Origin of the sequence: Pseudomonas sp. GM50 (assembly GCF_000282375.1) — a bacterium.
Taxonomy (GTDB): domain Bacteria; phylum Pseudomonadota; class Gammaproteobacteria; order Pseudomonadales; family Pseudomonadaceae; genus Aquipseudomonas.
Window position 1 is genome coordinate 1 of record NZ_AKJK01000084.1, and the last position, 56,438, is coordinate 56,438.

Annotated in this window: 57 protein-coding genes and 1 pseudogene (1 of these 58 running past the window's edge); 23 read left to right on the forward strand and 35 right to left on the reverse strand. The window is 56.9% G+C overall.

The genetic code is table 11. The features are described 5' to 3' along the window. The 6 genes and pseudogenes from PMI30_RS09700 to PMI30_RS09680 all read left to right on the forward strand — a co-directional run. Positions 1-146 (forward strand): annotated as a pseudogene (locus PMI30_RS09700) (fructose-bisphosphate aldolase); the annotation flags it as partial. A gap of 381 nt (positions 147-527) precedes the next feature. Then, positions 528-2,186: a P-loop ATPase, Sll1717 family gene (locus PMI30_RS09695; RefSeq protein ID WP_008011709.1), complete on the forward strand. Its 1,659-nt coding sequence runs from the start codon at positions 528-530 to the stop codon at positions 2,184-2,186. A gap of 50 nt (positions 2,187-2,236) precedes the next feature. Beyond that, a complete protein-coding gene (locus PMI30_RS31335) occupies positions 2,237-2,788 on the forward strand; it encodes a hypothetical protein (protein ID WP_008011711.1) in 552 nt (183 codons plus the stop codon). Between the two features lie 240 nt (positions 2,789-3,028). Beyond that, a complete protein-coding gene (locus tag PMI30_RS09690) occupies positions 3,029-3,610 on the forward strand; it encodes a hypothetical protein (protein WP_008011713.1) in 582 nt (193 codons plus the stop codon). Positions 3,611-3,730: 120 nt separating this feature from the next. Further along, complete coding sequence (locus tag PMI30_RS09685) at positions 3,731-4,666, forward strand: alpha/beta fold hydrolase (RefSeq protein WP_008011715.1); 936 nt, start codon at positions 3,731-3,733, stop codon at positions 4,664-4,666. 265 nt (positions 4,667-4,931) lie between these two features. Beyond that, positions 4,932-5,540 carry a hypothetical protein gene (locus PMI30_RS09680; RefSeq protein WP_008011716.1) on the forward strand — a complete coding sequence of 203 codons (609 nt, stop codon included), beginning with the start codon at positions 4,932-4,934 and terminating at the stop codon, positions 5,538-5,540. A 121-nt stretch (positions 5,541-5,661) separates the two neighbouring features. Here the strand turns inward: PMI30_RS09680 and PMI30_RS09675 are convergent, their stop codons facing one another. The 6 genes from PMI30_RS09675 to PMI30_RS09650 all read right to left on the reverse strand — a co-directional run bounded on the left by PMI30_RS09675 (position 5,662) and on the right by PMI30_RS09650 (position 12,276). Then, on the reverse strand, positions 5,662-6,321 hold the full coding sequence (locus tag PMI30_RS09675) for a hypothetical protein (RefSeq protein ID WP_238542004.1): 660 nt from the start codon (positions 6,319-6,321) through the stop codon (positions 5,662-5,664). 77 nt (positions 6,322-6,398) lie between these two features. Then, on the reverse strand, positions 6,399-6,683 hold the full coding sequence (locus tag PMI30_RS09670) for a hypothetical protein (RefSeq protein ID WP_008011720.1): 285 nt from the start codon (positions 6,681-6,683) through the stop codon (positions 6,399-6,401). Between the two features lie 174 nt (positions 6,684-6,857). After that, positions 6,858-7,406 carry a cupin domain-containing protein gene (locus PMI30_RS09665; protein WP_008011722.1) on the reverse strand — a complete coding sequence of 183 codons (549 nt, stop codon included), beginning with the start codon at positions 7,404-7,406 and terminating at the stop codon, positions 6,858-6,860. Positions 7,407-7,848: 442 nt separating this feature from the next. Continuing rightward, entirely contained in the window at positions 7,849-9,147 is a 1,299-nt protein-coding gene (locus PMI30_RS09660; protein ID WP_008011724.1) for an NAD(P)/FAD-dependent oxidoreductase, read from the reverse strand. Positions 9,148-9,199: 52 nt separating this feature from the next. Further along, entirely contained in the window at positions 9,200-10,690 is a 1,491-nt protein-coding gene (locus PMI30_RS09655) for an aldehyde dehydrogenase (protein WP_008011726.1), read from the reverse strand. Positions 10,691-10,899: 209 nt separating this feature from the next. Then, positions 10,900-12,276 (reverse strand): glutamine synthetase family protein, encoded by a 1,377-nt coding sequence (locus PMI30_RS09650; RefSeq protein ID WP_008011729.1) that lies wholly within the window; start codon positions 12,274-12,276, stop codon positions 10,900-10,902. Positions 12,277-12,556: 280 nt separating this feature from the next. On the opposite strand from PMI30_RS09650, the gene PMI30_RS09645 reads away from it, so the two are divergent. The 5 genes from PMI30_RS09645 to PMI30_RS09625 all read left to right on the forward strand — a co-directional run bounded on the left by PMI30_RS09645 (position 12,557) and on the right by PMI30_RS09625 (position 18,061). Then, positions 12,557-13,318, forward strand: coding sequence for a gamma-glutamyl-gamma-aminobutyrate hydrolase family protein (locus tag PMI30_RS09645; RefSeq protein WP_008011734.1), 762 nt, complete (start codon positions 12,557-12,559; stop codon positions 13,316-13,318). Between the two features lie 445 nt (positions 13,319-13,763). Next, positions 13,764-14,906: a polyamine ABC transporter ATP-binding protein gene (gene potA, locus PMI30_RS09640; RefSeq protein WP_008011735.1), complete on the forward strand. Its 1,143-nt coding sequence runs from the start codon at positions 13,764-13,766 to the stop codon at positions 14,904-14,906. Positions 14,907-14,935: 29 nt separating this feature from the next. Continuing rightward, a complete protein-coding gene (locus PMI30_RS09635) occupies positions 14,936-15,817 on the forward strand; it encodes an ABC transporter permease subunit (protein WP_177318852.1) in 882 nt (293 codons plus the stop codon). Continuing rightward, positions 15,814-16,698, forward strand: a complete 885-nt coding sequence (locus PMI30_RS09630) for an ABC transporter permease subunit (protein ID WP_008011739.1) — start codon at positions 15,814-15,816, stop codon at positions 16,696-16,698. The genes PMI30_RS09635 and PMI30_RS09630 overlap by 4 nt, the downstream gene beginning before the upstream one ends. A gap of 265 nt (positions 16,699-16,963) precedes the next feature. Next, positions 16,964-18,061: a polyamine ABC transporter substrate-binding protein gene (locus PMI30_RS09625; RefSeq protein WP_008011741.1), complete on the forward strand. Its 1,098-nt coding sequence runs from the start codon at positions 16,964-16,966 to the stop codon at positions 18,059-18,061. 281 nt (positions 18,062-18,342) lie between these two features. Here PMI30_RS09625 and thpR read toward each other — a convergent pair whose 3' ends face one another. Further along, positions 18,343-18,882 carry an RNA 2',3'-cyclic phosphodiesterase gene (thpR, locus tag PMI30_RS09620; RefSeq protein ID WP_008011743.1) on the reverse strand — a complete coding sequence of 180 codons (540 nt, stop codon included), beginning with the start codon at positions 18,880-18,882 and terminating at the stop codon, positions 18,343-18,345. Between the two features lie 126 nt (positions 18,883-19,008). Between thpR and PMI30_RS09615 the strand changes: the two genes are divergently transcribed. Then, positions 19,009-19,203, forward strand: coding sequence for a hypothetical protein (locus PMI30_RS09615; protein WP_008011745.1), 195 nt, complete (start codon positions 19,009-19,011; stop codon positions 19,201-19,203). Between the two features lie 14 nt (positions 19,204-19,217). Here the strand turns inward: PMI30_RS09615 and PMI30_RS09610 are convergent, their stop codons facing one another. After that, entirely contained in the window at positions 19,218-19,571 is a 354-nt protein-coding gene (locus PMI30_RS09610) for a DUF1428 domain-containing protein (protein ID WP_008011747.1), read from the reverse strand. Between the two features lie 16 nt (positions 19,572-19,587). Next, positions 19,588-20,649, reverse strand: a complete 1,062-nt coding sequence (locus tag PMI30_RS09605; RefSeq protein WP_008011750.1) for a hypothetical protein — start codon at positions 20,647-20,649, stop codon at positions 19,588-19,590. Positions 20,650-21,105: 456 nt separating this feature from the next. Here PMI30_RS09605 and PMI30_RS09600 point away from each other — a divergent pair, with 456 nt between their 5' ends. Next, a complete protein-coding gene (locus PMI30_RS09600) occupies positions 21,106-21,375 on the forward strand; it encodes a hypothetical protein (RefSeq protein ID WP_008011754.1) in 270 nt (89 codons plus the stop codon). 27 nt (positions 21,376-21,402) lie between these two features. Here the strand turns inward: PMI30_RS09600 and PMI30_RS31915 are convergent, their stop codons facing one another. From PMI30_RS31915 to PMI30_RS09560, 9 genes are all read right to left on the reverse strand, one after another. After that, positions 21,403-21,576 (reverse strand): hypothetical protein, encoded by a 174-nt coding sequence (locus PMI30_RS31915; protein WP_162130610.1) that lies wholly within the window; start codon positions 21,574-21,576, stop codon positions 21,403-21,405. A 339-nt stretch (positions 21,577-21,915) separates the two neighbouring features. Then, the gene (locus tag PMI30_RS09595; protein ID WP_008011756.1) at positions 21,916-22,614 is read right to left on the reverse strand and encodes a DUF2238 domain-containing protein; all 699 of its coding nucleotides are present in this window, start codon (positions 22,612-22,614) and stop codon (positions 21,916-21,918) included. Positions 22,615-22,718: 104 nt separating this feature from the next. Further along, entirely contained in the window at positions 22,719-23,348 is a 630-nt protein-coding gene (locus PMI30_RS09590) for a Vgb family protein (RefSeq protein ID WP_007895912.1), read from the reverse strand. A 50-nt stretch (positions 23,349-23,398) separates the two neighbouring features. Beyond that, a complete protein-coding gene (locus tag PMI30_RS09585; protein ID WP_008011759.1) occupies positions 23,399-24,619 on the reverse strand; it encodes a hypothetical protein in 1,221 nt (406 codons plus the stop codon). Positions 24,620-24,715: 96 nt separating this feature from the next. Further along, on the reverse strand, positions 24,716-25,510 hold the full coding sequence (locus PMI30_RS09580) for an energy transducer TonB (RefSeq protein ID WP_008011761.1): 795 nt from the start codon (positions 25,508-25,510) through the stop codon (positions 24,716-24,718). Then, complete coding sequence (gene tolR / locus PMI30_RS09575) at positions 25,507-25,953, reverse strand: protein TolR (RefSeq protein WP_008011765.1); 447 nt, start codon at positions 25,951-25,953, stop codon at positions 25,507-25,509. The genes PMI30_RS09580 and tolR overlap by 4 nt, the downstream gene beginning before the upstream one ends. Before the next feature lie 13 nt (positions 25,954-25,966). Then, positions 25,967-26,677, reverse strand: coding sequence for a protein TolQ (gene tolQ / locus PMI30_RS09570; protein WP_008011767.1), 711 nt, complete (start codon positions 26,675-26,677; stop codon positions 25,967-25,969). A 96-nt stretch (positions 26,678-26,773) separates the two neighbouring features. Beyond that, positions 26,774-28,693 carry a phytase gene (locus tag PMI30_RS09565; RefSeq protein ID WP_008011769.1) on the reverse strand — a complete coding sequence of 640 codons (1,920 nt, stop codon included), beginning with the start codon at positions 28,691-28,693 and terminating at the stop codon, positions 26,774-26,776. A gap of 63 nt (positions 28,694-28,756) precedes the next feature. Then, entirely contained in the window at positions 28,757-31,285 is a 2,529-nt protein-coding gene (locus PMI30_RS09560; protein ID WP_008011770.1) for a TonB-dependent receptor, read from the reverse strand. A 446-nt stretch (positions 31,286-31,731) separates the two neighbouring features. Between PMI30_RS09560 and PMI30_RS09555 the strand changes: the two genes are divergently transcribed. After that, positions 31,732-32,646: a GGDEF domain-containing protein gene (locus PMI30_RS09555; RefSeq protein ID WP_008011772.1), complete on the forward strand. Its 915-nt coding sequence runs from the start codon at positions 31,732-31,734 to the stop codon at positions 32,644-32,646. 9 nt (positions 32,647-32,655) lie between these two features. Continuing rightward, complete coding sequence (locus PMI30_RS09550; RefSeq protein WP_008011774.1) at positions 32,656-33,696, forward strand: AraC family transcriptional regulator; 1,041 nt, start codon at positions 32,656-32,658, stop codon at positions 33,694-33,696. A 123-nt stretch (positions 33,697-33,819) separates the two neighbouring features. On the opposite strand, the gene PMI30_RS09545 is transcribed toward PMI30_RS09550, so the two are convergent. Continuing rightward, complete coding sequence (locus tag PMI30_RS09545) at positions 33,820-34,674, reverse strand: LysR family transcriptional regulator (protein WP_008011777.1); 855 nt, start codon at positions 34,672-34,674, stop codon at positions 33,820-33,822. A gap of 94 nt (positions 34,675-34,768) precedes the next feature. Here PMI30_RS09545 and PMI30_RS09540 point away from each other — a divergent pair, with 94 nt between their 5' ends. Further along, entirely contained in the window at positions 34,769-35,410 is a 642-nt protein-coding gene (locus PMI30_RS09540; protein ID WP_008011780.1) for an FMN-dependent NADH-azoreductase, read from the forward strand. Positions 35,411-35,569: 159 nt separating this feature from the next. Here PMI30_RS09540 and PMI30_RS09535 read toward each other — a convergent pair whose 3' ends face one another. After that, a complete protein-coding gene (locus PMI30_RS09535) occupies positions 35,570-36,457 on the reverse strand; it encodes a LysR substrate-binding domain-containing protein (protein WP_008011783.1) in 888 nt (295 codons plus the stop codon). A 67-nt stretch (positions 36,458-36,524) separates the two neighbouring features. Here PMI30_RS09535 and PMI30_RS09530 point away from each other — a divergent pair, with 67 nt between their 5' ends. Both PMI30_RS09530 and PMI30_RS09525 read left to right on the forward strand, forming a co-directional pair. Next, positions 36,525-37,028 carry a tautomerase family protein gene (locus PMI30_RS09530; protein ID WP_238542005.1) on the forward strand — a complete coding sequence of 168 codons (504 nt, stop codon included), beginning with the start codon at positions 36,525-36,527 and terminating at the stop codon, positions 37,026-37,028. 113 nt (positions 37,029-37,141) lie between these two features. Beyond that, positions 37,142-37,522 (forward strand): RidA family protein, encoded by a 381-nt coding sequence (locus PMI30_RS09525; protein ID WP_008011788.1) that lies wholly within the window; start codon positions 37,142-37,144, stop codon positions 37,520-37,522. Positions 37,523-37,630: 108 nt separating this feature from the next. Here the strand turns inward: PMI30_RS09525 and PMI30_RS09520 are convergent, their stop codons facing one another. From PMI30_RS09520 to PMI30_RS09475, 10 genes are all read right to left on the reverse strand, one after another. Beyond that, positions 37,631-38,644 carry a GlxA family transcriptional regulator gene (locus PMI30_RS09520; protein ID WP_177318851.1) on the reverse strand — a complete coding sequence of 338 codons (1,014 nt, stop codon included), beginning with the start codon at positions 38,642-38,644 and terminating at the stop codon, positions 37,631-37,633. 106 nt (positions 38,645-38,750) lie between these two features. Beyond that, positions 38,751-39,749 (reverse strand): 4-hydroxyproline epimerase, encoded by a 999-nt coding sequence (locus PMI30_RS09515; protein WP_008011791.1) that lies wholly within the window; start codon positions 39,747-39,749, stop codon positions 38,751-38,753. 12 nt (positions 39,750-39,761) lie between these two features. After that, a complete protein-coding gene (locus PMI30_RS09510; protein ID WP_008011793.1) occupies positions 39,762-40,613 on the reverse strand; it encodes an ABC transporter permease in 852 nt (283 codons plus the stop codon). Further along, a complete protein-coding gene (locus PMI30_RS09505; RefSeq protein ID WP_008011795.1) occupies positions 40,610-41,458 on the reverse strand; it encodes an ABC transporter permease in 849 nt (282 codons plus the stop codon). The genes PMI30_RS09510 and PMI30_RS09505 overlap by 4 nt, the downstream gene beginning before the upstream one ends. After that, a complete protein-coding gene (locus PMI30_RS09500) occupies positions 41,455-42,573 on the reverse strand; it encodes a quaternary amine ABC transporter ATP-binding protein (RefSeq protein ID WP_008011796.1) in 1,119 nt (372 codons plus the stop codon). Before PMI30_RS09500 ends, PMI30_RS09505 begins: the two co-directional genes overlap by 4 nt. Before the next feature lie 79 nt (positions 42,574-42,652). After that, positions 42,653-43,501: a glycine betaine ABC transporter substrate-binding protein gene (locus PMI30_RS09495; RefSeq protein ID WP_008011798.1), complete on the reverse strand. Its 849-nt coding sequence runs from the start codon at positions 43,499-43,501 to the stop codon at positions 42,653-42,655. 69 nt (positions 43,502-43,570) lie between these two features. Then, positions 43,571-44,917: an NAD(P)/FAD-dependent oxidoreductase gene (locus PMI30_RS09490; RefSeq protein ID WP_008011801.1), complete on the reverse strand. Its 1,347-nt coding sequence runs from the start codon at positions 44,915-44,917 to the stop codon at positions 43,571-43,573. Then, positions 44,914-46,431, reverse strand: a complete 1,518-nt coding sequence (locus tag PMI30_RS09485) for an aldehyde dehydrogenase (RefSeq protein WP_008011803.1) — start codon at positions 46,429-46,431, stop codon at positions 44,914-44,916. The genes PMI30_RS09490 and PMI30_RS09485 overlap by 4 nt, the downstream gene beginning before the upstream one ends. After that, positions 46,424-47,335, reverse strand: a complete 912-nt coding sequence (locus PMI30_RS09480; protein WP_008011804.1) for a dihydrodipicolinate synthase family protein — start codon at positions 47,333-47,335, stop codon at positions 46,424-46,426. The genes PMI30_RS09485 and PMI30_RS09480 overlap by 8 nt, the downstream gene beginning before the upstream one ends. Continuing rightward, positions 47,332-48,045 (reverse strand): GntR family transcriptional regulator, encoded by a 714-nt coding sequence (locus tag PMI30_RS09475; protein ID WP_008011805.1) that lies wholly within the window; start codon positions 48,043-48,045, stop codon positions 47,332-47,334. The genes PMI30_RS09480 and PMI30_RS09475 overlap by 4 nt, the downstream gene beginning before the upstream one ends. Positions 48,046-48,495: 450 nt before the next feature. Between PMI30_RS09475 and PMI30_RS09470 the strand changes: the two genes are divergently transcribed. Continuing rightward, positions 48,496-48,717, forward strand: a complete 222-nt coding sequence (locus tag PMI30_RS09470; RefSeq protein WP_008011806.1) for a hypothetical protein — start codon at positions 48,496-48,498, stop codon at positions 48,715-48,717. 50 nt (positions 48,718-48,767) lie between these two features. Here the strand turns inward: PMI30_RS09470 and PMI30_RS09465 are convergent, their stop codons facing one another. Further along, positions 48,768-49,220, reverse strand: coding sequence for an Lrp/AsnC family transcriptional regulator (locus PMI30_RS09465; protein ID WP_008011807.1), 453 nt, complete (start codon positions 49,218-49,220; stop codon positions 48,768-48,770). 188 nt (positions 49,221-49,408) lie between these two features. Here PMI30_RS09465 and PMI30_RS09460 point away from each other — a divergent pair, with 188 nt between their 5' ends. The 3 genes from PMI30_RS09460 to PMI30_RS09450 are packed head-to-tail and all read left to right on the forward strand — an operon-like array spanning position 49,409 to position 51,404. Next, positions 49,409-50,026 carry a LysE family translocator gene (locus PMI30_RS09460; protein ID WP_008011808.1) on the forward strand — a complete coding sequence of 206 codons (618 nt, stop codon included), beginning with the start codon at positions 49,409-49,411 and terminating at the stop codon, positions 50,024-50,026. 28 nt (positions 50,027-50,054) lie between these two features. Beyond that, positions 50,055-50,897 carry a 3-methyl-2-oxobutanoate hydroxymethyltransferase gene (panB, locus tag PMI30_RS09455; RefSeq protein WP_008011809.1) on the forward strand — a complete coding sequence of 281 codons (843 nt, stop codon included), beginning with the start codon at positions 50,055-50,057 and terminating at the stop codon, positions 50,895-50,897. Between the two features lie 21 nt (positions 50,898-50,918). Then, entirely contained in the window at positions 50,919-51,404 is a 486-nt protein-coding gene (locus PMI30_RS09450) for a MaoC family dehydratase (RefSeq protein ID WP_008011810.1), read from the forward strand. Positions 51,405-51,591: 187 nt separating this feature from the next. Here the strand turns inward: PMI30_RS09450 and PMI30_RS09445 are convergent, their stop codons facing one another. Beyond that, entirely contained in the window at positions 51,592-52,419 is an 828-nt protein-coding gene (locus PMI30_RS09445; protein ID WP_238542008.1) for a hypothetical protein, read from the reverse strand. Positions 52,420-53,124: 705 nt separating this feature from the next. Further along, positions 53,125-53,451, reverse strand: a complete 327-nt coding sequence (locus PMI30_RS09440; RefSeq protein ID WP_008011812.1) for a hypothetical protein — start codon at positions 53,449-53,451, stop codon at positions 53,125-53,127. Positions 53,452-53,797: 346 nt separating this feature from the next. Here PMI30_RS09440 and PMI30_RS09435 point away from each other — a divergent pair, with 346 nt between their 5' ends. Beyond that, positions 53,798-54,277, forward strand: a complete 480-nt coding sequence (locus tag PMI30_RS09435; RefSeq protein WP_008011814.1) for a VOC family protein — start codon at positions 53,798-53,800, stop codon at positions 54,275-54,277. Between the two features lie 44 nt (positions 54,278-54,321). Here PMI30_RS09435 and PMI30_RS09430 read toward each other — a convergent pair whose 3' ends face one another. Both PMI30_RS09430 and PMI30_RS09425 read right to left on the reverse strand, forming a co-directional pair. Further along, a complete protein-coding gene (locus tag PMI30_RS09430) occupies positions 54,322-55,446 on the reverse strand; it encodes an agmatine deiminase family protein (RefSeq protein ID WP_008011816.1) in 1,125 nt (374 codons plus the stop codon). Between the two features lie 26 nt (positions 55,447-55,472). Further along, positions 55,473-56,438, reverse strand: the 3' portion of a protein-coding gene (locus tag PMI30_RS09425) for an extracellular solute-binding protein (protein ID WP_008011818.1). The gene runs 138 nt beyond the window's last position; 966 of the gene's 1,104 nt are visible here — the last part of the coding sequence; the start codon falls outside the window, past its right edge; the stop codon is at positions 55,473-55,475.

Here is a 56,438-nt window from a genome sequence, read left to right on the forward strand (position 1 = left end):
ACCTCATGGCCTGCACCAGCCTGCCGGACTACGCCGAACACGACATCAACACCGTCACTAACATCGCCCGGATCATGGTCCAGGATGTGAGCGATGTGTTTCGGGTGATTGAGCAGCGTGGATTTGAGGCACCTAAAGGGAAGTAACAGATTATCGGCTTCAAAGAACCCGCATTAATGCGGGTTCTTTATCACCTGCTTTGAAGCTATTTTCTTTTTAGTCTCTGAGGCTTATTGACTAAATAACTATCCCTCTCCCTTGCGTCATTTTTTTGTCCTCCACATCACCCTCAATGGTGCGATGGACTCAGTTAACGGCGCAAAGCAAACACAGAAAAACTTGTAGTTTTCATGGAAAATATGCGTGCCTTGGCTATGCTTTCCTCACTAACCGGCATGTATTTCTAACCAAAGACGCTTCTGTATAAGAGGGGGCTACTACTCGCCATCGTTTGTAACAAACTGCATATTCCAACCAACACATAGGATAAAACCGCAGTCGAGCCGTATACCAAAGAGAACGCCGCCATGGAAGAAAAAAAATTAAAAATCACTAGAAACTTAAAAATTGGGGCCTTGGATGCAGAAGGAGACTCCGAACTACTTAATCGTTGTTTTGTAGATAACGGCTATCTCGATCGTCTATTGGATGTTGAATCCCCAGCGTCTATTATACTTGGCAGAACAGGCTCTGGGAAAAGCGCGCTACTATACAAAATAAAATCTAGCGCACAAAAAGCTGTTAAACTTGACCCCAATGATATTTCAGTTAGATTCCTAGAATATTCAGATATCATTCAGTTTTTTGACGCCTTAAACATAAACCTAGATCTATTTTATAAACTTTTGTGGCGACACGTGCTTACTGTTGAGTTCCTGAAGCTTAGATATGATATAAAAAGCGAATACGAAAGCAAGAGCTTTCTGGATGGCGTATTCAGCAAATTTAGCAGAGATGTGACAAAGCGAAAAGCATTAGAGTACTTCAATGAATGGGGCGATAGATTTTGGCTGGATACAGACGAGCAACTTAAAATAATAACTAGAAAGCTTGAGACAGATACAAAGAGCAGTATTGGCGCAAAATACTCCGAAGTATCACTGACATTGGATGGGGCAAAAAAGCTTTCTGACGAGGAACGCTGTGAGATAAAGCAGCGAGCCAGCCTAGTCGTGAACGGGCTTCAAATTAGAAAACTAAACGAAGTATTGGACCTACTGGCAGAACACTCTTTTGATGATCCACAGAAAAAATTCTACATCCTGATTGATCAACTTGATGAAGAATGGGCAGGCACAGAAACTAGAGTCAGGTTCATCAGAGCACTAATTGAGGAGATAAAAACGTTTAGGAGGATAAAACAAACAAAAATTATTGCCGCTCTTCGGAAAGACTTATTGGTTTTAGTTTTTGATATAACTCGAGACTCTGGCTTTCAAGAGGAAAAATATGAATCCTATATTCTCGAGTTACGCTGGTCACCTGAGGAACTTGAGCGCCTTATAGAACTTCGTATAAATGAAGTATTCAAAAGCCAGTACACAAAACAACAAATAATACTGGATGATATTTTCCCAAAGGCACGTAAAGGAGGCGGACAAACATCCATTGAGTTTATAATAGAAAGAACTCTTCGCCGCCCCAGAGACGTTTTGCAATTTGTAAATGAAAGTTTTGCAATTGCTTCAGATAGAGAACGAGTTTCGTGGCGCTCCCTATTTGCCGCTGAAGCCCAATACTCTGAAAAAAGATTGAAATCTCTAAAAGAAGAATGGGGCGAGGTTTATCCCTCTTTCGATGACACCATTGAAATTCTTCGCGGACTCAAAGCAACATTTACTCGTTCATTGATTAAGGACTCACGTCTTGAGGAGGTAATGCTAGCACTTTACGAGCATAAGAATAGCGACCCTTGCTCTACAATCGTTAGAAAATACTATGATTCACAAGGCATAAAAGAAGCGGACATTTTGTCCAGCATGCTTTCCTGTTTATATCGGATAGGCGCGATTGGTGTAAAAACTGGGGCAATGGATACGTATATTTGGTGCTACGTTGACCAAGCTTCAGTAACACGAGGCGAAATAAAGCGCGTAGAGCATATGAAAATCCATAAAATGCTTCATCGTGCACTGGATATAATAACAGAACAGCGCGAGATTTTTGAGGCGGTCGATTTGGATTGATGCTTACTTCCAAGCTCAGTCGAAACTAATCATTAGAGGTAGTAACTACCATGATGCGACTCGTAAATTTTCTAACATCGCTATGGGGGATTCTCACGGCCGCCGCAGTACTTTTCCCTGGCGCCGCCGCAATTCTAAAACTACCCATCGCGGTAGAAAACTCACAAATCGGGGCTTTATATCCGACATTCGGCAGCATCATTGCAGCTTTCTCCCTGTTATTTCTTACTGCCTACCAAAACAAACTATCCTCTTTGACTCTTGCAAGAAACATCTCAACCATGGCGGCAACATTGGCAATAATTTCATTATTCACCTTTGTTGGCATTAGAATTTTTGCGCTAGACATTAATTACGAACGAAGAACTATTGACACAGAAAGAAATCTTCTTGTGCAAGAGGGGAAAAACCGAGGTCTCATATTGTACTCAGAGAAAACCTATACACCAACAGCCCTAGCTCCTTCAGAGACACAGAGCAAGAGGGGTGACCCTTGGGATTTAGCGTGTCTAGCCTCTTTCATCTTAATGTTTAGCTCACTCACAGTGGCATTTGGCTCTTTGGGAATATACACATATCAAAAGCACCGCGGTGTACTTTAACAATAATGGAAAAATGGATATCTTATTAATTTATACACAAAGACAACAGATTTCTCATCCAACAAATCCCCCTCTATTTTGTATTAAAATTTTTATAAAAAAATCGGCTACAACCTCATCTACTCAGAATCCGAAACAACATCTGGACATCATTCCCTCACGATGAAAGATTTAAACTCTATCGCTTAGGCTGGGTAGCGTCCGACCCAATCCGGTGAACCCGCGCAGTAGGAGCTTACCTTGGTTAACTTCAATTACTTCAGAACTCTTGATCCAGAAACTGCTGATCTCGCCCGTGAACTGATTGATGCCAATATCAATCAGCGCTCCGAATTTTCTTCCTTCGTGAACCTTTGGATGGATTTCAACGGATGGATGGAGTGTGTGACCGACGCGAACACTGACGCGGAAATGATTACTGCGCTGGTCAGCCATCAGCGGCTTTCGGACGCTGACGATGACCTCATGAAGCACTGCCCGGACTTTCAGGAGAAAGTGGAGATATTCGCAACGATGTGGCCGGTTCTGAATGTCCGCGACATACGCCGGAAACTTGGCCGAGACGCGTTCTGGCGATTTTCGCGAGAAGAGCTGATGGCAGAGGTCGTGCGCGAAAATGTCAAACTTCAGCCCGTCGCATGGAGCGTTGGCGATGTTCCGACTTGGCCGCATCTACTTCGAACTGTCTATGCTGTTCGATGCAACCTATTTCATGGCTCCAAATCGCCTCAGAATTACCGAGACCATGAGCTTGTTGTGAGTTGTGACAAAATCCTTCGGATGTTCATTGATCGTACTGGTTGCTTCGAGTGGCGTGATTGATAGATTTATTTGTTAATCCGTCCGGACTAGACCAGCTTTTCAAAGCTAATAGACAAAAAGGTGACAGATCTATTTTCTGACCGCAAAGCCCCTTCCACGCCTACGCCTGGAGACACCGTGATGATCCGCATCCTGCTGACCGCTCTCACACTGCTTGCCCTAAGCACCCCAGCCCAAGCTCAGATGACGCCATTCCCCACCTCCTTCCGCACTCAAAACATCCCGCTAGAAGGCGTCACCCTCCACGTCCGCATCGGCGGCAAAGGCCCTGCCGTGGTCCTTCTACATGGCTTCGGCGACACCGGCGATATGTGGGCGCCACTCGCAGCAGACCTGGCCCGGGACCACACGGTCGTGGTGCCGGACCTTCGCGGTATGGGCTTGTCATCGATCCCGGACGGCGGTTACGACAAGAAGACCCAGGCGGGCGATATCCGTGCGCTGTTGGCAGCGCTGGGTATCGAACACTCGGTGGTCATCGGCACGATGGTCGCCTACGCCTACGCCGCGCGTTATCCGCAGCTCACCGATTGCCTGGTGGTGATGGATGCGCCAGTGCCGGGCATTGCGCCCTGGAATGAGATTGTCCGCTCACCGATGCTTTGGCACTTCGACTTTGGCGGGCCGGATGCTGAGCGCCTGGTCGCCGGTCGTGAACGCATTTACCTGGACCGGTTCTGGAACGAGTTCGCGGGCGACCCCAGTAAGGTGGATGAGGAAACCCGCCAGCATTACGCCACGCTCTATGCCCGCCCCGGTGCCATGCACGCAGCCTTCGCTCAGTTCCGCAGCATTCGTCAGGATGAGGTGGACAACAAGGCTTCGATGGCGACGCGGCTGACGATGCCGGTGCTGGCCATCGGCGGTGAAAAATCCTTTGGCAGCAATGAAGCGATCGTGATGCGCAATGCAGCGGACAAGGTCACGGAAGTGGTGATTCCGGGGGCGGGGCATTGGCTGATGGAAGAAGCGCCAACGCAGACTATTCGAGCGATTCGTAATTTCATTCACAGTGATGGGGCGAAGTCTCGGAAGGGATATTTTGTAGGGCGCTGAATGGAAGAAATCGTGGTCTGTCCGCGTTATGCCTAGGATTTGCCGATTGACTCAGTCGGCAAAAAAGCCAAATCACCACTGCCCGGCTTGAGCGACTCTGGAACTGCTGTTAGGATTTGAGCCGGTTCTGGTCTCCACCTTGCTGCCTCGAGGAAAACCAGCTCATCTGAGAAATACACATCTTCTCCTAGTGACCCATCCGGCAAGCAGCATGCTCAGAAAAAAGCGAAAGCTTTTACGGTCACGTATTGCTGAGGAAAATGTGATGTTCGATCTTGCCTATACCGTTGATGCCGTTCGCTCCATGGAACTGGACAGCGTACCTTCCGATCTCTCCCACTGTCAGCAGTTGGAACTCAAAGCCAAACACTTGGGTTACCAGAACTGGAACCATTTGCTTGATACTCTGCGGAACGAGCCCGACCATATCCGTCTTGAGAAGTGCACGACGCGCCTGATGCAGCGCATCTGTCAGATGCGTCTACCAAGTCGAGACAAAGCCTACGTTCAATTGACGGTTCTACCCAAAGGGGGCATTGGCCACTACAGCTATTGGATTGGATGGGACAACAAAGGTAATGAGGTGCGTGTACCTCGCCCCATTGATGGTCGTGATCAGGCTCGAAGGCTTCGTAAACTCCAGCCCTCACCAGTTTTTGCAATCGAAACGGAGAGGGAGCTTCTGTCTTGGCAACACTGGTGGTTTTCGACGGCCATCGTGCCTCCAGGCCTAGCCAAGAAGCATTTTCCGTCACTGTTCAACAAGAAGCACTTGGTTGCGGAAAATCCCCCCATTGATGTGATTAGGGCAAAGTACGCGGCAATGGGTGATATCTACGCGGATAATCTTGCGGAAGATGACGTAGAAAATTGATTACGTGGCAGCGGCTTTCTCAAGCCGCTGCCATTCTGGTTCTTGCTGAAGATGGCAACACAGACTATTCAAGCAGTCCGCGACCTTACCCAGTAGAGCCATGCTTGTAGCGTCGGGGGGGCTAGGTTAATTTGTCGAGTACATACTGCTTGAACCAAGCTGGCTGGGTATCCGACACGATATCTATGTCTTCCCCCTCTGTTATTTCGGCAATCTGGGCAAAGCTGGAGTCGCCATCTTGGGAGTTGTCGAAGATGTATGCTCGATTTGACACCAGAATAGCATCAGACAAATTATCCAGAGATCGCTTATAGCGCGATCGAATCTTGTCCGGCGGAACGTCGTGCCCCCCGATGGAAGCCCGATAAGCCACCCGAGCCACGTTGATCTCAGGATCTGCTGTAGCCACGTAATACACATATACTCGGTAACCGGCCATCTGTGCTTGCTGCAGCAACTCTATTTTGCTGACATCTGACATTACGGTTTCGAACGTGAAGCTAGCAAGCTCCCGGATCAACGATACACGGATGAAGTCGGCAAGCACTGAAGCAATGTAAGAGTCGATCTGCCGTGAAGGAAATACAAGCAGATCATCTTCAATGATCAAATCATCGAGCTTAGCCAAGGATTCAGGGAATTTAGCAAGGAGCCCGCTGGCTCGCAAAAAAGGGATCGCGCGATCCACATATGCCTGGAGCATGAACTGCCCAAAATTGAACGCCCCGGTTTCACGAATACCTAGCTCGATCGCATCAGGATTGATGTAGTTGACAAGCAAGTGGGCTGGGACTTTTGAATTGAACGTGCTCTTTCCGCTACCATTCGGCCCGGCGAAAATCCTGACCCTGGGTGTACTCAAGCTCGTACCTGAGGAGCCAATTCCTCCTGCCGAGGCTTCTTGACCTTCAGTCGAGTGCCAGCCTTGATCTTCCCGTAAGTCTCGACTGAGCGAAGGATCACAGTCTCGGCGCTGGAAACTTTCACCAACAGACCTTCGCGAACCACAAGCACAGCCTCCCCTTTAGAAAGCGCAACGTTATAGGCATCTCTAAATGCCTTGGCTGCAATCGAGGGTATCGTGGACTCCTGGGCGACAATTTGCGCCTCAGTCTTGGGTAGCTTCTCTTTCTTACGAGACATATCTGACTCCAGCTCACGCTTGGTACGTACAACCAACAATTATCATACATCCCAATGGACGTCGAGCGCTTAGCCGTTTCTGGCCCGGCAGGTTTGCTATTCATTTTTGAGGCCATGTTTCGTGCTGCGTTTACGCCTACTTTAGCCCCAACAGCAACCTAGCCGCTTTCACCATCAGAAGTTAGCCGGGGTGTTAGCACTAATGATTTCAGCCTCATCCGCCCCAATATTCCGAAACCGATGAGGCAACGTCGTCGGAAAGTAATACCCATCCCCGGCATTCAGCACACTGATCTGTCCATCAACGGTGAGCTCAACAGTGCCCCGAGTTACAAGCCCACACTCCTCCCCTTCAGCGTGCACGATGGGCTCTTCCCCCGAACTCGCCCCAGGCGCGTACTGCTCGCGCAAAAGCCGCATCTGCCGGCTCGGCACCGAGGCACCGATCAGCAGCAACCGCAACCCATGACGCCCCAGATCCGGCTGTTCATTGGCGCGGAACACGTACTGATGCTCACGCGGCGGTTGGTCGAAGGTGAAGAAGTCCGCCAAGGACATGGGGATGCCTTCGAGCAGTTTTTTGAGGGAGCTGACGGAGGGACTGACGCGATTCTGTTCGATCAGGGAGATGGTGGCATTGGTGACGCCGCTACGCCGGGCCAGCTCGCGCTGGGACAGTTTGTAGCTTTCGCGTACTAATTTGAGTCGTGAGCCCGTGTCCATGACAGCCTTATGCGAAGAATACTTAAGGGGTAATGGGGGTGGGTGGCGGGCGACTGATGGCCGCGGATCACGCCGTTTCCCGTCCCGGAACCGTGGAAGGCGGGTATTAAATCACGTTTGCTGGTGTTGCTCAGCAGGTTCGATAAACGGCTATGAAAAAAGCCGGCGGGCCCTTGATACCGGTCGGTCAGGTGCGGGAATTGTGGGAGTGAGCCTGCTCGCGATGGCGGAGTGTCAGGCAGCATTGATGGCGGCTGATATGGCCTCATCGCGAGCAGGCTCGCTCCCACAGTGGTCGGTGTCGTTCGCAAAATTTGTGTATGTCCCCAATTTCCTTGTGGGAGCGAGCCTGCTCGCGATGGCGGCGTGTCAGTCGACAGAGATGTTGACTGTGCGGCCGTTTTCGCGAGCAAGCTCGGCTCCTGCAGGGGTTGCGTCTGGCTTAGATGCCGAAACGGTCGCGCAGTGCGTAATACGCAGCGCCCATGGCGGTGAGTGGCGCCTGGAAGGTGCGGCCGCCGAGCATGGGCATGTGTGGCAGGGAGGCGAAGGCATCGAAGCGTTCGGCGTCGCCGCGGATCATTTCCGAGATGAGTTTGCCGGCCAGGTGCGAGCAGGTGACGCCGTGGCCACTGTAGCCTTGCATGTAGTAGGCATTTTTTTCGATGCGGCCGAATTGCGGCATGCGCGACATGGTCAGCAGGAAGTTGCCGGTCCAGCGGTAGTCGATTTTCACGCCCTTGAGTTGCGGGAAGGTCTTGAGGATTTTTGGTTTGATCAGTTGTTCGATGTCGTCGGGCTCGCGAGCGCCGTAGACCACGCCGCCGCCGTACAGCAAGCGGTTGTCGGCGGTGAGGCGGTAGTAGTCGAGCAGGTAGTTGCAGTCTTCGACGCAGTAGTTGTTGGTGATCAGGCTGCGGGCGACTTTTTCGGACAGCGGTTCGGTGACGACGATTTGCGAACCGCAGGGCATGCTTTTGCGCGTGACGCGGTTGTCGAGGTCTTGAGGCAAATAGGCGTTGCCGGCGATCAGCAGGTACTTGGCCCGCACCACGCCTTTGGCGGTGCGCACGGTGATCGGCTCGCCGTAGGTGATTTCCACGGCGGCGGATTGTTCGTAGATTTTGCCGCCCAGGCGGATGATCGCGGCGGCTTCGCCGAGGGCCAGGTTCAGCGGGTGGATGTGGCCGCCCTGCATGTCGAGCAGGCCGCCGACGTAGTTGTCGCAACCCACTTCACGCTTGATGTCAGCGGCGTCGAGCATTCTGAGGTTTTTGTTGCCGTAGCGCTCCCAGTTGCTCTTCTGCTCGGCCAGGCCGTTGAGTTGTTTCTTGTTCAGTGCCGCGAAGATGCCGCCGGGGCGGTAGTCGCATTGGATGTCGTACTCTTTGATGCGCGAACGGATGATGTCGGCGCCTTCGAAGATCATGCTGCCAAGCACTTCGGCGGTTTTGTCACCGTAGCGTTCTTCGATCACATCGACGTCGCGGCTGTAGGAGTTGACCAGTTGACCGCCGTTGCGACCGCTGGCGCCGAAGCCGACTTTGGCGGCTTCGAGTACGGTGACGCTGTAGCCCGCTTCGCTGAGGAACAGCGCCGAGGACAAACCGGTGTAGCCGGCGCCGATCACGCAGACGTCGCATTCCACCAGTTCTTCAAGAATCGGGTAATCACCGGTCTGATTGCGGGTGGCGGCGTAGTAGCTGTTTACATGCTTTTGTTTAACAGAGTCTTGTTTCATACATTTCTCCGAGGGCCGCAAACGCTCGCCTGCGACCGCCGCTGTAAAAGTGTTAGAGCTTGATCCAGGTCGCTTTGAGTTCGGTGTATTTGTCGAACGCGTGCAGCGATTTATCCCGACCATTACCCGACTGCTTGAACCCGCCGAACGGCGCGGTCATGTCGCCGCCGTCGTACTGGTTGACCCAGACGCTGCCGGCGCGCAAACCACGGGCGAAGGTGTGGGCCTTGCTGAGGTTGCTGGTCCACACGCCAGCGGCCAGACCGAAGATGCTGTCATTGGCGATCTGCAGCGCTTCTTCCGCGGTGTCGAAGGTGATCAGCGACAGCACCGGGCCGAAAATTTCTTCACGGGCGATGGTCATGGCGTTGGTCACGCCGTCGAAAATCGCCGGTTCCACGTACAGGCCGCCGGTGGCTTCGAGAGTGCATTTGCCACCCGCGATCAGCTGAGCGCCTTGCTCTTTGCCGATTTCGATGTAGCGCAAGATCGATTCCAGTTGGCGCTGATCGACGACCGCGCCGACGGTGGTTTCCGGGTCCAAAGCATGTCCCGGTTTCCAGGCTTGCAGCGCCTCCAGCAGTAGCGGAATGAATTGCTCGCGGATCGAGCGCTCCACCAGCAGACGTGAGCCAGCGGTGCAGACTTCGCCCTGGTTGAAGGCAATCGCGCTGACCGCTGCCTGAGCGGCTGCGCGCAAGTCCGGTGCGTCGGCGAACACGACGTTCGGGCTCTTGCCGCCTGCCTCCAGCCAGACGCGTTTCAAGTTGCTTTGCCCGGCGTAGATCAGCAGTTGCTTGGCAATCGCGGTGGAGCCGGTGAAGGCCAGCACGTCGACATCCATGTGCAACGCCAGCGCCTTGCCGACGGTGTGACCGAAGCCTGGCAGAACGTTGAACACGCCTTTGGGGATGCCAGCCTCCAGAGCAAGCTGCGCGATGCGGATCGCCGTCAGCGGTGACTTTTCCGAAGGCTTGAGGATGAACGAGTTACCTGCCGCGAGGGCTGGGGCGAACTTCCAGCTGGCCATGATCAGCGGGAAATTCCACGGCACGATGGCGGCGACCACGCCTGCCGGTTCGCGGGTGATGAGGCCGAGTTGGTCGTGCGGTGTGGCGGCGACTTCGTCGTAGATTTTGTCGATGGCCTCGGCGCTCCAGCGGATCGCGTTGGCGGTCGCCGGGATGTCGATGCTCATGGAATCGCTGATCGGTTTGCCCATGTCCAGGGTTTCCAGCAGCGCCAGTTCTTCCTGGTTTTGCAGAATCAGATCGGCGAAACGAATCAGGATACGCTTGCGTTCTGCGGGTGCCAGTCGAGCCCAGATGCCGGACTCGAAGGTGCGGCGCGCGACGGCGACTGCCGCATTGGCATCGGCTTCGTCGGTGCTGGCGATGTTCGCCAGGAAGCGGCCGTCGACCGGGCTGATGCATTCGAAAGTATCGCCGCTAAGTGCCGCGCGGTATTGGCCATCGATGAATGCGCGGCCTTCTAGTGTGAGGGACTGGAAGCGTTGTTCCCAGTCGCTGCGAGTGTTTGTCATGGTTGTGACTCTACGCAGAGGAATAGGTGATCGTTCTATTGATGCCGGAGAATGTCGTGTGTCAGGTGATTTCGATGGTGGCTGTGCCGATGTCTTCGCGGGCAAGCCTCGCTCCTACAGGGATGATGTGTCCCTTGTAGGAGCGAGGCTTGCCCGCGAAGGGGGCCTCACATCCAACATCAATGGCATTGACCCACCGTTCAGGCCCATCAAACGGTATGCAAGTACCAGTTGTACTCAAGGTCGGAGATGGAGTTCTCGAACTCGGCCAGCTCGCTTTCCTTGCACGCCACGAACACGTCGATGTACAGCGGGTCGATGTAGCGCGCCATGACTTCGCTGTCGTCCAGCTCACGCAACGCATCGCGCAGGTTGTTCGGCAGGCTTTGCTCGTTCTGCTCGTAGCTGTTGCCTTCCACCGGTGGGCCCGGTTCGATTTCGTTGGTCAGGCCATGGTGAATACCGGCCAGTACCGACGCCATCAACAGGTACGGGTTGGCGTCGGCGCCGGCTACACGATGCTCGATGCGCACGGCATCCGCTGAACCGGTGGGCACACGTACCGCAACGGTACGGTTGTCGATGCCCCAGCTTGGCGAGTTCGGCACATAGAACTGCGCGCCAAAACGGCGGTACGAGTTGACGTTCGGGCAGAGGAACGCCATCTGCGCCGGCAGGGTCTCGAGCACACCGCCGATCGCGTGACGCAGTGCGGCGTTCTGCTCGGGATCCTCGCTGGCAAAGATGTTGTTGCCTTCTTTGTCGAGAATCGAAATGTGCACGTGCAAACCATTGCCCGCCTGGCCCGGATACGGCTTGGCCATGAAGGTGGTGTCCATCTCGTGGTCGTAGGCGATGTTCTTCACCAGACGCTTGAGCAACACCGCGTAGTCGCAGGCCTTTATAGGGTCGGAGACGTGATGCAGGTTCACTTCGAATTGCGCCGGGGCGCTTTCCTTGACGATGGCGTCGGCAGGAATGCCCTGCTCTTTCGCGCCTTCAAGGATGTCTTGCAGGCAATCGACGTACTCATCCAGATCGTCGATCAGGTACACCTGAGTCGAATGCGGACGCTTGCCGGACACCGGCGAGCGTGGCGACTGCGGACGACCGTTCACGTTGTCCTGGTCGATCAGATAGAACTCCAGTTCGAACGCTGCGCAAATGGTCAGGCCCATGTCATCGAACTTGCTCACCACCTGACGCAGCACTTCGCGAGGGTCAGCGAAGAACGGCTGGCCTTCGAGTTCGTGCATGGTCATTAACAGCTGCGCGGTCGGGCGCTTCTGCCAAGGCTCGATGCTGAGGGTATTGGGGATGGGGAAGCAGATTCGATCCGAGTCGCCGATGTCCAGACCCAGGCCGGTGCTTTCCACCGTAGAACCGTTGATGTCCAGGGCAAACAGCGACGCCGGGAGGTTAATGCCTTTTTCGTAAACCTTATGAAGACTGGTGCGTTCGATGCGCTTGCCGCGCACCACACCGTTCATATCCGCAATCAGAAGGTCGACGTACAAAACCTCAGGATATTTCTTAAGGAATGCGTTTGCTTCGTTGAGTTGAACGGCACGCAGAGGGACCGACATGATGCACCTATTAGCTGTTAATTATTATGTTCACTACCCTTTCACGAGCCCAGTCAATCCGAAAGGCAAAGTGAAGTCAATAGCGAACACTTGGCCTTTCAACCTTTATTTTCGGGCCTTTTTTGGGCACAAGAGTGCCAGATCAGCCTTGCATACCGCGCAAACCCTGAAGATCGGACGTGCGGCGTTTAGAATTTTTTACATGAGAGTTGTTAATTAAAATCAACAAGGCTAAGCTCCGGAAAAGCTCGTTCAAGTGTGAAACTTCGAGGTGATAAAAATGGCATTCAAGCCATTGATCGGCGTTACTGCGTGCGTCAAACAGATTGGCCTGCACCCCTACCACGTCAGCGGCGACAAGTACTTGCGTGCTGTCAGCGTCGCGGCTTTGGGGCTGCCCGTCGTTATTCCTTCCTTAGGCGAACTGACCGAAATCGATGACCTGCTCGCGCAGCTCGACGGTCTTTTGCTGACCGGCTCGCCATCAAATGTGGAGCCCTTCCACTATCAAGGCCCGGCCAGCGCTCCCGGTACGGATCACGATCCGCAACGGGACGCCACCACCCTTCCTTTATTGCGCGCAGCCATCGCCGCCGGTGTTCCGGTGCTCGGCATCTGCCGGGGCTTTCAGGAAATGAACGTGGCGTTCGGCGGCAGCCTGCATCAGAAGGTGCATGAACTGCCCGGCATGCTCGATCACCGGGAAGCGGATCATCCGGATTTGGCCGTGCAGTACGCACCGGCGCATGCGGTTAGTGTGCAACCGGGCGGCGTGTTCGAAGCGCTGGACCTGCCGCAGGTATTTCAGGTGAATTCGATTCACAGCCAGGGCATCGACCGACTCGCTCCCGGCCTACGCGCCGAGGCTGTCGCGCCGGATGGTTTGATCGAGGCGATTTCCGTCGAAAACAGTAAGGCCTTCGCTGTCGGTGTGCAGTGGCACCCGGAATGGCAGGTGCTTTCGAATCCCCCCTACTTGAGTATTTTCCAGGCGTTCGGCGACGCGTGCCGGCAACGGGCGGCGCTGCGTAATACGCGCTGACTTCAAAAAGCATTCAACGATTTAACTGCCCCCGTGAGTCTGGCGGGCGTGCCTTTGCGCGCCGGTCGCTCACGTAATAGATGAACCGCAATAACAACAAGTACGACCAGGCAGCCAGGATGGCGGTGCCGAATAAGCCCGGCCGGTACGGGCCAGTGATTCAAATGCAAATCCCCTTGTGGGAACGGGCTTGTGTGGCGAGGGGGCTTGCCCCCGTTCGATTGCGAAGCAATCGTAAATCGGTCACCGCTTTCTGATTCAAGATCGCGGCGACTGAGTCAGGGGCGCTTCGCACCCCAACGGGGGCAAGCCCCCTCGCCACACAAGCCTCGCTCCCACAGGGGATCTTCGCGCAATTGACTGGCACCGTACGGGCTTGGGCTTGCAATCAACTACTAAGTCAGGCCGCGTTGGCCCGACGACTGAAACCTGTTGGGAGTTTCATATGGCAAACGCCTCCAGCATCTACAGGAAGGCTCTTGAAGGTCACCAGGCACCGAAAAAGGTGTTGGTGAAAGTCGACCGAGTCACCAAGAAATTCGACGAAACCACCGCCGTGGACGATGTGTCCCTGGAGATCCATCAAGGCGAAATCTTCGCCCTGCTCGGCGGTTCCGGCTCGGGTAAATCGACGCTGCTGCGCATGCTCGCCGGCTTCGAGCGCCCGACCGAAGGGCGGATTCTGCTCGACGGTGTCGACATCACCGACATGCCGCCGTACGAACGGCCGATCAACATGATGTTCCAGTCCTACGCCCTGTTCCCGCACATGACGGTGGCGCAGAACATCGCCTTCGGCCTCAAGCAGGACCGTTTGCCCGCCAGCGAAATCGACGCCCGTGTCGAAGAGATGCTGCGGCTGGTGCACATGACCCAATACGCCAAGCGCAAGCCGCATCAGTTGTCTGGCGGCCAACGTCAACGTGTGGCGTTGGCCCGCTCTCTGGCCAAGCGACCAAAGCTGTTGTTGCTCGACGAACCGATGGGCGCACTGGATAAAAAGCTGCGCTCGCAGATGCAACTGGAATTGGTGGAGATCATCGAGCGCGTCGGCGTGACCTGTGTGATGGTGACCCACGATCAGGAAGAAGCCATGACCATGGCCGAACGCATCGCAATCATGCACCTGGGCTGGATCGCCCAGATTGGTAGCCCGGTGGATATTTATGAGGCGCCGGTCAGCCGCATGGTGTGTGAGTTCATCGGCAACGTGAATGCCTTCGACGGCACGGTGGTCGAGGACTTGGAAGGTCACGCGATCATTCACAGCCCGGACCTTGAGCAGAAGATTTACGTCGGCCACGGCGTGAGCACGTCGGTGCAAGACAAGTCGATCACCTACGCCATCCGCCCGGAAAAAATGCTGGTCAGCACCCTCAAGCCCGAAACTCGCTACAACTGGTCCGAAGGCAAGGTGCATGACATCGCCTACCTCGGCGGCCACTCGGTGTTTTATGTGGAACTGCCCGGCGGCAAGATCGTGCAGTCGTTCATGGCCAACGCCGAACGCCGTGGCGCACGCCCGACCTGGGACGATCAGGTCTACGTGTGGTGGGAAGACGACAGCGGCGTGGTACTGCGCTCATGAGAACCTTCAATCAGCAGTTCCTGCGCCTGGTGCCCAGCGGCCGCAAACTGGTCATCGGCATTCCGTTCCTGTGGCTGTGCCTGTTTTTCCTGTTGCCGTTCTTCCTGGTGATGAAGATCAGCTTCTCGGAAGCGGCCCTGGCCATTCCTCCTTACTCTGAGATTTACACCTTCGCCGAGCAGAAATTCCAGCTGCTGCTGAACATCGGCAATTACTCGCTGCTGACCGAAGATGAGTTGTACATCTCGGCTTACTTCGGCTCGTTGAAGGTCGCGTTTTTAAGCACACTGATGTGCCTGGTGATCGGTTTTCCGATGGCCTACGCGATCACCAAAGCCAGCAAGGAAACGCAGAACGTTCTGCTGTTGTTGATCATGATGCCGACCTGGACCGCGATCCTGATTCGCGTCTATGCGTGGATGGGCATTCTCAGCAACAACGGTTTGCTCAACGCGTTCCTGATGTGGACCGGGCTCACGTCGCATCCGATCGAGATCCTCAATACCAACACGGCGGTGTACATCGGCGTGGTCTATGCCTACCTGCCGTTCATGGTGTTGCCGCTGTACGCCAACCTGGTCAAGCACGATCAGAGCTTGCTGGAAGCCGCGTCGGACCTGGGTTCGAGCACCTTCAACAACTTCTGGAAAATCACCGTGCCGCTGGCCAAGAACGGGATCATTGCCGGTTGCATGCTGGTGTTCATTCCGGTGGTCGGTGAGTTCGTGATTCCGGAGCTGTTGGGCGGCCCGGAGACCCTGATGATCGGCCGGGTGCTGTGGCAAGAGTTCTTCAACAACCGCGACTGGCCGGTGGCATCCGCGCTGGCGGTGGTGATGCTGGCGATCCTGATTGTGCCGATTCTGCTGTTCAACCGCAGCCAGGCTAAAGAGATGGAGGGACGGGGATGAAACGCTTCGGGTTTTCAAAGTTCATGCTGATTTTCGGCCTGTCGTTTATCTACCTGCCGATGCTGATTCTGGTGATCTACTCGTTCAACGCCTCGAAACTGGTGACGGTGTGGGGCGGCTGGTCGGTGAAGTGGTACGTCGGCCTGCTCGACAACACGCAACTGATGGGTTCGGTGGTGCGCTCGCTGGAAATCGCCTGCTACACGGCGATTGCCGCCGTGGCATTGGGCACCCTCGCCGCTTTCGTGCTCACCCGTGTGACGCGCTTCAAGGGTCGCACGCTGTTTGGTGGTCTGGTGACGGCGCCGTTGGTGATGCCGGAAGTGATCACCGGTCTGTCGCTGTTGCTGCTGTTCGTGGCCATGGCGCAGTTGATCGGCTGGCCGCAGGAACGTGGCCTGGTGACGATCTGGATCGCCCACACCACGTTCTGCGCAGCGTATGTGGCGGTGGTTGTTTCGGCGCGTTTGCGTGAGCTGGATCTGTCGATTGAAGAAGCGGCCATGGACCTGGGTGCGCGGCCGTTCAAGGTGTTCTTTTTGATCACCATCCCGATGATCGCGCCGTCACTGGCGGCGGGCGGCATGATGTCGTTTGCCTTGTCGCTGGATGATCTGGTGTTGGCGAGTTTCGTCTCTGGCCCGGGCTCCACGACCTTGCCGATGGAAGTGTTCTCGGCGGTGCGTCTGGGTGTGAAGCCTGAGATCAATGCCGTGGCCAGTCTGATTCTGCTGGCGGTGTCGATCGTCACGTTCATGGTCTGGTACTTCAGCCGCAAGGCCGAAGCCACGCGCAAACGGGCGATCCAGGAAGCCATGGACCAGACCGCCAGCGAGTCCTGGCAGCAACCGAAAAACCAGCGGGTCGAAGCAACGGCTTAGTGCTGTTGAGTTAAATGACGTGAACACAAAACCTGTGGCGAGGGGCTCGTTGTGGCGAGGGGGTTTACCCCCGTTGGGTCGCGAAGCGGCCCCCAAACCTGCAACCGAGGTGTATCAAGCACACCGAATTCGCTGGTTTTACGACTGCTTCGCAGCCGAACGGGGGTAAACCCCCTCGCCACAACAAGCCCCTTGCCACAGGGTTTGTGTCCACCTGCACCGTTGTTCTATGTGATTTGAATAAAAAGAAAATGGAGTTGTACCAATGAAAATGTTTGGCAGGACTCTGCTGACACTGTCCTTATTGGGCGCGATGGCTACCGGTGCCCAGGCCAATGACAAGGTATTGCGCGTCTACAACTGGTCGGATTACATCGCCCCGGACACGGTCAAGAAGTTCGAAGACGAGACCGGCATTCGCGTGACCTACGATGTGTTCGACAGTAATGAAACCCTTGAGGCACGCTTGCTGGCCGGTAAATCCGGCTACGACATTGTGGTGCCGTCCAACAGTTTCCTGGCCAAGCAGATCAAGGCTGGCGTCTATCAGCCGCTGGACAAATCGAAGCTGCCGAACTGGAAAAACCTCAACCCGGTGCTGCTGAAAAACGCCTCTGCCAGCGACCCTGGCAATAGCCACGCTTTCCCGTACATGTGGGGTTCGATCGGCATCGGTTACAACCCGGCCAAGGTCAAGGAAGTGCTGGGCACTGATGCGCCGGTGAATTCCTGGGACTTGCTGTTCAAACCGGAAAACGCCGCGAAGCTGAAAGCCTGCGGCATCAGCTTCCTTGATTCACCGACAGAAATGCTCCCGGCCGCCCTGCACTATCTGGGTTACCCGGTGAACTCCCAAGACAAGGCACAGATCGCCGAAGCCGAAGCGCTGTTCATGAAGATTCGCCCGTCGGTGGCGTATTTCCATTCGTCGAAGTACATCTCCGACCTGGCCAACGGCAACATCTGCGTGGCGGTCGGTTACTCCGGTGACGTGCTGCAAGCCAAGGCCCGTGCCAAGGAAGCCGGCGACAAGGTGAAGGTCGAATACAGCATCCCGAAAGAAGGCGCCGGCAGCTTTTACGACATGGTCGCCATCCCACGGGACGCAGCGAATGTCGACAACGCCTACCTGTTCATGAACTTCCTGATGCGTCCGGACATCATCGCCGAGGTCACCAACAACATCGGCTACAGCAACGCCAACGCAGCGGCCACGCCACTGGTGGATGAAGCCATTCGCGACGACCCGGGTTCCTATCCGCCGCAAGCAGTGATGGCGACGTTGTATGCCATTCCAGATATGCCGATCGGTATTCAGCGGGTGATGACCCGGGGCTGGACGCGGGTGAAGCTGGGCAAGTGATTCACTCGGCATCACTGTTGAACCAGACATCGCTATCGCGAGCAGGCTCGCTCCCACAGTAGTCCGTGGTGGAGCGCAGATTTGTTAACGACGCCGATCCCCTGTGGGAGCGAGCCTGCTCGCGATGAGGCCATTACATCCAGCATCAATGACAGCTTTCCCCTTTTCCGTTCACGCAGCGCCTTACCACCGCTGCACTCCTCTCAGAAGAACGGCTTCACCTGGCTTCCTCGGTTAAGGTGAATTTCAGGCGCCCTCGGGCGCCTCTTTTTTGTGCGGGCTTATGCACAAACCAGCGGCCATTCGGCCAGCGCCCGGTACCGGCCTTTATGGGATTCGAACAAGGTAAAGCGGTCAGCACGCAGGAAAAACTCTGGCGGTGTAGCGGATTCGGGGACCGGTGCCCGGTAGTCGCGCATCAGGGTCAAATGCGGACGAAATTCCCGCCGGGTGTCTTCAAAGCCGAACGGCAACATGGCCTGCTCCAGCGCATACACCAACCGCAGCAACTCCGGCGCTGCCTGCTCGGGCGCCAGCAACAGAACCCCGGAGCGACGCCAGACTTCCAGGCGATCAAGCACAACCGTCAACGGCATGCCGGGCATCTGGACATTGGCAGCGGCCTCGCAGACGCCCGCTATCTGCGCCATCCCCACCGTGCCGAGAAACAGCAGCGTCAGATGAAAGTTTTCCGCCGGCACCGGGCGTCCGATGTTGAGCCCCAGCGCGCTGCGCCATTGGGCGATGGCCCGGCGTTGTTCGGGGGCGCAGTTGAGGGCGAAGAACAGCCGTTTGAACGGTTCACGGGACTCATCGCTCATGTCTGGCACCTCAAGGCTTCGGGGACCCTTTGATTTTACAAAGGGATACCACACCAGCAAGTGCATTTCTGGCACCGCCCGGCAGGCGCGTTATAGTTGAAGCAACCGAATCGACGGGAGGGCGCCATGCGTCAGGTCATCAGCAAAGAGCCATGGTGGGCTGTGCCACCCAAGCCCGGCCAGGATGAATCCGAGCTGGAATGGGGTTGGCTGGTTCATTACAACGAAGGCGAGCCGCGCTTCGAGTTCATCAAGGAGCGGCCGACGGACAGCCAGATTCGTAACCGCAAGAGTTGCAGGACCACCCCGACGCCGGAGTGATCCTGCGACTATGTTCAGGCTTTGACGAGCATCTCGAAACCGCCAAAAATCGCCCGCTGGCCGTCGAACGGCATCGGATTGACGTCCGGCTGCATCCGCGGATCGCTCATGAGTTTCGCCATGCCGGCGTCACGGGTGGCCTTGTCGGGCCAGACGATCCAGGAAAACACCACGGTTTCGTCTTCCTTGAGTTTTACTGCCATGGGAAATGAGGTCACTTTGCCATCAGGCACGTCATCGCCCCAGCATTCGGCGAGGCTGAGTGCGCCGCTTTCCTTGAAAATTTCGGCAGCGGATTGTGCGTGTTGCTTGAATTTTTCGCGGTTGGCGGTGGGTACTGCAGCGACGAAGCCATCAACGTAAGCCATGATCGTTCTCCTCGGGTTATGGGGTGATCTGCTGGGTAGTCGAATCAACGTGGCTAAAATCGACAGTTCCTGCATCCAGACCGACCGACGGTTCGGCGATCTCTGCAAGACTGCCCTCGATCTGCCTGGCCATGTACAGCGTTCCGGCCATGACGCCGGTTGCGGGGTTATCCACCAGCTTCACCCATGCCTTGTCGAACGAATTGCCCAGGCTGCTGCGGATCAGCGCTTCGCTATCGGGCCGGTCGTTGGCCTGAATAATCGCGCGCACCCCCGCCACCCCCACGGAGATCAGCGCACCGGCCGCCTTCCCCGCCATTGCCGCCACTGCACTGGCCGCCCCTCGCGGGGCCATTTCGGCTTGTATTCGCTTGCTGGCACGCTTGGCCACCGGCGTCATGCCGGCGTCCGTCGAGGCAATACCCTTCTCGCCGCCCGCCGTGTGGATCTTCTCGATCAGCGCAAGGTAGGCCGGCAATTTGCCCAGTTCGGCATGCACCACCTGATACAGCGAAGCGTCACGGGCAGGCGGCGGGCCCAGTGAAATGGCCGGAATTTTCTGGATGCGACCGTTGAGCTGCGCCATCGGTACGCCATGACGTTTGGAAATAACCTCGAGTTGCTGACCCATCAGCTGCACATAAAACTCTGTCGCCTGCCCGAGGATCGCGTCGGGATCGACTTCCACCGCCACCGGTTCCAGCACCCGCTGGTGATATTGCTCCAGCAGATAGGCCGCCAGGCGTTTGGTCGCCGCATCCTGCTCGTCTCCGGCATTGATGGCGTACCAGCTGACTTTCATCGACAGCCATTCCTGGGTCCAGTAGCTGCTGAACCAAGGGATGAAGACTTCTTCGGTTTGCTGATAAACCCGCGTGCGCCAGTGCTCCATGGACCCGCGGGCGTAGACCCTGGCCTGTTCAGTGGCTTGTTGCGAAGCGGCGACAATCTCCCGGTCCACCTGCTGCCAGGTGCTCTGGGACACGACCACCGGTATCACGATTATCGGGGCAGGCGTGGGCGTGGCGCATCCCGCCAATATCACCAACACAGCGACGATCAGCGAACGCAGGTTCAAGATCGCGGTGTCCTACAGACTGCGCCGAACGGAGTGTCCGACACTAAACAGCGTACTGATTTGAGTATAGGTCGGGGGCGGGGGCCGTCCGTCAGATGAATGGATGGCGCCCTCAAAGACGCCTTCGCGAGCAAGCCCGCTCCCACATTGGATCACTGTCGGACACAAAATTTGTGTACGCAGGAGATCCAATGTGGGAGCGGGCTTGCTCGCGAATAGGCCCTCAAGACCACCGAAGATCGCCACCATCATTCACGTCAATATTCACCATCGCCGCGAATGCCTTCCGCAAAAAAACCGACAGGTGCAGGATCAATCTCATCCCTGTTTAAACCCCGCACCGGAGGGCCAAATCATGTTGATCCATCTCCTGACCTGCCTGGCCCTGACGGCCGTCACCCTGACCTTGTTTTCCCGCTTGGTGCTGGATATCGGTCAAACCGAGGAGCCAAAATCATGATTCATTCCGTCAGCCTCGCCGTGAGCTTCCCGGTGTTCGGCAGCAACTACTATTCGCAGCAGGTCGTGTCTCGCAAAGCAGTCGCGCTGGTGTTCGACAAGCACTTCGAGGCCTTGCTGATGCCGGCAGCGGCCAACCACTTCAGTAACGAAGTGGTCGGGCTCAACGATCAGTTCCGCTTTTTGAACGATGTGCTGGTTGAGCATCTGCTGGAGACTGAAATGGCTCAGCATCCGTCACGGGCGGGACAAGCGTTCACCTTCTGACACGCTGGGTGATGCTGTGATGGCTGGTCAGCGTGGACCGCCACCGGGACCACCACCGAAACCTCCATGATGGCCACCACCACCACCACCACCACCACCACCACCACCACCACCACCGGGTGGGAAGAACATCCAGCAGCCCGACAGGGACGACAACAAGGCGAATACCAACGCCACTTTTACAACTCTGTTCAACATCATCACTTCACTCTCTGTTTAGGCGAGAAAAACAACCTTTCTCGCCATTTCAGACAGTGTTGACCGGGCTTTGAGCACCGTTTCAATGTAAAGAATGGGTAATGGTTGTATCGAAAACGACTCATATTCCACAGCGTTTTCAGAGCGCGAGCCTATCGGTGATGGCCGTTCCCCCCTCCGGCACGGCCTCCAACTTTCTCCAACCGCGACAGTCATGCTCGCTGCCTCTGCAAGAATCCTGATACAAAGCCGGGGGCTCACCGAGCATCGCCATCAAGACTTTTGAGCACCTGCTCCAAACCCCAACAATCTATAAGTTTCATGAGTTTTTTCCGGAGTCATTTAATCCAGAGTCTTGATGAAAAAACCTCGCCAGAACCGGGCAACCAGCAACGTAAAGAACGCCCCTGCCACGGCCAGCGCCATGTCGGCCTGAGAGTCCCATGGGTCATTTTGTGCAGCGACAAATGCCTTCGCCGTGTCTTTTCCCAGGTACTGCCCACCTATCCATTCCACGATTTCATAGACAGCCGAGGTCGACAGCACAATGTTCAGCGCGACAAAACCAACCCAGAAACCGCGTAGTGGCGTGATTCGCATCAGCACTTCCCGAATCGGATACACCATCAAGAGTCCATACGTCAGATGGACCAGCCGATCGTAATGATTGCGTTCAAACCCAAGGGTTTTGTTCAGGCTGACCCCGGTCAAGGCTGAGCACCAGCGGTCGTAGGGCACCAGCGCATAGGTGTAATGCGACCCCAGCTCATGAATACACAGAAATACGAACACCAGGCTGATGGAAACGGCAGACAGACGGAACCGTCGGGAGACGCCCACCAGGACCATCACCAGCAGCAGGGCCAGCAAGTTTTCCAGGACCCAATCCACTCGGCTATGGGGTGAAATCCCCAGCGCTGCGACGATAAGAAGAAAGGCAATCAACAGCGCCAGGTTGTATCGCGGGTGCTCCTTGGGCGTCATGACCGGCAGAGGTCTGCTGTGACTACTCAGGTCTTTTGCGCCGATCGACTTGCTCATTGGGCGCCTTCTTCTCGAGTCTTTTAAGTTCGAGACGCGGCCGCTTCGCAAGTTCGTTTTTTTCTGGGCGGGTATTGCGGCCCGATACCCGCCCCCAACGCTTATCAAGGCCGGCGCACCGCCCTCACCTTCCCGCTGTTGCCGCCGCCACAGAAAAACCGGTCGTGGCCATCGAACTCAAGTCCCGAGACCCCGACGCCAGCCGGCATCTGGACGCTCTCCAACACCTCGCCCGTTGCCGGATCGACTCGCCGCAACTCGCTCTCGTCACCCTCCCAGGTGCCGTGCCACAGATCGCCCTCGACCCAGGTTACCCCGGTGACGAAGCGGTTGGATTCGAGCGTGCGCAGCACTGCCCCGGTCTGGGGATCGACCTGATGAATCTTGCGCTCGCGATACTCCCCCACCCAGAGCGTCCCTTCGGCCCATGCAAGCCCCGAGTCACCACCGCCGCCGGGCGCGGGGATGGTGGAGAGCACACGCCCGGTCTGTGGGTCGATTTTCTGGATACGATCCTCGGCGATCTGAAACAGGTGCTGACCGTCGAAGGCTGTACCGGCATGGGCGGCGACATCGATCGAGCGCAGCGTCTTGCCGCTCGCAGGGTCCAGGGCGTTGAGCTTGTCGCCGGAGGCAAACCAGACCTGCCGGCCGTCATGGGTGACGCCGTGCACGCTGTCGACGCCTGGGAAAGGTCCGTATTCGCGGATGATTTCAGCCGTTGAATGTTTCATGTCTTACTCCTCGTTCACTGACTGCATTCACTGGGTTGGTGAAGTGGATGCTAGTCATTGGGCACCAACCCTGTGAGTAACAATACCGTCGCGAATCCCGGAACCTGCGGGGTCATCCAGCGACGGGCCCGGCCATGACCGAACGACTGCACCTTGCCCGCAGCCGCCAGCGTGTCGAGGGCTCGTTGCACGGTGCGCTGACTGGCGCCAAGCGCCAACGCCAGGGCCGAACTCGACCATGATTCGCCGTCAGCGAGGAAGGCGAGCAGCGTCGCATGCTGCTCTTCGACAGGCCGCGCCAGCACCACGACGTCACGCGCATCGTGCGGCACCAACGCAAACCCGCGCGGGGTCGCGACGACATCAGCGATCAGGTGCAGCGCCGCGCGCAGCCGCCCGAGTTCGACGCGCAACCGCGCGCGATGGGAGTCATCCGCGAACTTCATCCGAAAGGCGCGCGCAATCAGCGTCTCCCTCGGCACGTCAGCGGGCCACGCTTCGCCCAGCGCCCGGGCGAGCGCGAATAGCACCGGCCGCCGGGCAAGTGAAACCGCCGAGCCTGCATCGCGCACGACATACCGGCATGCGTCCACGACCAGCTTAGGGGATGCCAATAACGCTTCAATTTCATCAAGCAGCAGCGGCTGTTCCTGGCCACCGACAATCAGTCGCGCCGCCGGCGTGTCGAGGATGCGCGCGGTGCTTTCGACCTCGGCCGTCAACGCGGGGATAGCGGCGTGTTGTGCGGCACTCTCGGCCCGTTCGAGTGCAACGCGCGCCGCTTTTGTTTGCAGGCGACGCATCGCAATGCCCGCCACGACCAGTTCGTAGGCCGCCCTCGATGCGGGCGGTAACGGCGTCGGATCGAGTTCGGCGAGCCGGTGCTCAGCCTCGTCGAGGCGCCCGATCAGGAGCAAGCGGCGGATCTCGAGGTACCGCGCATGGGCGGCGTTGACCCAGTCACCGTGCGCCTGAAGCGTCGCCCGCGCGGCGTCGAGTGCCTTGGTTGGCCAGTTCAGGTCCCGCGAGGCGAGCGCGATCTCGGCCTCGGCGACGACACATCGCGCCCGGGCCAACGCCTCCTTCGGCCCGAAAGCACGTGCGGCGCTGCGCACCAACGCCTTCGCGCGCACAAGGTCGCCCAGCTGCGCCATGGCAATGCCGCGAAGCGCGAGCGCCGGCGCATCATCGCGCAAGGCGATGCGGTTCAGCGCGCCGAGGGGATCACCCGCCGCAAGCGCACGCGCCGCCGCCGTGATCAGTGAATCCATCTGAAGCGCACCACCTGCCACCCCCACCGTCCGATGCCCGCGGATCAGTCTATCTCACGACCGCCCGGCCGCACGACGATCTGCCATGGGAGCCGCTTACTTGATCCGGTAGTGAAAGGTATTGCGTACGGCCGGCACCGCAACCGCGTGGCCGTCAACGACTTTCGGCTGGTAGCGGAAGGTGTTGGCGGCGGCCAGCGACGGACGCATGAACAACGGATGGCAACCGTCCAGCACCTTGGGGTTCTCGATTTTGCCTTGGGGATTGACGGTGTATTCCACGGTGCAATCACCTTCGATGTTTTTATCCAGCGCCCGTTGCGGATAGTCTGGCGCTTCCTTGCTCAGGGGCAGGTATTGGCGGCTGTCGGCGGCTATCTGGGCGGCCTGTTGACGCGAGCGTTCGGCGGCCAGGCGCGATTGTTCGGCGCGTTGTGCCTGCTCTTGGGCCTGGCGTTGCTGTTCGAGGTCATGAGTGCGCTTTTCTGTCTCCTGACGCTGACGTTGTTGCTCGGCCTGGAGTTCGCGCTTTTTGTCTTCGACGCGTTTGCGCGCAAGAACGGCCTGTTCAAGTTTTTGCGCCTGGATCTGCGGATCGATAGCAGGTTTGACGGGTTGGATGGGCGCCTCGGCAATCGGCTCCGACGTCGGCGCCGCTACCGGTTCAGGCAACTGTGGCTGCGGTACCGGTGGCAGCATTACCAGTTGCGTTCTCAACACCGCCGGCTGTTCGATGGTCGGTTTCTCCAGCGACCAGCCGTGCACCAGCAACGCCAGCACGATGGCATGCAGCCCTACCGCCAGGCTCGCCGCCAGACTGTTTTTCCAGAACCCGCTGCGGGCAGCGTCGCGCAACGTCATGGATGGACTGGGCATGATCATCGCCGTCATTGCGGGGCCTCGGTCACCAGCCCGAGGTTGCTCACACCGCCCTGCTGCAATGCCGCCATGGCTGCGACCACGCTGCCGTAACCGGCGTCCTTGTCGGCGCGAATGTAAACCTGCGTGTCATGGCGTTCGGCAACTATCTGCGCGACCTTGGCGCGCATCTCGTCGAGCGCCACCGCACTGTCGGTCTGGTGCTGCGTATCCAGTTCACCGCCGAGGTTCCAGTAGTAACCGCCCTCGGCCTTCACCGACAGGGTAAGGATTTGCTGGCGAGTATCGGTGGCCAACGCTTCACTGGCGACTTTGGGCAATTCGATCTTCACTCCCTGGGTCAGCATCGGCGCGGTGACCATGAAAATCACCAGCAGCACCAGCATCACATCGATGTACGGCACCACGTTCATTTCGGCCTTGGGCCCGTGCTTGCGTTGCGGTCTGACGAGCATCTGCATTCTCCTCTCAGGCTGCGACGGCCAAGTTCATCGGCGTGCCATGCAAGGTGCGATGCAAGCGCACCTGCAATTCATTGCCGAAGGCGTAATAGCGGGTCAGCAGGGTCTGGCTGCGCGCCGAAAAGCGGTTGTAGGCGATCACTGCCGGGATGGCGGCAAACAGGCCAATGGCCGTGGCGATCAGCGCTTCGGCGATGCCCGGGGCCACGGTGGACAGCGTCGCCTGCTGCACCTGGGACAAGCCGAGGAAGGAATTCATGATCCCCCACACCGTGCCGAACAGGCCGATATAGGGGCTGACGGAACCGACCGTGGCGAGGAACTGCAAGCCCTTCTCCAGGCGGATTTCTTGCTCGCTGATGGCCACGTACAACGCCCGCTCAACGCCTTCGAGCACCACGTCGGCCGCGTTGCCCGAGTGCTGTTTGAGGTGGCTGAATTCTTGAAACCCGGCGTGGAAAATCGGCTCGATACCGGCTTCGCTGTCAGTGCTCTGTGCAGTTTCGCGATACAGCGGCAACAGGTCCGCAGTGCTGCGAAAGCGTTGCATGAAACCGTTCAACTGCCGCTCGCGACGTTGCAGCACGCCGCTGCGCTGGATGATCAGATACCAACTGAGCACCGACGCCAGCAACAGGATGAGCATGACAGCTTTGACCAGCAGGCTGGCGTCACTGATCAGGCCCCAGATGGTCATGTGTTCCAGTGTCGCTTGCATGGTGAAACTCCTTGTCTGGCGCTCTCGGGCCGTCGATGCGCGACGGCCGTTGAGCTATTCGATGAAATAGTGATGACAGGTTGATGAATGGCCAGGTCAGGGCAATTTCAACGCCTTGGTGACCTCGGCCCAAGGCACGAATTTGAAGTTCTGGGTTTGCTCGGGCATGCGTTTGCGGCCGTCCTGCACCACCAGCATGCCGTGGCTCCAGGGCCCGCCGAGGTTGGCCGAGGTGACTTCCAGGCCATCGGTTTCCGAAGCGCCGTCGATCCCCGCCGCCGCGTTCAGCCCGACGCGGAATGCACCGCGAGACGCGAACGGCGGTTCGGCATCGAGCACCACATAGCTGTCGTTGCCCTGGCTGGAGATCACCAGATAGTCCTGCGCCGCGCTTTGATAGAGCGCCAGCCCTTCCACATCCGCCTGCAACTGCGCACCGACCTTGATCACGCTGCTGAGCGTCGCCGGCTGATCGGCACGGGCGTCCACCGCCCAGACGCCGACATCCTCTTCACCGAGAAACAGGCGCTGGCGCTGGTCGTCGGCGACGCAGCCTTCGGGCTGGCTGTCGACCTTGAACTGGCGCACCAGCTCGCCCTGTACGCTGCCATTCGGCGCGCTCAGGCGGTATTGCAGGAAGGTGCCGTCCTTGCCGTTGGCGATCGCGTAGAGTTCGCCGCTGGCCGGTTGAAACAGGCAGATGCCGTAGATGTCCTTGAGCGGCGTGGGAATCTCGCCGGCTTCGCGCAACTCACCGCTGGTGCGGTCGATGCTGAACAGGCTGAGGCTGTTGTGATCGCGATTGCTCGCCACCGCGAGGTCGACGGTCTGCTGACCGAGCTTGAAATTCGGCCGTATATCGACGTTGTTCAGCCGCCCCACCGGCAATTCCTGTAGCAGCTTGCCTTGCAGGTCGTACGCCATCAGCCCCTGCTTTTTATTGGTGCCCAGCACCCGACTCAGGGCGGGTTGCTGCGGATGAATCCAGATCGCCGGATCATCCGCGGCATCGCCCTGGCGCCCCACCGGGTCGCTTTGGCTGATTGCTTTTACATTCGCCAGCACCGGCGCCAGGGGCACTGGTGTGGCTTGCCAGCCGAGTTCACCCTGATACAGACGACCGTCGTCATCGTCACGCAGCAGTACTTGCAAGCCTTGGGCCGTCGGGCGCAGGGCGAGATTTTCCGGCTCCTTCAAGCCTGGCAGCGCCATTGTGGCCTGAGCCGTCCAGCGTTCGCCCTGCTGCTGATAGAGATGCAACTGCGCGGCTTTCGGATCGAGTGCAACGATGCCACCCGGCACCAGCGCCATCGCACCCGCGGCCTGTTTGATCTCGCCGAACGGTTCGCGCATGGCCACCGGTGAGCGCGTTACATCCGCTTCGGCATGCGCCGGGTAGGCCCACCAACCGACGTTTTCCTCATTGACCACCAACTGATTGGCCGCGTCGTCGACCTGGCAGAACTGTGCCGATGGCGGCAGTGGCAGACCGCGCACCCGTTGCGGTTGCGGTTGCGGGTTCAAAGTGGCGCCGTTGCCCACCAGCCATTGCTCACCCTTGCCCTCCTCGCCCACCAGAAACAGGAACAGGTTGCTGGCTTCGTCGCGGTACAGACACAAACCGTTCACCGGGTAATCCCGCGTCGGCAGATACACCGGTTGCCCCCAGTCGCGCTTGGCCGGATCGAGGCTGACCAGCACCGCTTGTTGACGGGCGTTGTCGAGGCTGGCCACCAAGACGTGTTGGCCGGCGGCGCGGCTGTCCAGGCTACTGAACGAGCCTTTCAAACGCGCCAGCTCTTTGCCTTGTGCGTCGAGCAGCAGCAAGCCGTCACGCTCGCTGGCGGCCAGGCGTTCGAGGCCGAGGTCGGCGGGTAAAAACGCCACCGCGTCGACCGCCAGGTTCGGCGCCCAGGGTGTGAGGCTCAGGTTCGGCGCGGCCGCCAGGGCCTGGCCGATGGTCAAGCTGATCAGTGTGGCCAGCAGACCGTGTTTGGGTAACCACGAAATACTCATGAACAGGCAAAGTCCTTGTCGTGCGTCCATCACGGCGGCAGCACCGGGCTGCCGCCCCGGGGCTTAGAAGTGGGTGAAGGTCAGGCCGAGCTTGTAGGTCGGGCCGTATTCTTCGTATTGGCCGTTGTAGGAGCGGTTGCCGGTGTAGACGAAGTACGGCTCGTCGGTGAGGTTCTGCGCCTCGAAGCTGACTTGCAGGTTTTTGGTCAGCGAATAGCGCGCGCTGAAATCGACGAAGGTCTGGGCATCGACGTGCAGGTCGTGGGCCTTGTCGTTGATCGAGGCCAACTCAAAGAGGTAATCGGACTTGTAGTTGGCAGACAGGCGCAGACTCAACTTGTCGTCTTCCCACCCAAGCATCAGGTTGCCGACGGTGTCGGACTGATTGGGCAAATCGATGCTGCGTTTGCGGTTGATCCCACTGGCGGCGTCGAAGCCTTCGATCTCGGCATCGGAGCGGCTGAAGGTGGTGTTGGCGCCGAGCAGCAGGCCGTTCCAGGGTGCGGGCAGCCAGTCGAATTTCTGCGAGTAGGCCAGTTCCAGGCCATAGAGTTTGGCGCTGTCGCCGTTGGCGAACGTGTGAGCCTCGGAGAAATCGGCCCAGGCGCCGGTGCCGGCCAGGTCGGTGTTGTAGACGAAGTTCTTGATGTCTTTATAGAACACGAACGCCGAGACCGTGCCGGCATGGCCCATGTAGTGCTCGATGCCGAGGTCGAGGTTGCTGGATTCCAACGGCTTGAGGTCCGGGTTGCCGAAGCTCGCCTCGTCATCGTCGATGACAAAACCCGGCGCCAGTTGGCCGAAAGTCGGGCGCACCACGGACTTGGTCCAGGCCGCGCGCACCTGAGTATTCTTGTCCAGTTGATAGCGCGCATGCAGGCCCGGCAACCAGTGGTGATAACGGCGTTTGGTTTCGGTGGACTGGAACTCGCCATCGGTGGCGCCGGTGCCCTTGGCTTCGAACTCGGTGCCTTCGTAGCGCATGCCGGCAATGAAACGCCAGTCATCGATATCGATGGTGTTCATCAGGTAGCCGGCGTTGATGTCTTCGCTGATCTTGAAGTCGTTGACCCGCGATTCGGTCTCGTCGTAGAAGTCCGCCTGATTCAGGCCACCGATCAACTGTTTGATAGCGCTGCCACTGATGCCCGGGCCGAACTGGCCGAGGCGGTAATCGACGGTGCCTTTCTGGAATCGGCTGAGGTTGAGCTGTTCATCGCTGAAACCCAGATCGTCGAAATCTTCATAGACCCAGGCGTCGAGGTTATTGTCTTTGTTGCGGCGGCTGACCTTGCCGCCGAATTTGACCTGGGACGCATAGCCGCTGAGGTCGTAGTCGCGGGCCAGGTCCAGGCGCAGGTTTTTCTCGGTGTCGGTGGCTTTCTGTTTTTCCCACTCGACCTTGTCGAGGCTGAAGTTGCTCGGGTTGTAAAAGCCCTGACCGATGATGGGCCGCGGCTTGTCGTTGTCGTAGAAACCGCTGTCGGCGAAATCGTCGGTGCCGTTGAATGCGGCGTTGGCGATGTGGCCCGGGCTGTCTTCGCTGGAGCGGCTGTAGCCGGCCTGGCCGCTGAGGGTCCAGAGGCCGAACATACGCTCGCCGCCCAATACGTAGGACTGGATTTCCTGGGTCTCTTCTCGCTGCTTGAGTTTGCGGGAGCCTTCGGCATCACCCAACTCCCCCGCCGCCAGCGGGTCGGCGAATTCGAGGCTGGTGGAATTGCGCGTCTCGCTGTCCTTGTAGCGGCTGTACAGGGTGCGCAGGTAATAGCTGCTGAGGTCGTCAGGCTTGTAATCGAAGTTCAGGCCGCCACCGGAGCGTTCACGGCTGATGTCGTAGTCGCGTTGCTCGAACTCCTGCAATTTGGCGCCTTGCTCGAAGTCCCAGGCGCCGCCGGTTTCGACGTTGTCCGAGCCGAAGTCGCGCTTCTGCCAGCTCAACGCGGCGGCGACGCCGAAGTTGTCGATGCCGTCGCCAAGGCTGAAGCGATCACTGACGGCGCCGGAAAATTTCGGGCTGGTCTGGTGGGTATTCTTGTCGTAACTCGCTTCGCTGCTGCCGGTGTAGAACAGCCCTTTGTGATCGAAGGCCGAGAGGCTTTTCACATCCACGGTGCCGCCCAGGGAGTTGGCGTCCATGTCCGGGGTCAGGGTTTTGATTACCGACAAGGACTGCACCAGCTCCGAGGGCAATACATCGAGGGCCACGGCCCGGCGCTCGCTTTCCGGTGAGGGCACCAGCGTGCCGTTGATGGTCACGCTGTTCAGATCCGGTCCGAGGCCGCGCACGCTGACAAACCGCCCTTCACCCTGGTCGCGCTCGACGCTGACTCCCGGCAAGCGCTGCACCGCTTCGGCAACGTTCTCGTCCGGCAACTGCGCCACGCCGTCGGCATGCACCACGCTCTTGATACTGTCGGAACTGCGCTGCTCCTTGAGCGCCTGATCAATACTCGCCGCCTGGCCCACCACTTCGACGTGTTCGGTGTTCGCCGAGGTTTCAGCGGCGCTCAGGCGTTCACTGGCGATCGCCATGGCCAGGGCGGTGAGCGTGAAGCCGACCACTCCTGCGGTGCTGCTGCGCTTGTACATGAATGTCCTCCCCCAAGAGTCCGTTAACGCCAGGCAAAGGGCCCGGCAACTGGGAGGGCACGCTAGGGACGGGGGATGACGGTTCTGTGACAGGGGGTGGCGGGAGGTGCGGTAAACCGGGGTTTTGCGCGGTTTCGGGGAGGGAAGTGAGCTGAAATGACTTGCTCCGGCTGACAATGCTTCTGCGGTGAGGAGGCTTGCCCAACTGTCAGTCAGTTAAGCGCAATCCATGTGGGAGCGGGCTTGCTCGCGAAGACGGCGGCACAGTCAACATTGATGTCGCCTGACACACCGCTTTCGCGAGCAAGCCCGCTCCCACAGGTTCTGCACCCACCAGAAAATCCCGCAGCACCATGAGCTGATTCGACCTCACACCCCCGTCACCCGACTGTCACAAACATCTGCTGTGCTGGCGCGCATTGCTTCTTCGCCAAAGGATCGCGGCCATGTTCTCAGTGCTCAAACCCCACCGTTGGAAACTCGCCCTGCTGCTGTTGGCCGCCAACCTGGGGTTGCTCCTGCATCTGGCCTGCGGCGAGCTGAAGCCGGTCAGCGAATGGGTCTGGCTGGACATCGTCGGTGAAGGCGGTTCGGCGCTGCTGGCGTTGGTCTGGCTGGGGTTGGTGCTCAAGAGTCGGCCGGCCGGGCGCGTCACCAATTACCTGGCGCTGGGTTTGAGCGGGATCTTTTTTTCCTGGTGGATCGACAGCCTCGACGAGTTCATTCGCCTGCCCGACAGCATCACCTGGGATCACTGGCTGGAGTCCGGGCCGATGCCGGTTGGCATGATCCTGCTGACCATCGGCATCTATCACTGGCACCGCGAACAACTGGCAATCAGCGCGCAGATGGAGAAACGCGAGCGGCTGTTCCGCGAGCATCGGTTGTTCGACAAACTCACGCCACTGGGCGGCGCCGATTACCTCAAGCGTCAACTGGCCGGCAGCCTTGAGGAAAGCCACGGCCAACAACAGCCGCTGTCGTTGTTGGCGCTGGACCTGGACAACTTCTCAGCCATCAATCAGGCCTTCGGGCATGCCGAAGGCGACGCCGTGCTGCAAGCGCTCAGTCATTTGCTGCTGCTCAATCTGCGGCGCCAGGACTTGCTCTGCCGACTGGCCGGCGACCGTTTCGTGGTGCTGCTGCCCAATACCGGCGAGAGCCAGGCACGGTTGCTGGCGCTGGAACTGCAGCAAGCGGTGCAGGGCCTGGCGCACAAAACCCGACAGCACGGCGAACGCTTGCAACTGTCGGCGAGCACGGCGGTGGTGATGGCGCTGAACGAGTCGCCAGACGCCCTGCTCAAGCGCCTTAACCTGGCGTTGGCTCGGGCCAAGCAGCCTCTGGCCAGAACGGCCTGAGGCCCGGCCATGACCCTGAAAACCACGTGGTACGAAACCGACAGCCGTTTCATCCCCGGGCATTACCAGCCGGCAACCCTGATCGATCTGGCGCTGTCCCGGGACATCGACAGTCATCGTCTGCTGCGCGGCACCGGGCTGTTTCATGAAGACATTCTGGCGGGTCAGACCCGCCTCAGCCCCCAGCAGTTTTTCGCGCTGATCGGCAACAGCCGACGTCTGCTGGATGCCGACGACAGCAGTTTTCTGTTCGGTCAGCGCCTGCTGCCCGGACACTACGGCGCCGCCAGCCACGCCCTGCGCCATGCCCAAAACCTGCACCAGGCACTCGACACCCTGGTGCAACAGCAGGCGCTGCTCAGCCCGTTAATGACGCCGCGGTTGGTGCTGGATGAAAAACACGCCTATCTCTATTGGCTGGACAGTTGCGGGGCCGGTGAGCAATGGCGTTTTCTGCTGGAAGCGAGCATGACCTCGCTGGTGGCCATGAGTCGCGCGCTGAGCGGCCAGCGTCTGCCGTGGGAATGCAGTTTCAGCCATGCCGAGCCCCGTTACGTCGAGCAATATTGGGTGCATTTGGGCGAGCACACTCAGTTCAATCGGCCTCTGGACCTGATGCGCATCCCCCGGGAATTTCTCGCCCAGCGATGGCCCGATGCGTCGGCCACTGCGGGCCAGGTCGCCCGTCAGGAAGCTCAGGGGCAACTGCAACAGATGGGCTGCACATCGAGTTTTCTCGACTGCCTGTACCGCTATTTACAGCGCCACGTACGCCACACCCCAAGCCTGGAACAAGCCGCCCAGGCCTTCGCCATGAGCCCCGCGACCCTCAAGCGCAAACTGCAAAAACACGACACCGGTTTCCAGCAGCAGGTAGATTTGGTGCGCAAGCACGTGGCCCTGTACCTGTACCAGATCAAGGGGTTCAGCAACGAAGCAGTGGCCGAGTACCTGAGCTTTAACGATGCGGCAAATTTTCGTCGCTCGTTCAAGCGCTGGACCGGCAGTACGCCCAATTTGATCCGTCAGTTGTTCAATACCGGCCTGTAGGAATCCGGCTGACGCGGTCTGACTGACACACCGCGACTTCTGGTTTTACGACTGCTACGCAGCCGATCGCAGGCTCGCAGGCTCGCAGGCAGCTCGGGCCGATCATCGCCTCGAAAATGACAGTCAAGCCCTTCGCGTGGAGCAATACTCCACAACGAGCTGAGAGAGCGTCGCCACAATCGCCTGATCCGCTTCAGCAGAGGCAAACAATCGAAACTGCGCATCCGGCAAATCCGGCAATCCTTGCTCCGCACCCAGAGCCGCCAGTCCCTGCCCCAATTGACTGACCGTCATGGGCGCTACCGCGAAACCAGCCAACGCCGCCGCCCGCAACCCGGCGGTGCTGGTGCATGACATCGCCGTACGTTGGGCGATCCCCGCCTGCGCCAGCCGCCTCAGCGCGATCTCACGATAAGGGCAGGGCTCAGGGAACAGCGCCAGCGGCAACGGTGTCGGTAACTGGGTGACGGGCTGCGCCGACCAGGCCCACACCAGCGGTTCTTGCCACAGTAGCAACCCCGCTTCGCTGGTTTCGCACAGAGAACCGATGACCAGCTCAAGATCGCCTTGCTTCATCAGGTTCAGCAACGTGCCAGGAATGCCCACCTGCACGTCGATTTCCATGCCCGGGTACTGCGCCGCGAAATCCTGAAAAGCCCGCAGCAATCGCGGTTCGACAAAATCCTCCGACACCCCGATCCGCACCCGTCCGTGAAACGGCGTGCGCGTCAGTTGCGCCCAGGCATCACGGTTCAGCGCGAGGATCGTCCGCGCATAAGCGATCAGGCGCTCGCCATCAGGCGTCAATTGCTGGGAACGGGTCGTACGCTTCAACAGCGGTTTGCCGACCTGTTCTTCCAGTCGCCGCAAGTGACCACTGACCGCAGACTGGGTCAGGTGCAGCTTTTCGGCTGCGCGACTGAAACCGTCTTCATCGACGACGGTGACGAATGTTTTTAACAACAGCACATCGAACATAGTTCTATTCGTGATTAATGGCTTATTTATTCACGATTTATATTCCAAATTAAACTATGTTGCAATGATCCAACTTCCCCGCCCGAGACACGCCATGACCACCCTTCTGCATATCGAATGTTCCCCGCGCAAACAACGGTCAGCCTCCCTTGAAGTCGCCCGCGGCTTTATTGCGCGCTATCAAGAAAACACCCCGGACACCGAAATCATCACCCTCGATCTTTGGAACATGGTGTTGCCGGAATTCGACGAGCTGGCAATGGACGCCAAATACGCAGGGCTCAATGGCACGCCCTTGACCCCGACGCAGCAAGACGCCTGGAACACCTTGAAAGACCTGGCCGGGTTCCTGCACCGCGCGGACGTCCTGGTGATGTCCGTGCCGCTGTGGAATTTCAGCATCCCGTACAAGCTCAAACACTTCATCGACCTGGTGTCGCAGAAAGACATTTTATTCAGCTTCGACCCGGAGCGCGGTCTGGAAGGCATGCTGCACAACAAAACCGCCGTGGTGATGTACGCCCGCGGCCTGGATTTTTCGGCGCAGTCGATCACGCCAGCGGAGCGCTTCGACTTTCAGAAGCCCTACGTGGAAGCCTGGCTGCAATTTATCGGCGTGAGCGATGTGCACTCGGTGATTGTCGAGAAAACCATCCTGGGGGAAGACGTTGACCTGAGTGCGCGTAAGGCCGCGACTCAGCAGGCCATGAGGCTGGCAGATAGTCTCGTTAGTTAAGCGCAATCCATGTGGGAACGGGCTTGCTCGCGAAGGCGATGTGTCAGGCAACATCAATGTTGACTGTGCCGCCGTCTTCGCGAGCAAGCCCGCTCCCACAGGTTTCGCACCTTAACTGACTGGCATTGAGTCTCTAGAGATCGCCTATTTTTATTGCGATCAACCCGTAAAGCTGTCCTGTTCAGCCTGGCATGCCAGCCACGTGCAAAACAGATCCAGTTTCTTGTCAGGGCCCGGACTTCGCTTCGCAATGTAGGAGTAGTCACTTTGGTGGAATCCGAACGGTGCCAGTAAACGACCAAGACGAATGTCGTCGGCCACCAGATGCCAAGGGGCGACACAAATCCCCAGGCCGGAAATCGCCGCCTCCAGTGTGAAATAGTAGTGCTCAAACTCCACTCCGACCGGCGCGGTCACCTTGTATCCAATCGCGTCACTCCAACTTGCCCAGGCATTCGGGCGAGTTTTTGTGTGCAGTAGCGGATGCAGGAAAATAGAACTCAATTCAGTGAGTTGGATACGCGCAGATAACGTCGGTGACAGCACGATGCCCAATCTTTCAGGAAACAGCAGGAAGGTATTTTTTTGACCTTCAAGGACGCCCTGCTCGGCAGTGAGCATCACGTCATATCGGTCTCGGCCCGGATCGGTAGCGTGGACAAAGGAATTCAAGCGAATCTTGATATCAGGGTACTTCGCATTGAAATCGAAAAGACGGGGAATCAGCCACTTCACCGTAAACGTGCTGAAGCAAGACACGTCCAGAATACCCGTCGCGGTGTCCCTTATTCTGCCTACAGCGGCCTCAATCTGATCCAGCGCAGCCGTCAAGTCTGGCAGCAGCTCTTTGCCGGCAGCGGTGAGCTGCGGTTTATTTTTTGTACCCTCGAACAGGTCTACCCCAAGACTCAGCTCTAACTGGCGTACCTGGCGACTCACCGCCCCAGGCGTGACAGAAAGCTCATCGGCAGCAGACGTCATTCTCCCCAGCCGAGCGGCGGCCTCGAAAGAGCGGAGTGCATTTAAAGGAGGGAGGCGACGTTTCATTAAGTGACTTTAACTCAATTACTTCGGGCGCATAAATCGATTTCCAAGCTTGGCTCGGTTTTGCAAGATGACCCCGATTTTCGCCTGCCTGGTTACCTGTCCGGGGACGCCAGTATTGCAGGGACGTACTCCAAATCAATTGAGAGATTCTCACATGCCATTCGTTCGAACAGCCGTCATCAAAGGCACTAGCCAGCAACAACGTCAGCGCATCGTCGACGGTATACACCAAGCGCTGATAGAGAGCATTGGCATGCCCCCGGATGAACTGTTCAACCTGGTAGCGGACTATGACCCGGAACAATTTTTTTACAGCCGCACCTTCAATGGCGTCGCTCGTTCAGACAATCTGATAGTGATTGAAATTACGATGCGTAGAGGTCGAAGTGACGCTATGAAGCGGGAGCTCTACAAAAAAATTGCTGACAATCTCGGCGCTCAAGCACAGGTTCGTCCGCAAGACCTTTTCATCTTCATGCATGAGAATGACTATTCGGACTGGTCGGTGGGTTTTGGCAAGTTCGCAATGGCGTTAGTGCAGCAAGCCGGTGAAGATGCCGCTGCTGTGTAGAGGCCAAAGCGTCCAGTCTGCTTGCCTTGAGCGCTTTCGAAACTGATTCACCAACAGCACGACGATGGGGCTGTAAACTGGCCCCCTTTACCACCTCAAGCAAGAGATCCCCCATGGCAAATCGCGACATCACCTTTCTCCCCGACCCAGACCCGGAATCCATTTCCTCCGATGTCGCCGGTTTCGGTGGCCTGTTGGTCTCCACTCAAATCCCTACCCGTGCCGACGGCAGTCTGGAGCTGGGTGGCATCGCCGAGCAGAGCGAGTGCACCCTGCAAGCGCTCAAGGTAGCGTTGGAACTTGCCGGCAGTTCCATGGACCGGGTTCTGCATCTGACCATCTACCTCACTGACATGGCCGACCGCGCCGCTTTCAACGAAGTCTACAAGCGCTTTTTCGCCAAGCCCTGGCCGGTTCGCGCCGCCGTTGGCGTGGCCTCATTGGCGGTCGAAGGGATGCGCGTGGAAGTCACCGCAATGGCGGCCAAGCGCTGAGTCTGCGGACTTGTCCGATGGCCCGGCTCCAGCGAGCGGCCGCCACCGGGCCATTCCCGACGGCAGATTTTGCGCCGTCGGGAGATCCTCACCGGGACTCAAAAGCGGCTATTTGACCAGCCGTTTTTCCTTGGAAGGCCTGTAGCCAAAGTACGAGCTATAGCACTTGCTGAAATGACTGGGCGACACAAAGCCACAGGCAACCAGCACGTCTACCTGGGACAGCTCTGTGTGTTGAAGGAGTCGACGCGCTTCGGTGATGCGCAGCTCCATGTAATATCGCTGCGGCGTGGTCCCGAGTTGCTCCTTGAACAAGCGTTCGAGCTGTCGCCGGGAACGGCCGGCGTAGACCGCCAGTTGCTCCAACTCCAGAGGCTCTTCGAGGTTGGCGTCCATCAGCTTGACCACCTCTCGCAATGGCGCGCTCACACAAATATTTTCAGCCGGTTTGATGCGCCGGTAGCGAGACTCCTCGAACGCAAGAATGTCCTCGATCCCCTCGACCAGGGCTTTATCGTGCAGTTCCTTGATCCAGTCCAACGCCATATGGAATGCCCCAGAGGGACTGGACGCGGTGAGCCGGTCTCGATCGATCACAAAGGGTTCACTGGTGACATGCGTCGCCTTGGAGATTTCCGCGAGTGCGGGACGATGTTCGGGGTGAATGGCGCAACGGTATCCATCAAGCAAGCCTGCACTGCCCAGGAACCATGCACCATTCCACAACCCGGCCAGACTGATGCCCTGATCTGCCGCCGCTCGCAACAGGCTGATGAACTCATCAGTCGCCTTCAGTTCTGTCCTGTAGCCGCCGCAAATGACCAGCAGGTCCAGGTTGTGAATGGCTGAAGAATCGATACGTGCATCCGGCCGAATGACCAGGCCCAAATCGCTGATGACCTCTCCCTCATTCAAGCCGAACGTTCGGGAAGAGAACAAGCCGGGGCGCAGAAGATTAGCGGTGACAATCGTGTCCAGCGCTTGCGTGAACGCGGGCAGCGAGAAATGCTCGAGCAGCAAAAAGCCTGTCCGAGTCATTCGAGCAGGCTCACCAGGGTTTTCATTCAGATAGCGGAGGTTTTTCCCCTTCATGCCTCCGCTGAATTGACGTCGTTCGATCAATGTTCGACCCACTCGGTTACGTTAGCCAATCTGTCATTTGGTGCGCTTATAAAGCGTCATGCTACCCGCAGAAGCTCAAAAAGCCCTAGCACCATTATGCGACCGATCAGGCCAGTTGAAAGCCGTGACGAAGCGGGTCTTTATCATCGACGAAAATGGTGTTGTGGCCGGTGATCTGCGCCCAGCCACCGATACTTGGCTTGATACCCTCAAACGTTCCGACTTTTACCGATGCTTCGACTTTCCCTTCGAAAATCGTCCCTATCAGGCTTTCATTGCGGAACGTATCGCCCACGCGCAACCGTCCCTTGGCAAACAGTTGGGCCATGCGCGCCGAGGTGCCGGTGCCACCCGGAGACCGATCAATCGCCTTGTCGCCGTAGAACACCGCGCCGCGTCCATCAGCTGCAGTGCTGTGTTGGTCGTCACACCAAATGACATGGTGGACGCCGCTGATCCTGCTGTTCTCGGGATGCACAGGATCACAGACTTCTGCCAGCGCCGAGCGCAGTTTCTGGCTCAGGCCAACGATGTCTGCCGTGGTCAGCCCTTGCAAGCCGGCCCAGTTCTCCTGTGGCTCGACCACCGCATAGAAGTTGCCGCCAAAGGCAATGTCCACAATGAGCTCTCCGACGCCGGGCACGTCCACCACCACGTCGGCGCTGTGCAGATAACTGGCGACGTTGAACAGACGAATAGAGTCAACGAACTCGCCGTTCATGGTGTAGTCGACATCCACGCGTCCGGCCGGCGTTTCGATCGCCAGCTTGCCGGGTTCCCGAGGCGTAACCAGACCTTCTTCAATGACCACGGTCGACAGCCCGATCGTGCCCGCCCCACACATCGGCAGGCAGCCACTAACTTCGATGAACAAGGCACCAAAGTCACAATCATCGCGCGTGGTCGGATAGATGATCACGCCGGACATGATGTCGTGGCCCCTGGGCTCGAACATCAATGCGGTTCGAACCCAGTCATGGTCGCGAACGAAAATCTCACGTCGTTCGGCCATCGAAACGGACGGCAACAAAGGCCCGCCACCCGCCACCACCCGCACCGGGTTTCCGCACGCATGGGAGTCAATGCAGAAAAAGCTACGTCGCATGCTGGAACCCTTTCAGAGAAGTTTGCTTGGGGAATGACGCTGCAATGCGCCGCGTGACAGACGATCCAGCAGCAGAGCAATAGCAACAATCGCCAAGCCGGCTCGAAGCCCTAATCCCATCTCCATCCTGGAGAGACCACGGGTCACTTCAGCCCCAAGACCACCCGCCCCCACCAGACCTGCCAACACCACCATCGCCAGGGACATCAGGATGCATTGGTTCAGCCCGACCAACAGCGTGGGTGCGGCAGTCGGAAGTTCTATCTTGAACAGAATATCCCTTGGCGAAGCACCGGACGCCTGGCCCAACTCGAGCAGATCCTTAGGCAGCTGCTTGAAGGCAAGGGTCGTCAACCTGAGCATCGGTGGAATGCCGTACACAATCGTCGCGATGATTGCCGGCACGCGCCCCAGGCTGAAAAGAATTACCGCGGGAATCAGGTAAACCCAAGGCGGCACCGTCTGCATGATGTTAAGAATCGGCAAAAAGGCTTCATCTACACGCTTCACACGGGCCGCCAGGACACCCAGCGGAAAAGCGATGGAGACCGATATCAAGACCGCCACGGACACGAGCGCAATCGTCTGGATGGAAGCGACCCAGAGGCCAGAGAACAAACAAAAAGCCAACATCAAAGCAGCGAAAACAGCGACTCGCTTGTTAGCGAAAAAGAACGCCGCAACAACGACAAGGCCAATGAATAAATAAGGATGGGGAGCAAGCAGTGCAGTTTCAACGAAGCCGAGTATCGCCTCGATGACTTGGCTAATGCCCTTGAACAACCCGTGTAAATTAGTGTTCAGCCAGTCCACAGCGGGCGCCAGAAACTCGCCTGGAGAAAATTGGATGTCCATTGTAGTCATTGCGCTTCTCCCATCCGAGACCGTGCAGCGCTCTGCGCCAATCGATCCAGAATCATGGTCAGAATGACGATGGCAATGGCCGCGTTGATCGACTTGGCGATATCCAGTGTGCGTACCGCCCCATAGATGGATTCTCCCAAACCGCCAGAACCCACAATGCCGGCGATCACGACCATGCCGAACGCCATCATCAGGCTTTGATTAACACCGGCCATGATGCTTGGCATGGCGAACGGTAACCGGATCTTGAAAAACATCTGCCACCGGGTGACGCCGCTGGCATCCCCCAGTTCGATGAACTCCTGTGGGGTCATGCGAATCCCCAGAGAGGTCAGCCGCATGGCCGGTGGCACCGCAACGATAAAGGTCGCCAACAGTGCGGTTGCCGGGCCGTAGCCGAGCAACGCAATTGCCGGCAACAGATAGATGTAAGGCGGCATGGTCTGGATCAGATCCAGAACCGGATCCACGACTCGATCAAATGACGGCGCAAGACCGGCCAACACACCCAATGGAATCGCAACAACCAGCGCCAACACTGTGGCGGTCAGTACCAAGGCAAGGGTACTCACCGTTTCCGGCCACAAGCCCATGACGTCGCAGAATATCAACGCCAGGCCTGTGAGAATCGCGAATCGAACGCCAACCGCCCGCCAGCCGATCAAGGCCAGGACAATCGCGATGACGTAATAAGGGGGATAGGCAATACACCACAGAACGCTTTCGTAAATGCCCTTCAGCATCGTATTAGCGGTGTCGAACACAAACTCGCCGTTATCCATCAGCCATTCCAGGCTCGAGTCGACAGCCGAATCGAATTGGTTGGAAAAGTCAGGCGTGCTCATGTTGACGCCTCCAGAACAGTGGCGGCTGACGAGGCCGCGAACTCATTCGGAATACCTTGAACGCCACGAAGCAGATCACGCAGCGTAATGACGCCTACCACTGCGCCGTTATCGACCACAGCGAGTGCATCGCGGTCGGACTTCATCGTCAATCCGATAAGCTCGTTGATATCCGCGTCGGGCGAGGTTTTGGTTAGCCTGGAGATGTCGCAACCAGGGTTCGCAACCTTGTAAGGCTCGACGGGCGTCATGACCGATTGAGCTTTGACCAGGTGCAATCTGGAAATGCCTGCGACAAATTCCGCTACGTAGTCGTCAGCCGGGTTAAGGACGATGTCCTCGGCAGTGCCCACCTGAATGATCGCGCCATCTTTCATGATCGCGATGCGGTCGCCAATACGGATCGCCTCGTCCAGGTCGTGAGTAATGAATACCGCGGACTTGCCAAGCTCCTTGGTCAGCTGGCGGAACTCATCCTGCAACTGCCTGCGAATCAAGGGGTCAAGCGCACTGAACGGCTCATCCATCAAGATCACTTCAGGGTCCGCCGTGATCGCCCGTGCCAGCCCGACCCGTTGTTGCATGCCACCGGACAACTCGCTTGGGTAGCGCGAAATCCAGTCGCTCAAACCCACCTTGGCCAACGCCTGCTCGGCCACTTTATAACGCTCGGCCTTGCCCACGCCCTGCACTTCCAGGCCGAACGCCGTGTTCTCCAGAACCGTGCGGTTAGGCAGCAAGGCGACGCTCTGAAAGACCATGCCGATATGCCGCGCCCTCACCTCCCGCAGCTGTGCGGGCGTCAGGGATGAAAGGTCTTTGCCTTTGACCAGAACCTTACCGGCACTGGGTGTGATGAGTTTGTTCAGAAGCCTGATCAGGGTGGATTTGCCACTGCCCGACAATCCCATGATGCAAAAGATTTCTCCTCGGCGAACCTGGAGACTGACGTCGGAGACCCCGACTACGCAGCTGTAATTTTGCAGGATCTGGGTCTTGGTGAGCCCCTGCTGAACGACAGCATCCATCGCAGCAGGTGCGGCTTTACCGAAGATTTTCCAGACTGACTGGCAATCTACCAGCACTTCGTTAGTGTCTATTTTGGCCGTTGTCATTTCGTAACCCGTCGAACCAGTTTTTGCTGGTTTCTCTAATTAAATCAAAGGGCGGCAGTGGCGGAGAAAAGGACGTTCGTTATTTCTTTATATTTTCCCAGCGCTTCAACAGTTCGGCATGGCTATCTGTCCAGCCTTTAACTGCCTGCTCCATGGTTTTGCCATCCTTGACCTCGCCGTTTATCGCGGTGATATCGGCAATCGGCACATACACGCTCGCCATAACTTCACGCGCGCGCGGGTAAGCTGTTGAGAAGTCTTTGTGACCGATCCAGTAATAACCTTGTGGTGGAGGGAAAACACCTTTTGGATCCTTGAGGAACTTCAGGTCAAACTTTTGCGCCATCCATGAAGGTTCCCAAACGGTGACAGCAACCCACTCTTTACGATCGACTGCCGACTTCAACGCCGCGGTCATGGCAGCGGTACTGCCTTCCAGCAATTTCAGCTTGATGCCGTAGGCGTTCACCGCATTGGTCGCATCGCTCATCAAACCGGAACCCGGCTCGATACCGATGATTTTGCCGCCGAACTTTTCAGCGTTGTCATTCAACTGCTCGACAGAATCGATATCCACATACTTGGGTACTGCAATACCCTGGTAGAGCCCGTAAGAAACCGGGGAGAGTTTTTCCAGACGGTTTTTATTCTTGTTCCAATAGTCGTTCGCCGCATAGTCCGTTTGCGAAGCGAGTACCTGGATATCACCTTTAGTCAAAGCCGCGTAAGCAATACCCCACTCGGAAAACTCTATGACTTTTACGCTATAACCGGAGTCCTCAAGTACCTTCTTTGTTATACCGGTAATCGGCGTCAAGTCTTCCCATGAAAGTGTGCCCATGGTGATTGTTTTTTCTTCTGCATGAACTGGCAAACACAGCATGCCAGCCACAGCAACAGCGCAGATTGCCTTCCAAATCTGTTTCATGGCGAACTCCGATCTACGTCTAACTAGAGATTAGGCTCTTATAGAATAAAAGCCGTTGTTTGAAGCTATTCAGCCTTCTCGCCCTGCTCTCAGTGCCTGCCAACGAATAACCGAGTTGACACCCAGTTTCGTTAATATCCTGGGTGGAAGCGTGTTTGGCCCAGGCGCTTGACTGAAACTTTCTAAAACTCTCGAATGAGTGCCGGTGGCTAACTCAGCGGCCATCACGCCCGCCAAGGTGCTCTTGACGGTTCCCAACCCATTTTCGCAGCAAGCCGAATACAGGTTTTCTTCTATCTCTCCAAACGCCGGGGCGCTGTTACGACTCAAGCAGAGGCGCCCGGCCCAGCTGAATTCGAACGGCGTCGATTTCAACTCGGGAAAGCGCGCATCCAGAGAACGCCGTTGTTCTTCGGCGACAGCAGCAACCCGCCTCAGCGTCACTTGAATACTGGGGTCATAGGTGAACTTGGTCCGAATGACGATCCGCGAGAGACCGTTTGAAGTAATTTTACGAACGGTCGCACCCATCGGATCCGCGGGCAACAAAGCCCATCGAGCGTTGCCTGTCACCGGTCTTTCAAACTCGTCATGACTATAAGCAGCCGTCATCGACGCATAGGTAAACACGTGCAGCAGGCGACCCTGAAAATGGCCGAAGTCTTCGATATGGCCGTTGACCGCGAGAATCACCTTGGGCGCATTCACAGCGCCACGATGAGACTTCGCCTTCCAGCTATTTCCCGTTCTGGATAACTCGATAATCGGCGACCGTTCATAAAGGCTGACGTTCTTATCCAGCCCGAATGCGAGATCTCTAATGTATTGAGCCGGCTGAATCATCACCGCGCCGGGCGTATACAGCCCACTGTGGTAATAGCTGGAACCGGTGATCTCTTGCATCTGCGCGGCGTCCAGCAGCTCGTACTGTTCGCCAATGCTTTGAAGCGACTGGGCAAAACTGGCATTGAGCTTCATTCCACGCTCTGTCGCAGCCGCGTTTATCTTTCCCGAGGGATCAAAGGTCTCGGTAGACATGCCGTATTCGCGGGCGGCTTCAGCTGCAAAAGCGATAGCAAAGCGGTTCTGGGCAATCTCTAGTGACGTTGCAGACTCACCGGCAACCGAATATTCCCCCGATGAAAGACTGTGCGGCACGTCGATCATGAAGCCAGAGTTTCTGCCTGCCGGCCCCTTCGCAACTTCATGGGCATCAACGATCGCAATGCTGTCGCCTGGGTGCAGCTGGGATAGCCTGCGAGCGGCGGAGAGACCGGCAAAGCCTGCACCGATAATCAGCCAGTCCGCCGTCACGTTCCCATCAAGCATGCGGACAGGAGCCGTGCGTATGGAAATCGCCTCCCAACCTGAAACCCCGGTGTCGACCGGAAGGCGCTTGATGGTATGGATGCTCATTTTTCGGTCTCATCAACCGACCGATCAGACACATCGATCCAGATGGTTTTGATTTCGGTGTACTGATCGTGAGCAAAAATGGATTTGTCCCGACCGCCGAAACCCGACTCTTTGTAGCCGCCGAATGGCGTCGACGCATCACCTTCGCCAAAGCAGTTGACGGTGACGATGCCAGCGCGAATTTCCCGCGACAACTTGATTGCCCGTCGCAGGCTGCCGGTATAAACAGAGGCGGCCAGGCCGTATACCGTGTCATTGGCCAGGGCAATTGCTTCAGAGATCGTGTTGAAGGTGGTGACCGAAAGAATCGGGCCGAAGATCTCTTCCTGGAACAGCCGACTGTCTCGATCGACACCGTCAATGACAGTCGGCTCTACGAAGGCACCGTCTTTCGTTGCGCCGCCGTACACAACTTCAAGCTTTGCGGCGGTGGCATGCTCAAGGTACGACTTCACTTTTTCGAAATGTTCTGGGCTGACCAGCGACCCCACGCGATTTTGCGGATCCAGCGGGTCGCCCATTTTCCATTCGCGGATGTAGGCGCCCATGCGCTGCAGCAGTTCATCTTTGACCGACTCGTGGACGATCAGGCGCGAGGTCGCGGAGCAGTTTTCGCCCATGTTCCAGAACGCGCCGTTGACGACGTGCTCGGCCACGAGATCCAGGTCTTGCGCGTCGTCCATCACCACAGCAGGGTTTTTCCCACCGCACTCGAGCACGATGCGTTTCAGGTTTGAATCGGCTGCGTAATGCAGGAAACGGCGGCCGGTCGCGGTAGAGCCAGTGAAGCTCACCATGTCGACGTCATTGTGCAAGCCAATCGGCTCGCCGACCTCTTTGCCGGTACCGGTAACAATGTTGAGTACACCGGCGGGCACGCCGGCTTCGAACGCCAACTCCGCGACTCGTAATGTTGTCAGCGTGGTCTGCTCGGCGGGTTTGACGATAACCGAACATCCTGCGGCGAGCGCCGGGCCGATTTTCCAGGCCAGCATCAGCAGGGGGAAGTTCCAGGGCAATACGCAGCCCACCACGCCAATCGGCTCACGGACAACCATGGTCAGCGCGTCGCTGCCCACCGGAGCGGTGTTGTCATAAATCTTGTCGATCAGTTCCGCGTGCCAGCGCAGTGTGTGAATGGTGTCCGGCACATCAACCAACTGACATTCACTAACAGGCTTGCCGCTGTCGAGGCTCTCAAGAACTGCCAGTTCATGTTGATGGCTTTCTAGCAAATTCGCGAACTTCAGCAGAACAGCTTTGCGCTCCCTGGGAGCAATCGATCTCCATCGCCCATCCTCAAAAGCTTCTTTGGCATTAGCCACCGCAAAGTCGACATCCTCAGACGAACAGGCAGCGACGTTAGTCAAAAACTCACCCGTCGCCGGATTGTTCGTGGCGAACGTTTTGCCAGAGATCGCGGGCTTGAACGCGCCATTAATGAAGGCGTTAGACGGCAACGAAATGTCTTTGGCAATAGCGGCATATTCGGCCTTGCTCAGAAGATCACCCATGGCTGGCTCCCGAAGTAATGCTTGCTACGTTGCGTTTCAGTTCGGCGATGACGGATTCAAGGCTTTGCTTTTCTTCAGGATCCAGAGGCTGAAGCGGTAACCGCACATCCCCTACTTTCAGCCCGGCAACCTCGCAACCGTATTTGATCGACTGCACGAACTTGCCACCGTCCAACGCATTCATCAGCGGCATCATCGCCGACATGATTTGACGGCCTTTATCGAAGTTCTTTTCGATCACGCAAGCTTCATAAAGCGCTACGTGTTCCTTTGGCAGGAAGTTGGACCCTGCACAGACCCAACTCCTGGCGCCCCAGGCAAAAAACTCGAGCGCTTGGTCGTCCCAACCGCATGACAGTGCGATATTCGGAAACTCGCGAGCGAGCAGATGCACACGCCCCATGTCGCCGGAACTTTCCTTGATGGCAATGACGTTTTTCGATTCGCTCACTCGGGTGAGGTATTCCTCATCCATCGAAACGCACATGCGACCCGGGTAGTTGTAAAGCATGATCGGCAGGTTGGCGGCGCGATCGATGGTCAGGGCGTGGATCGCGTTTTCCCGCGAGGTCGGCAGCGCGTAAGGTGGGCTGGTGACGAGAATGGCGTCCGCCTTGATCGCTTTGGCATCCTTGGCGTACTGAACGGCATCTTCGGTGCGAATGGCCCCGGTACTGACGATCAGTTGAACCCGCGTACCGATGACATCCTTGGCATACGCGGCAAGCTCAGTACGCTCTTCTGAAGTCTGCGCATAATATTCGCCGGTCGAGCCGCCGATAATAATGCCGTGTACCTTCGCTTCAATCAGCGACTCCAAAACTTCGGAGTACACACTCCAGTCGATCTCCCCATCAGGTTTATGAGGCGTCACTGCTGGCGTATAAATACCTTCAAATTTCAAGACGATTTCTCCGAAGATGAATGACGTGGAAGATCAACGAGCGCGTCCGCCTTGATGCCTGGGGGCGCGATAAAGATTTCCATGTTTTCTCGGGACAATTCCCAATGTTCAAACACAAGATCAACCACTGCACCTTCATCGCGACGCTCAATGGCCTCGATAAATGAATCGTGGTGGCAGGCGGACAGATCAAGGCGTTGTTCCATATCCTCGTTCTGAGGCCGGAAAAAGGTATTACCGATTCGGGCGTGATCGATAAGCAGTCTTTCCAGGCTGGGTTGCAGGTATTGGTTACCCGCCATCTCACCCATAATCGCGTGGAAGCGATTGTTCTCGACCACCATCGCCAGCGCATCCCTTGAAGTGGTGGCACGGCGGAAGCGGTATTGCGTGTCTTTTAAATCGATCAGTTGACGTGGCTTGAAGTTTTGTACCGCCAGACGACCAATGGCTGCGTACATCATCGGCGCAACCAGGAAGAAGTTTCGCAGTGTCGAGTGATTCATCGGAATAACTCGAGCCCCGCGGTTTTCGCGAATGTCGATATAACCTTCACCGGCCAGGCGTCGAAAAACTTCTCGAACGGGAGTGCGTGACAGGCCATAACGCTCGCTGAGAATGACTTCATCCAGCGCTTCGTCAGGATCGAGTTCCATCGTCAAAATTTGACGTTTCAAGTCTTCGTAGAGACAAGTTTTGCCGTTTTTCACGAACGACCTCCAGAGGTGGTTTTGCCGTCAGTTGCGCCTGACTGATGAGTCCAGACTCGCACGGGTTTTTGGGGTGGTCAATAGATTGTATTTCTTGTGTATACATAGAAAACACAAGAAAAATTCACCGGGCTTTTAGTATTTCCCCTTTAGATTCAGATGGTTATTTATTTATTCAAAAAACGACGTAGTCGCTTACAGAAAAGAATTGGGTCGCTTTTGGAATGCTATTGCCTAGATCATTCCCTAATAAAGCTTATTACCAAGCGCACCTGTGTTTGGCGCGGTTGGCCGTGGACGACACGAGAGAGAGCGTTTGCGACATGCCATTGAGGCAAGGGAGAGGCGTTACTGAAAACGGAAAGCATTGAGCCGCGTCATAAAGGCTGAAAAACCCGAACTCCCTCCATACCGCTGAATCCAATGTGTAGGCCAATGGAGGTGAGCGAAATGAACAATGATGACCGTGTTAATGACGACAAATCAGAAACGACCTCGAACGTCCCGCCTACCGATACGTCTGGCAAACCCGACGATGTGGTCGAAAGAGAGCTTGAGGACAGCGACAGTGACGCCGAAGGTGTGAATCAAACTCACACCCAGGAGCTGGAGGCTGAAGAGCTCAGGCGAAAAATAGCGGAGATAGAACGCAAGGTGGCGGACGGTAATTAGCGAAGGGGCGAGGCCTTCGGATCGCCTCTCGACGATGACACTTGCTCAAGTCACAGAGGAAGCGAACGGTCTTGAATGACTCGTTTCATCACCAGGGTGGAAGTCAGGCGCTGAACGTTAGGCAACGTTGAAAGGCGCTCATCGTAAAGCTGCTGGAACGCTGGCAGATCTCGGGTGACGACATGGAGAAGGTAATCAGGCTCTCCAAAAAGCCTTTGCGCCTCCACTATCTGGGGGATCGCCTGAAGCGCCACCTCGAATGCTTCAACCGCCCGGCGATCTCCCTCGCGCAACGTCGCAAACACCATTGCCGAAAAGTTAAGGCCGAGCGCGGCGGGAGCGAGCTGCGCGCGATAACCCAGGATCACGCCTGATTCCTCCAGGGCACGCACTCGACGATGGCAGGGGGACAGGCTAAGACCGACCCGCTCTGCCAGCTCAGTCACCGACAGGCGCCCGTCCGCCTGAAGCTCGGCAAGAATTTTCAGATCAATCCTGTCCATATAGAAGAATCTCCCTCAACGCGATATCCAGACTGGAATAATAGAGAAAATATTCTAGCCGGTTTCAATTATTCTTTCCGTGAACTTTATAGCGAGTCGTCCGTACTTTTCGAAACAAGTCGGAACGCCTCTCAATGTCTGCGAGCTAGAAACATGCAAGTACCCTTTGAAACTGCAAGGTGGCGAATATGACCCTTAGTGTTCTCGCCGCATTCTGGGCTGTGTCGTTTTTGTTTGTGATTACACCGGGGGCGGATTGGGCGTACGCGATCTCGGCGGGCTTGTTTGGGCGTGTCGTGATGCCCGCCGTGGCCGGGCTGTTGATCGGGCATTTAGTCGCAACATTAGTCGTGGCGGCCGGTGTCGGTGGACTTGTAGCAAGCAATCCCATTGCGCTTTCGGTGCTCACCGTCGGTGGGGCCGGGTATCTGCTATGGCTGGGCATCAATATGCTTCTGCATCCCTCGGTTCCTCGCGCGGGACAGGTCCAGGAATCCGCCTCCTGGGCGCGCTGGACCTTTAAAGGGCTTTGCGTGAGCGGCCTCAACCCCAAGGTCTTCCTGCTGTTCCTGGCGCTACTGCCTCAATTCACCGACCCGACAGCCTCCTGGCCAGTGCCGATGCAGATTATCGCGCTAGGCCTGCTCCATGCGTTCAGTTGCGGCGTGATTTATCTGCTGGTGGGGTTCGGCTCTCGAATCGTGTTGCAGGCACGTCCCGTTGCCGCTCAAGTAGTCAGTCGGCTCTCGGGGGCGATCATGATCATTATCGCGGTGCTGTTGCTGATCGAGCAGATCTTGCACTGAGCGTTTATTCATCTCGGAGGAAAAGATAATGAGTGACACGTTCTCGCCTTACGGCAACAACGAAGTGTCGAATGTGAGATCACGCATCCGGATTCCTCATCTGCAACAGATGAAAGTGCGGGGTCAAAAGTGGGCGATGCTGACGGCCTACGACATGTACACGGCCACGATCTTCGAAGAAGCCGGCATTCCTGTTCTGCTGGTGGGCGACTCGGCATCCAACAATGTCTACGGTCATGAATCCACGCTTCCCGTCACGGTTGACGAGCTTATTCCACTGGTACGCGCCGTCACCCGATCAACCCGTAGACCTTTGGTGATTGCCGACCTGCCCTTCGGCTCCTACCAGGCTTCGGCCGAGCAATGTTTCCACACAGCCGTACGCTTCATGAAGGAAGGTGGCGCCCATGCGGTGAAAATCGAGGGGGACGTTGAGATGCTGCCGCAAGTCGAGAAACTCACCCGCTCGGGGATTCCGGTAATGGCTCACATCGGCTTTACCCCGCAAGCCGAGCATCAATTGGGTGGCTATCGTGTTCAGGGACGAGGTGACGGCGCGCAGCGACTGATCGAGAGTGCCCGCGCCTTCGAGGCCGCCGGTGCCTTCGCGCTGCTCATTGAAATGGTGCCCGCCGAAGTCGCTGCACGCATCACTGCCACCGTTTCGATTCCTACCGTCGGCATTGGCGCCGGCAATGGTTGCGACGCTCAAGTATTGGTTTGGCAGGACATGGCGGGGCTGCGTACCGGGCCTCTGCCCAGGTTTGTCAAACAATACGCCGACATGCGCGGCGTGCTGCTCGGGGCCGCGCGCGACTTCGCCGTCGATGTGCAAGCGGGCGACTTTCCAGGGACCGAGCATTCCTTCTAGTCGACAGTACAAGGGACTTCAATGAAAAGCTTCAGACAGCGTGCAGCCGAAGGGCTTCAGACCGGTGACAGCTTCACCCTCTCCCGCTGCTTCACGCAGGAAGATATCCAGCGCTTCGCGCAGATCTCCCGCGACTACAATCCGGTGCATCTCGATGCGCGTTTCGCCGAAGCCCGCCGCTTTAAAGCGCCGGTTTCTCATGGCCTGCTGACGGCCAGCCTGATGACTGAAATCGGCGGCCAGATTGGCTGGCTGGCCTCAGCGATGACGTTCCACTTCAAGCGCCCCGTTTATCCAGGGGATACCATCACTTGCCATTGGTTCATCAAGGACATGGATGAAAAAGGTCGTGCGACGGCGGTTGTCACGATGACCAACGAGGACGGCATTACCGTGCTGGAAGGAGAAACCAGCGGCGTTTTGCCTGGCCCGCGGGCGCGGGAAATCATGAGGCAGATGCTGGCCGAGGGTGATCCCACGAATGAGGTGGCGTGTTCTGATGGATGATCACCATGGGTTGAGAGCTGCCCTTACTAAACCGGGGGGGGGGGGCGGCCAGTTTCTGTCTCTCGCCACGGGCAGTAACCGGCCAAGAGCAGTCGTTCATTTATAGACCGCATCAAAACAGTGATAAGGGCTCCAGCAAAGCAACTACTGCGGAACGCTTACCATCCATGCTTAAAATTTGAGCTTTCTATAGGTAGCATTTTTTCTTTTGGCCATTTTCCAACGTTCCTTCAACTGAGCTCTCAACTAAATTATAAATACAAGTCATTTCCGACTTGTCTTTTGTTGTTAATCGAAATTTCACTGGACTACCACTTAACAAATCAGACGAAAAATCTTTACTTTTTACAGGCACGCACTGAAGCCTCTGACTTATTACTTTTATTATCAAATCAGATTTTTTTTGTTTCTCGGCATTTTCCGCTGCCGCTTTTTCCCTTTTTATTTGTGCATTGTAATCTGCGAAGGAAATACTGTTTCTCCTCCACTCCGGCTTAAAAAGCCCTACCCTATTGTCTACGAGTAACAGTTCTTCTGTATTATCGACTTTCGCACTGATAGATACGATTTTCCAATGAAAAATATCGTCCTCACTGACAAAGTCGCCGGTTGCACTTGAACCCATAACATTCAAGTGGTAATCAACACCATTTTTCACCAGTTTTGCCCGAATGTGCGCATCAAGCCTCTGATGTATTCCTTTGATAACTCTCAGAACATTGTTATTTTGATCGTCACATGCTTCTTTGAATGTACGCAAGCTATCTTTTGAAGCATTCCCACTCAACTCTTCATTAGTATAAGACTTGCTTTTTACAATGTTAATCGCTTCATTTATGATTCGCGTGTGCTCCGTCTCTGACATTTTCGTGTCTTTATTAGGTCCCTGAGGGGAAAAACCTGTCCAGCCCTGAACAGCGGGCGTTGCAGGTACCGCAGGAGCCCCTGGCGAGTTTTGTGTAGCTGGTTTAGCAGGTTTGGCCGGTATGGCAAGTGCGGCACTTTCATAGGTCACGGTAATCAAATTTGCCTCCAATGGCGAGCGCGGATAGCGTCCGTATCAAGTCTATGGTTGATTTTTTTACGGAACCTCATGGCACGGTAAAACTTTCGTTTTTAGTCATCCTATGCTCTCCCAAATCGCCGTTAAGAGCATATCGAGAATAGACGTCACTCAGTACAAACGTCGAAAACCACCTAAATAAAGTGCCTCAACCACCAGTGAGCGCTGAGCAGAGGCCGGCACATCTCACCCAAGAGCTCAACCTTTACCGTTTTGAGTTAACGGAGAATTTTCTGGGGCAGCCGATCCTTGAACGTTGGGAAAGAGAGTCGCCTGACGGGGCAGAGCCCCTCGTGACAGGCAGAAATCGACCCAGAACTATCATTTGCGGACGGCGGATATTGGCACCGATGAACGGCAGTCTATGGACTAGAGGCAGGATTAATAAGCCAAGCATACTCCGCCAGCAGTGCCGCAACCAAACCGACTCCTCCTTGAATACGCACCCACCGAGCAGCTGTTTTACTGCTAAGAGATTCGTTTGTAATGCTAAACATATTTCTCATAGACCACATCCAGATACGACTTTGCCTTACATAGTTGAGCACTCGCTCTGGTGCAAACGCCATTGCGATTGATATAAATACACACCACAAGAGTATCAGCTGTAGAATTATCCAGAGCATATGCGACTTCCGTTACGCCCCCAATATTTTGTTAACTGAGCGGGGTTATTTTCAATGTTGCAATAACATCCTTTGGATTTTTCTTGTAGCATTTAATCATGTGGTCGCAATAGTCGCCGACAGTGCGAATGGTTAAATTGCCAGAGCTTATTGCTTTGTATATTTCTCTATCACACACATCGAGAATATCGCCTTCAACCTTATCATATTCATTCGGATTAAATAGACCGGGAGGGTGGGTAGCTTCCAAGTCACTCCCAAATACCGCCTCTTTGTTAAGAGAATCCACGGGAACATTGAAGATGTACGCAATTCTCTGCAAGGCAAATTCACGGACAATTTCATCTGTTTCGCTCATGATACATTCTCATACCATCATTTCTCACAACCGTATTTACCTGAGGAAGTGGTATCCCAGGCAGCCTTTCCTATCACACCCAATTATAGACACCTTCTGCGAACTCCTGCTGTTGGACTGGCCTGACCACAACCAGTAAAAGGATAAGCAATAAATAATCAGCTTTGCCTGCCCGATACTGAAAACCGGAAAGAAAATACTTGTCCTGCTGCGCCCACAACCGTCCTCAGACATAACCCAACCTCATAGATATGCCGCTCGGTTCTGCCCTATAGCGTAGGTCAGGAATATGCGGTCTCCTGCACTGCTAAAATCCACGTACCTCCCCCAACTCTGGAGAACCAAGATGATCAGCAAGAACACGATTTGTCTCTGGTACGACGGCACCGCGCTGGACGCTGCGACGTTCTACGCCGAGACGTTCCCGGACAGCGCCGTGGGCGCTGTTCTTCGCGCGCCTGGCGACTATCCGGCGGGTAAACAAGGCGATGTCTTGACGGTGGAGTTCACGGTGATGGGTATCCCTTGTCTCGGGCTGAACGGCGGGCCGGGGGTCAAGCACAACGAGGCTTTCTCGTTCCAGGTTGCGACCGACGACCAGGCCGAAACCGACCGCTTGTGGAATGCGATTGTCGGAAACGGCGGCCAGGAAAATGTATGCGGCTGGTGCCAGGACAAGTGGGGGCTGTCGTGGCAGATCACCCCACGGGTCCTGACCGCCGCGATAGCCAATCCTGATCAAGCGGCGGCCAAGCGCGCGTTCGACGCCATGATGGGGATGGGCAAGATCGACATCGCTGCGATCGAAGCGGCTCTGGAGGGTTAACCAGCGTCCGTGGATGCGAGGGCATGCCGACGCGCTGGTTCAGGCTAAGCCTGCGGTTGGTGACTGGTCACACAGTGGATTCCGCCACCACCGGCGGCGATCGCGTCGATGTTGAGCTGCACCACCTCACGGTCCGGGTAGAGTTCAGACAACAGATCAAAGGCTCTGGTATCTGCTGCCTTGTCACCAAACTCGGGCGCAATGATCGCCCCATTGATGACGAAGTAGTTGATGTAACCGGCGGCAAAGTCCGGGTTGTTGCGGCTGAACTTGCTCTTTCGTGGATTGAGCGGTGGCGACACGGTATGCACCTGCAGCTTGCGGCCGTCGGCATCCGTGGCCTGTTTGAGAATCTCCAGATGGGCCAGTGTCACTTTCCGGTCGTAGGACTCAGGGTCGCTGTCGAGGTTGGCGATCACCACGCCTGGCTTGACGAAACGGGCGTAGAAGTCGACGTGGGCGTCGGTGATGTCCTTGCCTTTGATGCCCGGCAGCCAGATGATTTTGCGCAAGCCCAAGCGGGCTTTCAGCTCTTGCTCGACCTCGGCCTTGCTCCAGTCGGGATTGCGGTTGCTATTGATCCAGCTGCTTTCGGTCATGATCGCCGTGCCATGACCATCGACTTCAATACCACCGCCCTCGCCCACCAATTCGCTGCGGATGTGATCGGCATCCACGGTGTCGGCAACCAAAGCGGCCACCTGCGCATCCTTACTGTACTGCTGCTTGTTGCCCCAGCCGTTGAAGTTGAAATCCACGGCGCCGAGCCCGCCTGCCCCATCGATGACAAAATTGGCCCCGATATCACGCATCCAGACATCGTCGAGTTCGGTGGTGACGTAAGTGATGTTAGTCGTGCCGCAATGTTCTTCGGCCAGTCTCCGCTCGCTATTGCGACAGAACACGGTCACCGGCTCATAGTGGGCGATGGTGCGAGCAATCAGGCCAATGGCCTCTTGCACATCAGGGGTGAAATCCTCCCAGATGGCCTCCTGCGCGCCAAATGCGACGAAGGCTCGCCGGTGTTTGTCGCCCTCATCCGGCATGCGCCAGACACCTTGTGTGGCCGCTCGTGCGTTCAAGGGCGTCAGGCCAAGTCCGATGGACACGGCAGCGCCCAAACCGGCCACTACCGATACGTGTTTGATGAACTCTCGACGAGTCGACATGATGATTCCTGAGTGTTTGTCTGAAGTCATTTCGTGGTGGCTGTCTTGAACTTGGTCCAGGTTCGCATGCGCGCCCGCATGTCGGGCTGGGGAATGTCCTTGCCAGGAATCAGCCGTTCGTAAGTGGCCTCGTCGAGGTAAATATCCGGGTTGTTGCGCATGGTCGCATCGACGCTCGGACGTGCCTTGGCATTGGAGGTGGGATAACCGGTGAAGTTACTGATCGCGGCCATGTTCTGCGGGCGCATGACGAAGTTGATGAATGCATAAGCGTACTCCGGATGCCTGGCGTCGACGGGAATCGCCATGGTATCCATCCACACCGTGGTGCCCTCACGGGGAATCCGGTACTGGAACGTGGTCTTCTTGCCGGCGGTGTCCGCCGTCCGTTGCGCCTGCGTCATATCCCCGCTGTAACCGAGCGACAGGCACAGGTTGCCGTTCACCAGATCGGTCACCGGCTGCGACTGGAACTTGCGAATGTACGGCCGTAGCTTGAGCAACAGCTCACTCGCCGCCGCCAGGTCTTCAGGCTTTGCACTGCGTGGTTCACGACCGAGGTAATTCAGCGCCACCGCCAGCACTTCGTCCGGCGAATCGATCATCGAAATACCGCAGTCGGCAAACCTGGCGGCCAGTTCGGGTTTGAACAGCATGTCCAGGCTGTTGACCCGGGCATCCGGCATGCGCTGTTTGATCTGCTCGGCATTGTAGGTCAGGCCGATGGTGCCCCAGGTGTAAGGGACAGTGGCCTGGCTCGAATGCACATAATGCGTGCGCAGCTTCTGCAAACCGGGTTCGATGTCATCCAGGGCCGTGAGTTTTGACCGGTCCAGCGGCAGCAGGCTGCCGGCGCGCATCAAGCGCTCGGCCACGGTGTCGCCCGGGAAGATCAGGTCATAACCACTGCCGCCAGCCAGCATCTTGGCTTCCAGCGTCTCACTGCCATCCATGACGTCGTAGATCACTTTGATCCCGGTTTCGGCGGTGAA

Coding starts and splice junctions, on each gene's coding strand:
- PMI30_RS09695 (WP_008011709.1), top strand. CDS start 528: ATGGAAGAAAAAAAATTAAAAATCACTAGAAACTTAAAAATTGGGGCC.
- PMI30_RS31335 (WP_008011711.1), top strand. CDS start 2,237: ATGATGCGACTCGTAAATTTTCTAACATCGCTATGGGGGATTCTCACG.
- PMI30_RS09685 (WP_008011715.1), top strand. CDS start 3,731: ATGATCCGCATCCTGCTGACCGCTCTCACACTGCTTGCCCTAAGCACC.
- PMI30_RS09680 (WP_008011716.1), top strand. CDS start 4,932: ATGTTCGATCTTGCCTATACCGTTGATGCCGTTCGCTCCATGGAACTG.
- PMI30_RS09670 (WP_008011720.1), bottom strand. CDS start 6,683: ATGTCTCGTAAGAAAGAGAAGCTACCCAAGACTGAGGCGCAAATTGTC.
- PMI30_RS09665 (WP_008011722.1), bottom strand. CDS start 7,406: ATGGACACGGGCTCACGACTCAAATTAGTACGCGAAAGCTACAAACTG.
- PMI30_RS09660 (WP_008011724.1), bottom strand. CDS start 9,147: ATGAAACAAGACTCTGTTAAACAAAAGCATGTAAACAGCTACTACGCC.
- PMI30_RS09655 (WP_008011726.1), bottom strand. CDS start 10,690: ATGACAAACACTCGCAGCGACTGGGAACAACGCTTCCAGTCCCTCACA.
- PMI30_RS09650 (WP_008011729.1), bottom strand. CDS start 12,276: ATGTCGGTCCCTCTGCGTGCCGTTCAACTCAACGAAGCAAACGCATTC.
- PMI30_RS09645 (WP_008011734.1), top strand. CDS start 12,557: ATGGCATTCAAGCCATTGATCGGCGTTACTGCGTGCGTCAAACAGATT.
- potA (WP_008011735.1), top strand. CDS start 13,764: ATGGCAAACGCCTCCAGCATCTACAGGAAGGCTCTTGAAGGTCACCAG.
- PMI30_RS09630 (WP_008011739.1), top strand. CDS start 15,814: ATGAAACGCTTCGGGTTTTCAAAGTTCATGCTGATTTTCGGCCTGTCG.
- PMI30_RS09625 (WP_008011741.1), top strand. CDS start 16,964: ATGAAAATGTTTGGCAGGACTCTGCTGACACTGTCCTTATTGGGCGCG.
- thpR (WP_008011743.1), bottom strand. CDS start 18,882: ATGAGCGATGAGTCCCGTGAACCGTTCAAACGGCTGTTCTTCGCCCTC.
- PMI30_RS09615 (WP_008011745.1), top strand. CDS start 19,009: ATGCGTCAGGTCATCAGCAAAGAGCCATGGTGGGCTGTGCCACCCAAG.
- PMI30_RS09610 (WP_008011747.1), bottom strand. CDS start 19,571: ATGGCTTACGTTGATGGCTTCGTCGCTGCAGTACCCACCGCCAACCGC.
- PMI30_RS09600 (WP_008011754.1), top strand. CDS start 21,106: ATGATTCATTCCGTCAGCCTCGCCGTGAGCTTCCCGGTGTTCGGCAGC.
- PMI30_RS31915 (WP_162130610.1), bottom strand. CDS start 21,576: ATGATGTTGAACAGAGTTGTAAAAGTGGCGTTGGTATTCGCCTTGTTG.
- PMI30_RS09595 (WP_008011756.1), bottom strand. CDS start 22,614: ATGAGCAAGTCGATCGGCGCAAAAGACCTGAGTAGTCACAGCAGACCT.
- PMI30_RS09590 (WP_007895912.1), bottom strand. CDS start 23,348: ATGAAACATTCAACGGCTGAAATCATCCGCGAATACGGACCTTTCCCA.
- PMI30_RS09585 (WP_008011759.1), bottom strand. CDS start 24,619: ATGGATTCACTGATCACGGCGGCGGCGCGTGCGCTTGCGGCGGGTGAT.
- PMI30_RS09580 (WP_008011761.1), bottom strand. CDS start 25,510: ATGACGGCGATGATCATGCCCAGTCCATCCATGACGTTGCGCGACGCT.
- tolR (WP_008011765.1), bottom strand. CDS start 25,953: ATGCTCGTCAGACCGCAACGCAAGCACGGGCCCAAGGCCGAAATGAAC.
- tolQ (WP_008011767.1), bottom strand. CDS start 26,677: ATGCAAGCGACACTGGAACACATGACCATCTGGGGCCTGATCAGTGAC.
- PMI30_RS09565 (WP_008011769.1), bottom strand. CDS start 28,693: ATGAGTATTTCGTGGTTACCCAAACACGGTCTGCTGGCCACACTGATC.
- PMI30_RS09560 (WP_008011770.1), bottom strand. CDS start 31,285: ATGTACAAGCGCAGCAGCACCGCAGGAGTGGTCGGCTTCACGCTCACC.
- PMI30_RS09555 (WP_008011772.1), top strand. CDS start 31,732: ATGTTCTCAGTGCTCAAACCCCACCGTTGGAAACTCGCCCTGCTGCTG.
- PMI30_RS09550 (WP_008011774.1), top strand. CDS start 32,656: ATGACCCTGAAAACCACGTGGTACGAAACCGACAGCCGTTTCATCCCC.
- PMI30_RS09545 (WP_008011777.1), bottom strand. CDS start 34,674: ATGTTCGATGTGCTGTTGTTAAAAACATTCGTCACCGTCGTCGATGAA.
- PMI30_RS09540 (WP_008011780.1), top strand. CDS start 34,769: ATGACCACCCTTCTGCATATCGAATGTTCCCCGCGCAAACAACGGTCA.
- PMI30_RS09535 (WP_008011783.1), bottom strand. CDS start 36,457: ATGAAACGTCGCCTCCCTCCTTTAAATGCACTCCGCTCTTTCGAGGCC.
- PMI30_RS09530 (WP_238542005.1), top strand. CDS start 36,525: ATGACCCCGATTTTCGCCTGCCTGGTTACCTGTCCGGGGACGCCAGTA.
- PMI30_RS09525 (WP_008011788.1), top strand. CDS start 37,142: ATGGCAAATCGCGACATCACCTTTCTCCCCGACCCAGACCCGGAATCC.
- PMI30_RS09515 (WP_008011791.1), bottom strand. CDS start 39,749: ATGCGACGTAGCTTTTTCTGCATTGACTCCCATGCGTGCGGAAACCCG.
- PMI30_RS09510 (WP_008011793.1), bottom strand. CDS start 40,613: ATGACTACAATGGACATCCAATTTTCTCCAGGCGAGTTTCTGGCGCCC.
- PMI30_RS09505 (WP_008011795.1), bottom strand. CDS start 41,458: ATGAGCACGCCTGACTTTTCCAACCAATTCGATTCGGCTGTCGACTCG.
- PMI30_RS09500 (WP_008011796.1), bottom strand. CDS start 42,573: ATGACAACGGCCAAAATAGACACTAACGAAGTGCTGGTAGATTGCCAG.
- PMI30_RS09495 (WP_008011798.1), bottom strand. CDS start 43,501: ATGAAACAGATTTGGAAGGCAATCTGCGCTGTTGCTGTGGCTGGCATG.
- PMI30_RS09490 (WP_008011801.1), bottom strand. CDS start 44,917: ATGAGCATCCATACCATCAAGCGCCTTCCGGTCGACACCGGGGTTTCA.
- PMI30_RS09485 (WP_008011803.1), bottom strand. CDS start 46,431: ATGGGTGATCTTCTGAGCAAGGCCGAATATGCCGCTATTGCCAAAGAC.
- PMI30_RS09470 (WP_008011806.1), top strand. CDS start 48,496: ATGAACAATGATGACCGTGTTAATGACGACAAATCAGAAACGACCTCG.
- PMI30_RS09465 (WP_008011807.1), bottom strand. CDS start 49,220: ATGGACAGGATTGATCTGAAAATTCTTGCCGAGCTTCAGGCGGACGGG.
- PMI30_RS09460 (WP_008011808.1), top strand. CDS start 49,409: ATGACCCTTAGTGTTCTCGCCGCATTCTGGGCTGTGTCGTTTTTGTTT.
- panB (WP_008011809.1), top strand. CDS start 50,055: ATGAGTGACACGTTCTCGCCTTACGGCAACAACGAAGTGTCGAATGTG.
- PMI30_RS09450 (WP_008011810.1), top strand. CDS start 50,919: ATGAAAAGCTTCAGACAGCGTGCAGCCGAAGGGCTTCAGACCGGTGAC.
- PMI30_RS09440 (WP_008011812.1), bottom strand. CDS start 53,451: ATGAGCGAAACAGATGAAATTGTCCGTGAATTTGCCTTGCAGAGAATT.
- PMI30_RS09435 (WP_008011814.1), top strand. CDS start 53,798: ATGATCAGCAAGAACACGATTTGTCTCTGGTACGACGGCACCGCGCTG.
- PMI30_RS09430 (WP_008011816.1), bottom strand. CDS start 55,446: ATGTCGACTCGTCGAGAGTTCATCAAACACGTATCGGTAGTGGCCGGT.